Below are 44735 nucleotides of genomic sequence, written 5' to 3'. Positions count from 1 at the left end.
GTCTTTATCTGAGTATCCGACGCCTAGAAGCCGCCAGAACCCAGGGCCGCCGCCCACATGTCCCTTCATCTAAATCACTATGTCAAAGAGCGACAAAAACCGACGCACCGTCCAACCCCTTTTTCTCGGGGCGACCTGTGCGCCTGGATTTTGGTGACCGCCGCGTCGTTCCGGTGAGGAGCACCGCGTCGGTGGAGTGGCTTCTATGCGTGACCTTCCGGCCCGTCAACAGCCTTGTGAAACTTTCTGTCTTTTTTTCGAAACAGACCCGGAAACCCGCAGAAATCCGCGGTTTCTTGGCACTGGGCCCGGTGCCGGGATGACGGTTCCATGACCCTGGGGCCCGCGAATCGTTCGAATCGCCCCTCGAATCGCCCCCGAAACGCGAATCCGGGATGGGATTTCCCCTGCAGATCTGCGCAATTTCGTGCCCATTGGGCGGTTTACGGCGCATAAACGCGAACGGGCGCATAGCGCGCGGGATGAGCGATACCATGCGGGCCAGTTCCGAAGCCGAAAGTGCCGCGCTGCGCCAGCAGGTGCGCAGTGCCGTGATCTGGCGTTCCGGCACCCAGATCTTCGGCCAGCTGCTCACCTGGGCCTCGACCTTCATCGTGATCCGGCTGCTCGGCCCGTCCGCCTATGGCCTGTTCGCGATGACCCAGGTGGTCCTGGTCCTGCTCAACATGCTCAACGGCTACGGCCTCGCCAGCGCGCTCATCCAGCGCAACGACGCCGGCCGCCACGCGCAGCGCCAGTTGTTCGGCATGCTGATCCTGCTGAACTTCGGCCTGGGCGCCGTCCAGTTCCTCGCGGCCCCCGCCGCCGCCGCCTATTATCGCCAGCCCATGGTGGCCGACCTGCTCCGCGTGCAGGCGCTGCTATATATAGCCACGCCGTTCATCGCCCTGCCCCAGGCGCTGCTTTCGCGCGCGATGGATTTCCGCAAGCAGGCGCTGGTCAACTTCGTCTCGGCGCTCGCCGGCGCGATCGCCGCACTTGCCGGCGCCCTGGCCGGCCTGGGCGTATGGACGCTGGTCGCGGCGCCGATCGCGCTGTTCGCCACCCGCGCCATCGGCATGACGATCGCCGCGCGTTCCCTGCTCTGGCCGAGCTTCGACTTTCGCGGCGCCGGCGACATCGCCCGCTATGGCGGCGTGATGGCCACCGGCCAGCTCTTCTGGTTCGCCCAGAGCCAGGCCGACGTATTCATCGCCGGCCGCCTGTTCGACCCGCACACGCTGGGCATCTACACGACCAGCCTGTTCCTGACCCAGATCTTCGTTTCCAAGTTCGTGCCGCCGCTCAACGAAGTCGCCTTCTCCGCCTATGCGCGGCTCAGGGACGACAAGGCCGCGGTCGCCGCCGCCTTCACCAAATCGGCCCGGCTGATCATGGTGGTCGCCATGCCCTTCTACCTGGGCATGGCCGCCACCGCCGACCCGCTGGTCGCGGTGGCGCTGGGGCCGAAATGGCTGGAGGCCGCCCCGGTGGTGCACTGGCTGGCGCTCGCCATGCCGATGATGACGCTGCAGGTGCTCTATGCTCCCGCCAGCGACGCCTGTGGCCGGCCGGGAATCAGCGCCCAGAATTCGGCCACCGGCGCGCTCTGCCTGCCGATCGCATTCCTGATCGGCGTGCACTGGGGGCTGATGGGGCTCGTCGCCGCCTGGTTCGCGGCCTATCCCGTCTATCTCGCGGTCTCGACCTGGCGGACGCTGCCGGTGATCGGCGTGAAGCCGGGCGCGCTGGTCGAGGCGATCGCCCCGCCGGTGCTCGCCGCCGTCGCCATGGCGCTGCTCGTCACCGGGCTCGATACGCTGCTGCCACCGCTTCCCGCGCTCCCGCATCTTGCGCTGCTCGTGGGCGCCGGCGGCGTCATCTATGGCGGGCTGCTGTTCCTGTTCGCCCGCCCGGTCCTGATCGAATCGATCAACCTGATCCGCAATCGCCACGGATAGAACGGGCAAGCGCCCGCCCGGGATCACACCGCCTGGATATAGGCGCGCATCGCATCGGCTTCCGATTCGATCCGCTCGATCCGGTACTTCACCAGATCGCCGATCGAGACGAGGCCGATACAGGTATCGCCCTCGACCACCGGCAGATGGCGGATGCGCCGGCGCGTCATCAGCGCCAGCGCGGCAAGCACGCTCTCGCCGGGAGAGACGGTGATCGCCGGGGCGGTCATCACCTCGCCCACCGTGCGCGCAAGCGCCGCGGCGCCCTCGCGCTCGAGGCAGTAGATCACGTCACGCTCGGAAAATATGCCGGCCACCGCGCCGCCGGACATCACGGGCACGGCGCCGATCCGCTTCCCGGCGAGCAGCGCGACCGCATCGGCAACCGTCCGGTCCCCGTCGATCGAGACCACTTCGTGCCCCTTGCCCCCCAGGATCGCCGCGATCGTCATCGCCTTCACTCCGCATTCGGGTCCAGGCGGTTGAGTCTCCCACACATCGCCCCCAATTGCAAAAGATGGACGCGCCGCACGGCCTGGACGATCCCGAATATGCCGCCTTTGCCTGGGCGCGCTATCGCCGCATCCTGGGCTGGATGGCGATGGCCGCGGCGGCGGCCGCGATCCTCGCGATCCTGGTCCTGTGGCACTGGCTGGGCTGGCTCAACCTGACCGTGATCACCGCCACCGCGCTCGGCGTGTTCTTCACGATCCTGCTCGGCGCCATGCTGATGGGCCTGATGTTCCTGAGCTCGGGCACCGGCCATGACGCGCAGGTGGAGGATCGGCTGAAGGACGAAATGGAAATCGGCGACTGAGCCTTCGCCCAGCCGCCGATCCGTTTCGCTGAATCTTCAGGCGCGCTGTGCCGTTCAGGCAGTCGCTTCCGCATCCTCGGCGCGGGTGCGGCGGCGGCGCGGCTTCTTCACCGGCTCCTCCGCTTCCGCGGCCGGTACCGCGTCGATCGCGCCGAGCGCGGGCGGAAGCACCGCAGCGTCGATCGCATGGCTTTCCTCGGGCTGCGCCTCCTCGCGGCGAGGACGCCGGGCGCGGCGCGGCGCCTGCTCCTCGCGCGGAGCACGCTGCTCTTCGGCGGCCGCCTCGAAGCTCTCGGCCTCGACGGCATGGCCATAGCCATTGCCATTGGCGCGGCCGTTGCGGTCCTCACGATCGCGGCGGGGCTGGCGCTCCTCGCGCTCGCGGCGCGGCTGCTGGGCGCGCTGCTCCTGCTGCTCGTCCGCGTCGTCGGCACGATTGCCATCGGCCTCGACGTCGAAATCCTCGTCGTCGCCGTCGAAATCGTCACGCTGGCGGCGCTGCTGGTTCTGCTCCTCGAAGCGCGAGCGGCTCTCGCTCAGCACGCGGAAATAGTGATCCGCGAACTGGAGATAATATTCGGTGTTGACCCGATCGCCCTGCATCTGGGCATCGCGCGCCAGATTCTTGTACTTCTCGAGCAGTTGGGCGGCGTTGCCGCGCGCACGGTTGTCGATGCGGTTCCCGTTGCCCTGGCCGGGGTTGCCACCCTGGCGTTGCTGCTGCCCGCCACGACCACGACGGCGGCCGGCCTGACGATTGTTCATCAAGGTCTGTATGTCCTGTCTTGTTTACGCTGTCCGTCGGTCCAATTCCTGGGTCCCGGATGCAGTTTACAAATGCGCGCCAACGCCTCGGGAGGCGCAAGTCGCCTGCCATGGCCACCGGACTGCAGCGGCTATCATGACCTGAATCGGGGCTGTGCTTTTCACGGCCCAAGTTTCAACGGCTTGGTTGAAAGTGCCCTACCCCGTCGCTGTCTTAGCCGGTGCAGCACCAATGTCCAAGCAGAAATATGTGTCGTTTTAGCGTCTTTTCAAGTCAGGAGCAGCGCGCGCGGCCGCCCTCCCAGATCCTTGTACAGCGTCACGGCGAAACCGCCATTCCGGGCAATCGCGGATACCGGCTCGGCCTGGGTCCAGCCGATCTCCAGCACCGCGCCGCCGCCCGGCGCGAGCAGGCGGCGGAGATCGGGGACGATGCGGCGATAATCGTCCAGCCCCTCGGCCCCCGCGAACAGCGCCGAACCCGGCTCGTACCGGCGCACCTGCTCGGGCAGCGGCTCCCCCGTCCCGATATAGGGCGGATTGGCGAGAATCAGGTCGAAGCGGCCATCGAGCCCCTCCCCCCAATCGCCGCGCCGGAAGCTGGCGCGCGCCGCCATCCCCAATGTCGCGGCGTTGCGCCGGGCATAGTCGAGCGCGACATCCGAAGCGTCCACGCCCAGCCCCTGCGCCTCGGGCCATTCGGCGAGCGCGGCGAGCAGCAGCGTGCCCGGGCCGGTGCCGAGATCGAGGATCCGCGCCGGCGCCCGCGCCCCGAAATATTCGACCGCCGCCTCGATCAGCGTCTCGCTGTCCGGCCGCGGAATCAGCACGCCTGGGCCGACGGCCAGCTCGATCGTCCAGAAGGCGCGGCGGCCCGTGATGTACGCGACCGGCTCATGCGCGAGCCGGCGGGCGAGCAGCGCCTCCAGCGCTTCCGGCGCGGGGTCGCCGAGATGGCGCAGGATCATCGATTCGCGGGAAACGCCCAGGGCATGGGCGGCAAGGAGCTCCGCGTCGAGCCGGGGCGAATCGGAAACGGCTTCGAGCGCACGGGCAGCCTGGTTGAGAGCGGCACGAACACTCATCGGTTGTTGCACGAAAAGGCCCAGACCAGCGCCTTGGCCGCGCGATCATCGATCCCCGGATGCGCCTTCCGCAACGCCCGCACCGCCCATTCGCTGCCCTTCCAAAGCCCGAGCGTGCGCCAGTCGGGCTGCATATCGCCAAGCGCGCCGAGGATGCGAAGCATGGGGATTTCCACGGCCTGCGCCCGCGCGATACCCAGTGCCCCGACGACTGCGGGCCAATCCGTCTGCGGATGGCTCGCGCGCCGATAGCCCAGATAGGCGGGAATGGCCGTGTTGATGTCGGCCGCTTCGCTCACGAATCGAGCTGTGCCAACCGGTCCGCCTCGTCCTGGGCGACGAGCGCGCCGATCAGCTCGTCCAGCTCGCCTTCCATCACTTCGGGCAGGCGGTGGAGCGTCAGGTTGATGCGGTGATCGGTCACGCGGCCCTGGGGGAAATTATAGGTGCGGATGCGCTCCGAGCGATCCCCCGAGCCGACCATCGACTGCCGCGCGCCCGCCCGCGCCGAGGCGAGCCGGTCGCGCTCGGCTTCGTACAGGCGGGTGCGCAGCACCTTCATCGCCTTGGCCTTGTTCTTGATCTGCGAGCGCTCGTCCTGCTGGATCACGATCGTGCCGGTGGGCAAATGGGTGATGCGCACCGCCGAATCGGTGGTGTTCACGCCCTGCCCGCCCGGGCCCGACGCCCGGTAGATGTCGATGCGCAGGTCCTTGTCGTCGATCCTGATATCGGCCTCTTCGGCTTCCGGAAGCACCGCCACCGTCGCCGCCGAAGTGTGGATGCGCCCGCCCGCCTCGGTGGCCGGCACGCGCTGCACCCGGTGCACGCCGCTCTCGAACTTCAATTTGGCGAACACGCCGGTGCCGGTGACGCTGAGCACCACTTCCTTGAAGCCGCCGAACTCCGATTCGGACGAGGAGATCAGCTCGATCTTCCAGCCCATCCGGTCGGCATAGCGCTGGTACATGCGCAGCAGGTCGCCGGCGAACAGCGCGGCCTCGTCGCCGCCCACGCCGGCGCGGATCTCGAGCATGGCGGGGCGCGCATCGGCCGCATCCTTGGGCAGCAGCGAAAGCGCAAGGCCGCGCTCGGCATCGGCCAGCGCCGCCTCGTTGGCGCGGAGCTCCTCCGCCGCCAGCGCGCGCATTTCCTCATCGGGCTCCTGCGCCATCAGCGCGAGCGATTCGGCTTCGGCACGCAGCCGGCGGACTTCGCCCGCGGCGAGCGCCACCGGCTCGATCTCGGCATATTCCTTGGAGACGGCGACGAACCTGTCGCCCGACAGGTCGCCGGTCGCCATCTGCGCCTGCAGCTCGTCGCGCCGCGCCTCGATCGCGGCGATGCGGTCGGCGGGAATCTTCATCGCGCGGCGACCAATGCAGCCACGGCATCCGCATCGACCGCGTCGGCGCGGATCACGCGCTGGCCGATCGAGAGAGCGCCGTCGCGCGCCTGGAACGAAAGCGTCATCGCAGGCTCCGCCTTGAGCGCGCGGTCATAGCGTTTCTTGGCGCTGCCGGTCGCGAAGAGCTCGGCGCTGAAACCCGCATTGCGCAGCGCGGCGAGCAAGCCGATCGCCGCGCCCTCCGCGCCCGCGGCCTCGACCACCACGGCGACCTGCATCCGCTCCGCCGCCGGCTCGTCGATCAGCATCCCCAGCCGCTCGACGCCCGCCGCCCAGCCCACGCCGGACGTCTCGGGGCCGCCGAGATTGCCGACCAGCCCGTCATAGCGCCCGCCCGCCAGCACGGTGCCCTGCGCGCCCAGCCGGTCGGTGACGAACTCGAAGGCGGTGTGGCGATAATAATCGAGCCCGCGGACCAGGCGGCTGTTGCGCGTCCATTGCACGCCGGCCGCGTCGAGCCCGTCGGTGACGGCCTTGAAGAAGCTCGCCGCCTCCTCGGTCAGATAGGCATCGATGTCCGGCGCGCTGTCGGCGATCGGGCGGTCCTGCGGGTCCTTCGAATCGAGGATGCGCATCGGGTTCTTCTCGAGCCGGACCAGGCTGTCCTCGCTCAGCTGGTCCCGGTGCGCCTCGAAATGCGCGACCAGCGCGGCGCGCCAGGCCTCGCGCGTCTCCGCGTCGCCCAGCGTGTTGAGCTGGAGCGTCACGCCCTCGATGCCGAGTTCGCGCAGCAGCTGATCGGCAAGGACGAGCAGCTCGACGTCGGCCGCCGGCTCGGCGGCGCCGAGGATCTCGGCGTCGAGCTGGTGGAACTGGCGGAAGCGGCCCTTTTGCGGGCGCTCGTAGCGGAACACCGGGCCGCTGGTGACCAGCTTGAGCGGCGCATATTGCTGCCAGCCCTCGGTGATATAGGCGCGGCAGATGCCGGCGGTGAACTCCGGGCGCAGCGTGATCAGGTCGCCGCCCTTGTCCTCGAACGTGTACATCTCCTTCGAGACGACGTCGCTGGTCTCGCCCATCGAGCGGGCGAACACGCCCGTCGCCTCGAACACCGGGATGTCGACGCGCTGGAAGCAATAGAGCTTGCGGACATGGTCGAAGGTTTCGAGGACGCGGGCGAACCTGCGCTGATCCTCGCCGAAAATGTCCTGGGTGCCCCGGATGCGGTTGGGCGTTTCGATGCGTGCCATATTGGCGGGCGCCAATAGGCCGGTTCCGCGCCCGCCGCAACGCGGAGATTGATCGCCCCCATAACCGCAGGGAACCCCGCAACAAGCTGGCAATTGTTGCGCCAGGTAACCAATCGTGGAAACGTGCGGTCTGCCGGGCCCGCCTATCGCGTTTCCGGCATATTTCTTGTGTTGCACTGCACAGTGGGCTGCACAAGGAACATCGTCATCAAGCACCGCGCCGGAGTCGGCGCCTGATCCGGGTTGAAGAATTGCACCGAATCATCCCTGCCGGCTCGCGCCGACCTGCCTTTGCCCTGCTCTCGACCACGCTGCTCCTCGCATCCTGCGGCAGCGGCGGCCAGACCGCGCAGAAAAAGGGCGCGGGCGGACCGCCCCAGGTGGGCTTCGTGGTGGTCCAGCCGGGGCAGGTGCCGGTGGTCGCGGAGCTGACCGGGCGGGTGAATCCCTATCAGGTCTCCGAGATCCGGCCGCAGGTGGCCGGGATCGTGCGCAAGCGCCTCTTCACCGAGGGCACGATCGTCCGCCAGGGGCAGACGCTCTACCAGATCGATCCCAGCCTCTATTCCGCCAGCGTCGCCGAGGCGGCGGCCAATCTGCAGAATGCCCAGGCCAATGCCGAGGCGACCCGGATCAGGGCCGATCGCTACAAGCCGCTCGCCGAGGCCGAGGCAGTGTCGAAGCAGGACTATACCGATGCGGCGGCCGCCGCCCGCCAGGCCCGCGCGCAGGTCGCCCAGACGGGCGCGCAGCTGCAGACCGCGCGGATCAACCTGCACTTCACGCGCGTCCCCGCGCCGATCACCGGCCGCATCGGCCGCTCGCTCGTCACCGAAGGCGCGCTGGTGACGACCAACCAGGCCGATCCGCTGGCGGTGATCCAGCGGCTCGACCCGATCTTCGTCGACATCCAGCAGTCGAGCACCGAGCTGCTCGCGCTGCGCCGCGCGCTGGCGCAGCAGGGCGTGACGCCGGGCAGCGCCGGCGTGCGCCTGAAGCTTGAGGACGGCAGCGAATATGGCACGACCGGCACGGTCGAATTCTCCGAAGTGATGGTCGACCAGAACACCGGCACCGTCACGCTGCGCGCGCGCTTCGCCAATCCCGAGGGGATGCTGCTGCCGGGCATGTTCGTCCGCGCGGTCTTCACCCAGGCGATCGACACCCGCGCCTTCCTGGTGCCGCAACAGGCCGTGTCGCGCGACGCCAGGGGCGCCGCCCAGCTCTGGGTGGTCGGCCCGGACAACAAGGCGGTGCGCCGCGACGTGACCGCCGAGCGCACCCAGGGCGCCTATTGGGTCATCACCAAGGGGCTCAATCCCGGCGACAAGGTGATCACCCAGGGCATCGCCAACCTGAAGCCCAATGCCGATATCCGCCCGGTCCCGGCCGACACGCCGCAGAAGATCGAGCAGCCCCGCAAGGGCCAGGACACCGGCGCATCCAAGTCGAAGGGCGGCTGAGCACCCATGTCGCGCATCTTCATCGATCGCCCGATCTTCGCCTGGGTGATCGCGATCATCACCATGCTGATGGGCCTGGGCGCGGTCTTCTCGCTGCCCATCGCGCAATATCCCGACATCGCGCCGCCCCAGGTCAACATCCGCGCCACCTATCCCGGCGCGTCGGCGGAGACGGTGCAGAACTCGGTGACGCAGATCATCGAGCAGAACCTGACCGGCATCGACGGGCTGCTCTATTTCAGCTCCTCGTCCACCTCGCGCGGCCAGGTGACGATCAGCGCCACCTTCGACAAGGGCACCGATCCCGACATCGCCCAGGTGCAGGTGCAGAACCAGGTGCAGGCCGCGCTCTCCCGCCTGCCCAACCAGGTGCAGCAGCAGGGCGTGCGCGTCACCAAGTCCAACCCCGACACGCTGCTGCTCGTCGGCGTCTATGACGAGACCGACAAGCGCACCAATCGCGACGTGTCCGACTGGCTCTCGTCCAACCTCCAGGACACGCTGTCGCGCCTGCCGGGCGTGGGCGACGTCAACGTGTTCGGCTCGCCCTATGCCATGCGCATCTGGCTCAACCCCTCGGCGCTCGCCAGCTACGGCCTGATGCCGAGCGACGTGGTGAACGCGATCACCAGCCAGAACACCGAGATCGCCGCCGGCGAGATCGGCGGCCAGCCGATGCCGGCCACCCAGATGCTCAACGCGACGGTGACCGCCCAGTCGCGGCTGCAGACGCCCGAGCAATTCGCCAAGATCATCCTCAAGACCCAGACCAACGGCGCGCACGTGCTGTTGAAGGACGTCGCCCGGATCGAGCTGGGCGCCGAGAACTACAATGCGGTCAGCCGCGTCAACGGCCATCCCGGCTCGGGCATCGCGATCAGCACCGCGCCGGGCGCCGACGCGCTGAAGACCGCCGAGCTGATCAAGGCGACGGTGGCGGAAGCGGCCAAGGAGTTCCCCCAGGGCTTCAACTACGCCTATGCCAACGACACCACCGAGTTCATCAAGCTCTCGATCGACGAAGTGGTGAAGACGCTGGGCGAGGCGATCGCGCTCGTCGTCATCGTCATGTTCGTGTTCCTGCAGAGCTGGCGCGCGACGCTGGTGCCGATGATCGCGGTGCCGGTGGTGCTGCTCGGCACCTTCGCGGTGTTCTATGCGCTCGGCTATTCGATCAACACGCTCACCCTGTTCGGCCTGGTGCTGGTGATCGGCCTGCTCGTCGACGACGCGATCGTCGTGGTCGAGAATGTCGAGCGCCTGATGGAGGAGGACCCCGAGCTCACCCCGCGCGAGGCGACGATCAAGTCGATGGACCAGATCCAGGTCGCGCTGGTCGCGATTGCGCTGGTGCTGTCGGCGGTGTTCCTGCCGATGGCGTTCTTCGGCGGCTCGACCGGCGTGATCTACCGCCAATTCTCGGTCACCATCGTCTCGGCGATGGTCCTGTCGGTGCTCGTCGCCCTGATCCTCAGCCCGGCGCTCACCGCCACGGTGCTCAAGCGCAAGAAGGACATGGCCGAGCCCGGCTCCGGCTGGTTCTCGCGCCGCGTGCCTTTTGTCGGCCGCTGGGGCCGCATCGGTTCGCAGAAGTTCAACCGCGGCTTCGAATGGACGATCGAGCACTATACCCGCACCATCTCCTATGTCGTCGATCGCAAGTGGATCTTCCTGCTGATCTACCTGCTGGTCTGCGCGGTGCTGGTGCTGATGTTCTACCGCCTGCCCACCGGCTTCCTGCCGACCGAGGACCAGGGCGCCGCCAGCGTCCAGTTCCGCCTGCCCGCCGGCGCGACTCAGGCCCGCACCCAGGAAGTGCAGCTCGCGGTCGAGAAATATCTGCGCGAGCAGGAGGGCAGGAACGTCCGCACCATCTTCACCGTCACCGGCGGCGGCGGGGGTGGCGGCGCCAGCGGCCAGAATACCGGCCAGGGCTTCGTCAACTTCGTCTCCTGGGACGATCGCCCGGGCAAGGAGAACGGCGCCGACGCGATCGTCCAGCGCGCGGCCGGCGCCTTCCGCAACTTCCGCGACGCCCAGGTCTTCGCGCTGGTGCCGCCGGCGATCCGCGGCCTCGGCCAGTCGAACGGCTTCACGCTCGAGCTGCAGAACACCAGCGGCATGTCGCGCACCGACTTCGTGGCCGCCCGCGACAAGCTGCTCGCCGCGGCCAATGCCGATCCCGACCTCCAGGCCGTCCGCCTGTCCGACCTGCCCGACGTCTCGACGCTCAACATCCAGATCGACCAGGAGAAGCTCGCCGCGCTCGGCCTCACCCAGGCGGACGTCAACAACACGCTGTCGACTGCCTGGGGCGGCCGCTACGTCAACGACTTCATCGATCGCGGCCGCGTGAAGCGCGTCTATGTCCAGGGCGACGCGCCCTATCGCGCCGAGCCCCAGAATCTCGGCGAGTGGTTCGTGCGCGGCAGCAACGGCACGATGACGCCCTTCTCCTCCTTCGCGACGATCAGCTGGGCGACCGCGCCGACCACCGTGTCGCGCTTCCAGGGCATCTCGTCCTTCGAGTTCCAGGGCCAGCCGGCCCCGGGCAAGAGCTCGGGCGACGCGATGAAGCGCATGGAGGAGCTCGCCGCGCAGATCCCCGGCACCAGCATCGCCTGGGCCGGCCTCTCCTATCAGGAGCGGCTGGCCGGCGGGCAGGCGCCGTTGCTGTACGGCGTCTCGCTGCTCATCGTGTTCCTGTGCCTGGCGGCGCTGTACGAGAGCTGGTCGATCCCGGTCGCCGCGATGCTGGTGGTGCCGCTCGGCCTGATCGGCGCGGTGTTCGCCGTGACGCTGCGCGGCCTGCAGAACGACGTCTATCTGCAGATCGGCCTGCTCACGACCATGGGCCTGGCGGTTAAGAACGCCATCCTGATGATCGAGTTCGCCGAGCGCGCCGAAAAGGAAGGCAAGCGCGTGATCGAGGCCGCGATCGAAGCCGCCCGCATCCGCTTCCGCCCGATCGTGATGACCAGCCTGGCCTTTATCTTCGGCGTGCTGCCGCTGGCGATCTCCACCGGTGCCGGTGCGAACAGCCGCATCGCGATCGGCACCGCGGTGATCGGCGGCATGCTGACCGCGCTGATCCTCGCCATCTTCTACATCCCCCTGTTCTTCGTGCTCGTCCGCCGCGGCGTGCGCGACGCGCTGAAGGCGCTGCGCGAACGACGGGCCCGCAAGCGGGAGGCGCAGGCATGAAGCGCGCGGTTCTGACCCTGCTCCTCGGCACGGCGCTCGCCGGCTGCTCGATGGAGCCGAAATATGCCCGGCCCGAAGCGCCGGTGCCGCCGGGCTGGCCGGCGGGCGATGCCTATCTCAAGGCCGACGAAGCAGCGCTGCCCAGCGTCACCTGGCAGGACATCCTCAAGGACCCGCGGCTCCGGAAGCTGATCGAGCAGGCGCTGGCCAACAATCGCGACCTGCGCGTCGCCGCGGCCAACATCGCCGCGGCGCGCGCGCAATATCGCATCCAGCGCGCCGACCGCATTCCCGAACTCGATGCCGGCGCGGGCGCGACCGTGGCGCATGGCAGCAGCACCGGCGCCGTCACCACCGGCGGCACGCGCACCAACTTCTCGGGCAATGTCAGCATCCCCGCCTTCGAGCTCGACCTGTTCGGCCGCGTCGCCTCGCTCACCCATGCCCAGCAGGACCGCTGGTTCGCGACCGAGGCGGCGGCACGCGCCACGCGCCTGACGCTGATCGGCGACATCGCCGCCGCCTGGCTCAACCATGCGGCGGACGCGAGCCTGCTCAAAATCGCTGAAGACACCGCCGCCAATGCCGAGCGCGCGGTGGCGCTCACCGATCGGCGCCTGAAGGGCGGTATCGCGCCACGCACCGACCTGGCCCAGGCACAGCAGATTCTCGCCACCGCCCAGTCCGACGTGGCGACGCAGAAGACTGCGCTGGCGCAGGACGTCAACGCGCTCCGGCTGCTCGTCGGCGCCGACATCGATGCCGCACAGCTCTCCGCCGCGATCGAGGAAGCCGCTCCCACCGTCGCCGAGCTGCCCGCCGGCGTCGATTCGGGCGTGCTGCTCCGCCGGCCGGACGTGGTGCAGGCCGAATATACGCTGCGCGCCGCCAATGCCCAGATCGGCGCCGCCCGCGCCGCGCTGTTTCCGCGCATCTCGCTCACCGGGCTGCTCGGCTTCGCCAGCAACGCGCTGACCGGGCTCTTCTCGGGCAACGGCTTCAACTGGTCGGGCGGCGCCAGCGCCAGCTATCCGATCTTCAACGCCGGCGCCGGGCGGGCGGGCGTGCAGCTGAGCGAGGCCCAGCGCGACGCGGCGCTCGCCACCTATGAGAAATCGATCCAGACCGCTTTCCGCGAAGTCGCCGACGCGCTCGCCCGGCGCGGCACTATCGCCGACCAGCTTAAGGCCAATAGGAACAACCTGGCCGCGGCGCAGGACAGCTATCGCCTCGCCGAGGCGCGCTATCGCGGCGGGATCGACAATTTCTTGGCGAACCTGGTCGCGCAGCGCTCCTATTACACCGCCCAGCGCGGACTGGTGAACACCCGGCTGGTCGAGGCGACCAATCTGGTGACGCTCTACCGCACGCTGGGGGGTGATTCGCTGCTCACCGTCACGCCCTCGGGCCCGCGGCCGGCCGCGCCCTAGCGTCATTCGGCCCACCCTTCCGCCGGCTCCGCTTCGCCGCTATCGGTTGCGAAGCGAAACGGGAGTGGAAGATGGCCTACGAGACGATCCTGACCGAGCGCACCGGCGACGTGCTGGTGGTCACGCTCAACCGGCCCGATCGGCTCAACGCCGCCCCGCCCGCGATGTTCGACGAGATCCGCGACGCGCTGGCGAAGCTGGACGGCGCCCGCGCGGTGCTGCTCCAGGGCGCCGGCCGCGCCTTCTGCTCGGGCGCCGATGTGGCGAGCGGCGCGCTTGCCTCGGCCGATCCCGGCGCGGCGACGCATGCCGCGCTGACCGATCACTACAACCCCACGATCCTCGCCGTCACGCGCCTGGGCGTGCCGGTGGTGAGCGCGGTGCGCGGCCCTGCCGCCGGCATCGGCTGCAGCCTGGCGCTGGCCGCCGATTTCTGCGTGGCGAGCGACACGGGCTATTTCCTCCAGGCCTTCGTCAATATCGGGCTGGTGCCGGATGGCGGGGCCACCTGGCTGCTGCCGCGCCTGGTCGGGCGCTCGCGCGCGGCGGAGATGATGCTGCTGGGCGAGAAGCTGCCCGCGACGAAGGCGCGCGACTGGGGGCTGGTGCACAGCGTCGTCTCGGACGAGCAACTCGAGCATGAGGCACTGGCGCTCGCCGCCCGCCTCGCCGCCGGCCCCACCGTGGCGCTCGGCATGATCCGCCGGGGCATCGCCCAGGCGCTCGAATCGACGCTGGAGGAAACGCTGGCGATGGAAGCGAACCACCAGCGCAGCGCGCGCGGCACTGCCGATTCCATGGAGGGTGGCTTGGCCTTCCTCCAGAAGCGCAAGCCGAACTTCACCGGGAAATAGCGTGCGAGGTTGACCGGCCGGGGGCGGCTGTGGCACTCGGCCCCCGGCTAGCGGGTATAGCACAATGGTAGTGCAGCAGCCTTCCAAGCTGAATACACGGGTTCGATTCCCGTTACCCGCTCCAACTTCCACCGTCCGGCGAACCCGTGTCCCCTGTGACGCTCCGCCCTGCCGGGCTATGCTGGGGGTTCGATTCCCGTTACCCGCTCCAAGCCTTTCAAGTGATGACCGACACCACCGCCCCTCTCGCACTCTATGTGCACTGGCCGTTCTGCGTGTCGAAATGCCCCTATTGCGACTTCAACAGCCATGTCCGCGAGAGCGTTGACCAGGCCGCCTGGCGCGCGGCCATGCTCGCGGATCTGGCGCATGAGGCGGAAGCGCTGCCCGGGCGCCGGCTCGGCTCGATCTTCTTCGGCGGCGGCACGCCCTCGCTGATGCCGCCCGAGACGGTGGCCGCAGTGATCGCGGCGGCCGAGGCGCATTGGGGCTTCGAACCCGGCATCGAGATCACGCTGGAGGCCAATCCCTCCTCCGTGGAGGCCGCGCGCTTCGCCGACATCGCTGCCGCCGGCGTGAACCGCGTCTCGCTCGGGTTGCAGGCGCTCGACGATACCGATCTGCGCTTCCTCGGCCGGGCACATGGCGTCGACGAAGGCCTGGCGGCATTGGCGACTGCCCAACGCGCCTTCGGCCGGGTCAGCTTCGACCTGATCTATGCCCGGCCCGGCCAGACGCTGGCCGGATGGGAAGCCGAGCTGCGCCGCGCCCTGTCCTTCGGCACCGAGCATCTCTCGCTCTATCAGCTCACCATCGAGCCCGGTACGCGCTTCGCCACGCTGTTCGAGAAAGGCGAGCTCAAGGCCTTCGACCCGGACGAAGCCGCCGACCTGTTCGAAGCGACGCGGGCGATCGCGGCGGCGGCCGGGCTGCCGGCCTATGAAGTCTCCAACCATGCCCGGCCGGGCGCGGAGAGCCGGCACAACCTCACCTATTGGCGCTATGGCGACTATGCCGGGGTCGGCCCGGGTGCGCATGGCCGGCGGAACGGCGTGGCCACGCTTCGCCGCAAGAAACCCGAGAACTGGCTCGCGGCGATCGAACGCAACGGCCATGGCATCGAGCGCGAGGATCCGCTCGAGGCGCACGACCGCGGCGTCGAGGCGCTGCTGATGGGCCTGCGCCTCGCCGAGGGCGTCGACCTCGCCCGCATTCCCGATGCGCCGCTCGACGGCCGCGCGCTGGCGGGGATGGTGGCGCAGGGCCTGGTGCAGCGCGAGGGCAGCCGCCTCCGCGTCACCGATGCCGGCATGCCGGTGCTCGAGGCGATCCTGCGCGAGCTGGTGATCGCCTGAACGCATGATTCGGGCTTGGCCCACCGCGCGGAAGTTCGGGAGTTTAGACTGGGTTAGGGACTCATATCCATTTCCGTCATCCCCGTGCGGGCGGGGATGACGAAGGAAAATCAGATATTGGTTTGAGTCCTCGACCTAGCCTCCGAACCCCGCCGGCGCGGGCGAGATCGTCACCGTCGTCCCCCCCTTCACTTCCTGCACTTCGAGCGCGCGCTCGGCGATGCCGTCGCGGCCGAAGCGGAAGGCGCCGTCCAGCCCGCCGAACCCGTCGGGCGCGACCAGGCGGCGCTCGGGGAAGATGTCGCCCGGCCGCCATTCGCGGGCGATGCGCACGGTGAGCAGGACCGCGTCATAACCGAGCGTCGACAGGCGATAGGGCGCCGCGCCGAAGCGGGTGCGATACTTGGTCGCATAGGTCCGATAGTAATTGTCGGGCACGCTGGCGAACCAGGCGCCGTTCAGCACCGCGTTCGAACCGATCGCCGAATCGGTGTTCCACAGCTCGGTGCCGAGGATGCGCGACGCCTTGCCCCCCGCCGACTTGCGGATGATCGGCGCCGCCGTCACGCCGCTCGCGCCCGAGCCGGCGATCAGGATCGCCTGATAGGGAGTCCGCGAAAGCTTGGTGATCGCGCTCGTCATCGAGCCGGGGCGGCCGTCATAGGTCTCCATCGCCAGCACCTTGCCGCCCTGGTCCTCCACGGCGCGCAGGAAGCTGGTCGAGGCACGCTCGCCATAGACGCCCGAGGTCATCAGCCCGACGAAATTGGTGACGCCCTGCGCCCGGGCATAATCGACCACGCGCTCGATCGACTGGGCCGGCGAATAGCCGAGCAGATAGGTGCCGTTGCCGGCCACCGCCGTGTCGTTCGAGAAGCTGAGCACCGGCACGCGCGCGGCGCGGGCGATCGGCGCCACTTCGCGCGCCTCCTCGGCGAGCAGCGGGCCGAGGATCAGCTTGTTGCCGTCGGCGATCGCCTGGCGCGCGGCGTTGGCGGCTCCGCCGGCAGTGTCGTAGGTGGTGATGCGCAGCACGTCCGACTTGGTGTCGAGGATCGCCAGCTGCGTGGCATTGGCGAGCGACTTGCCGACGCCGGCGTTCGGCCCGGTCATCGGCACGAGCAGCGCGACGCGGTGGCGCTCCACATCCTGGGGCAGGCCTGGCGAGATCGGCCGAGTCGAGGGCCGCTCGCGCGGTGCCTCCACCGTCGGCGCGGGGCGCGTCTCGGGGATCACCCGCGGCCCGCTGGCGCAGGCGGCGAGGAGGGCGGCGAGGCCCAAAGCGGCCCAGCGGAGGATGCCCCGTTGCGGATTCACGGTCGCGTCTGCCATTTACTCTCCCCGATGCACGCTGTTCTCACGCCCGGCCTCTATATCGTCGCCACCCCGATCGGCAATCTCGGTGACTTGTCGCCGCGCGCCTCCGAAATACTCCTGGGCGCCGATCTGGTTGCCGTAGAAGACAGCCGTGTGACAGCCGGCCTGTTCCGGCACCTGGGCGCGAAGGGGAAGATGATCCCCTATCACGACCATAATGCCGATGCCGTCCGCCCCGGCCTGGTCGCGCGCATGGCGACCGAAGCCATCGCCCTGGTCTCCGATGCGGGCACGCCGCTGATCTCCGATCCCGGCTTCAAGCTGGTGCGCGACGCCCGCGCCGCCGGCCATCCGGTGACGACGATTCCCGGCCCCTGCGCGGCGATCGCGGCGCTGACGCTGGCGGGGCTGCCGACCGACCGCTTCCTGTTCCTGGGCTTCCTGCCGTCCAAGCAACAGGCCCGGGCCGAAGCGATCGCCGAGATCGCCGGCGTGCGCGCCACGCTCGTCCTCTACGAATCGGGGCCGCGGCTCTCGGCCTGCCTCGCCGCGCTGGCCGAGGGCCTGGGCGATCGCGAGGCGGCGGTGGCGCGCGAGATCAGCAAGAAGTTCGAGGAATGCGTGACCGGCTCGCTCACCCAGCTGGCCGCGCGCTATGCCGAGGCGCCGCCCAAGGGCGAGATCGTGGTGGTGGTCGCCCCGCCGGGCGCGCCCGCGCCCGCCAGCGCCGATGATGCCGATGCCGCGCTCGCCGAGGCGCTGACTCGCCTGCCGGCCAGCAAGGCGGCGGGCGAAGTGGCGAAGAAGCTCGGGCTCGACCGCAAGGCGCTCTATGCGCGGGCAATGGAGATGAAGGAGTAGCCCTATGCCGCGAGGCCGCGCCGGGTGCGGAAGATCACGGCACCCGCGCGCGAATCCCGCGTTGCGAGCCAAGGACATCCATTGCTCCCCGGCGAAGGCCGGGACCCGGTATCGGGCTGACGGGTTAGGCCGGCGAACCTCTCGAACGACATCGCGGCTGGGCCCCGGCCCTCGCCGAGGATGCTTGACGCAGGTCGCCGCGAAAGCCCTCAGGCGTATTCCTGCTCGAGCACGCGCATCTCGTCGGCGCCGGTAAGCTCGGCAAGGCGCTTGAGATAGGTCTCCGCGAGCTGGCGGCGGCGCAGCGCGGCGGCCTCCGTCATCGCCCGCTTCGCGGCAGCGAGTTCCTGAGCGGCGCGACGCCGATAATAGCGTTCGTTGGATTCCATCAGAATGCGACCCCCCGAAAGCACCGATAAACCCGGTTCGGTGCGACTCGGTCTGGCGATGGTAACCAAAGTTATCCACAGGTGCGAGTCGTGAAGGGTAAAAGACCAACGGATCGCCGCGCTGCGGAAACGCGTGGCCGCGAAGGCGAGCGCCGCGCCGCCTGGTGGCTATGGCTGAAAGGCTGGAAAATCCTCGATCGCCGGGTCCGCACCCCGGCCGGCGAAGTCGATCTGGTTGTGCGCCGCGGCAGCCTGATCGCCTTTGTCGAAGTCAAGACGCGCGCCACCGCGGCCGATCTCGATTTCGCGATCGACGAGCGCCGGCTTGCCCGCGTCGCCGCCGCGGCCGAAGTGCTGATGCCGCGCTATGCCGGCCCGAACGACGATATCCGGGTCGACGTGATCCTCATTGCCCCGGGGACGCCGCCTCGCCATATCGAGAACGCCTGGATGGGGTGACTTATTCGAATAAGTCACCTAAGGCGTTCCCGAAGGAGGCCGAATGTCGCTCAATGTCGCCGTGCAGATGGACCCGCTCGACGCGATCAACATCGCGGGGGATTCGACCTTCGCGCTGATGCTCTCCGCCCAGGCGCGCGGCCACCGGCTGTTCCATTACGGCGCCGAGGATCTCAACTATTCCGCCGGCCGCGTCTGGACCCGGGCGCATCCCGTGACCGTGCAGCGCGTGGCGGGCGATCATTTCCGCTTCGAGGCGCCGGTGTCGCTCGACCTGGGCGCTGACGCCGATGTCGTGCTCATGCGCCAGGATCCGCCCTTCGACCTGGGCTATATCACCGCGACGCATCTGCTCGAGCGGATCGCCGACCGGACGCTGGTGGTCAACGATCCCGCCAGCGTGCGCAACGCGCCGGAGAAGGTGTTCGTCCTCGACTATCCGCAGTTCATGCCGCCGACGCTGGTCACCCGCAGCCTGGACGAGGCGCGCGCCTTCCTGGCCGTGCATGGCGAGATCGTCATCAAGCCGCTCCACGGCAATGGCGGCAAGGCGATCTTCAAGGTGGGCCGCGACGGCGCCAACCTCTCTTCGCTGATCGAAGTGTTCAACACCGCCTGGCGCGAGCCGCACATGGTGCAGGCCTTCCTCCCCTCGGTGGCGGCGGGCGACAAGCGCATCGTGCTGGTCGACGGCGAAGTGGCCGGCGCGATCAACCGCATTCCGGGCGAAGGCGAGATCCGCTCGAACCTGGCAGTGGGCGGCAGCGCGGCCAAGACCGAGCTGACGGCGCGCGAACAGGAAATCTGCGCGGTGCTGGGCCCGGAGCTGAAGCAGCGCGGGCTGCTGTTCGTCGGCATCGACGTGATCGGCGGCGAGTGGCTGACCGAGATCAACGTCACTTCCCCCACCGGCATCGTCGCGATCGACCGGTTCAACGGCACCGACACCGCCGCGCTGATCTGGCAGGCGATCGAGCGCCGCGTCGCCGAGCGGAACTGATCGAGGCGCTATGTGGGACGCGGCTTCCTGGGGCTATTGGGGCATCTTCTGGCTGATGGTGCTCGAGAACGTCATTCCGCCGGTGCCGTCGGAAGCGATCATGAGCGTCGCGGGCATCGCCGTGGCGCGCGGCGAGATGAACCTGGCGCTCGTGCTGCTCGCCGGCACCGCGGGCACGGTGCTGGGCAATCTCTTCTGGTGGGAGATCGGCCGGCGGCTGGGCTACAAGCGCCTGCGGCCGCTGATCGATCGCTGGGGCCGCTGGCTGACGCTCGACTGGCACGAGATCGAGAAGCTCAAGACCTATTTCGACAAATGGGGCGGGCCGACCGTGCTGATCTTCCGCTTCATGCCGGTGGGCCGCACGATCATCTCGATCCCCGCCGGGCTGATGCACATGCCCTTCTGGCGCTTCGTCGGCTACACCGCCGTGGGCAGCGCGATCTGGAACATCATCCTGGTGGGCGTGGGCTATGCGCTCGGCGCCACGATCGAGGATATCGAGCATTGGGTGGGGCCTGCGATCATCGCCATCGTCGCCGGGATCGCACTGCTCTATGTCTGGCGGATCCTCACCTGGAAGCCGCGAGACTGATACGGTCGAGCGCAGCCGCGATCCGCTGGGCATAGGCTTCCATCTGCGGGGCAAGCGCGGCGAGGCCAAGGCGCGACGCCGGATCGACGGCGCACAGCGTACCGAAGAAGCTGCCGTCGCCGCGCAAGATCGGCCAGGAGATATAGCTGCGGAAGCCGTAGAGCGCGGGCGTGTGATGCCGGCGCCATTCGGGATCGGCATCGACATCGTCGATATAGATGCCCTGCCCGCTCGCGCGGATCTCGTCGCAGATCGTGGTCTTGATCGCCAGCTCCTCGCCTGGGTTCAGCCCGAACTCGATCTTGTCGAGCACCTGGCAGGCCACCCAGCGATCGGCGGTGACGCGCGCCACCGCGGCGAAGCCCATGCCGGTGCGCTCGCACAATTCGGCGAGGATGGTCTCGACTTCGGGGATACGCTGGATGTCCGTGACGTCCGCGAGATAGGGATGGTCCATGCACCCGCCGTAGCGAAGCGGAGCCCCCCTGTAGCTGATCGAAATCAGGCGCGGGGATGGGCGCTCCGATAGACGTCGAGCAAGTGCGCGGCATCGACGGCGGTATAGACCTGAGTCGAGCTGAGGCTGGCATGGCCGAGCAGCTCCTGCAGCGCGCGCAGGTCCGCCCCGCGGCCCAGCAGATGCGTGGCGAAGCTGTGGCGCAGCGCATGCGGCGTGGTGCGATCCGACAGGCCGAGCGCGGCCCGGGCGGAGCGGACCGACTTGCGGATCCCCCCCGCCGGCATCGGGCCGCCCTTCGCGCCGCGGAACAACGGGGCATCGCGCGCGACGCCATAGGGGCAGGCACGGGCATAGGCCTCGATCGCCTCGCGCACCTGGGGGAGCAGCGGAACGATCCGCGTCTTGTCGCGCTTGCCGGTGACGCTCATCGTCTGGCCCAGCGGGAGCACGGCGCCGGTGAGCCCCACGGCCTCGCCGATGCGCAGCCCGGCGCCATAGAGCAGCAGCAGCACCGCCCAGTCGCGCAGCCCGATCCAGGGCTCGCGCGCTTCCTCGGAAACCGTCTCGGCCAGCGCGACCGCCTCGTGCGGGGCGATCGGACGGGGCACGCCCTTCTTGACGCGCGGCCCCCTGAGGCGGGGAAGCGCCGCATCGTCGCCGCCGGCGAACTTCAGGAAGCCGCGCACCGCCGAAAGCTCGCGCGCGGCGGAGGCGTTGGACAGGCCCTCGCCGCGGCGATGGGCGAGATAGGCGCGCAGGTCCGCGGCGCTCGCCCGGCCGAGCGCGTCGCGCGTGACCGGGCCGCCCCAATGTTCCCGGAGAAAGGCGACCAGCCGCTCGGCAGTGGCGCCATAGGCCCGCACCGTGTGCGCCGAGCGCCGCCGGTCACGCGCAAGGTGCTGGGCATAGAGGAGCGGGAGGGCGGGTTCGGTCATGGGGGGATAGTATATTTCCTCCCCGAGCTTGTCTCGGGGCGGGGGGCCGCCGGCCGCAGATCGGTGGTGGGGGGCTGCGGCCGCCCCTCGACCACTCGCCCTGCCAGCGGTCCCCCTCCCCCGGCAAGCCGGGGGAGGAATTGGGAAATCACCCGATCTTCTGGCCGGTCTTGGCCCAGTCGGCCATGAAGGCGGCGATGCCGTTGTCGGTCAGCGGGTGCTTGACCAGCTGGCGGATCACGCTCGGCGGCGCGGTCATCACGTCGGCGCCGATCTTGGCGGCTTCGAGCACATGGATCGGGTTGCGCACGCTGGCGACCAGGATCTCGGTGTCGAAGGCGTAATTGTCGTAGATCGTGCGGATGTCGGCGATCAGGTCCATGCCCGGATAGCCGATATCGTCGTGCCGGCCGACGAACGGCGAGATGAAGGTCGCTCCGGCCTTGGCCGCGAGCAGCGCCTGGTTGGCCGAGAAGCACAGCGTCACATTGACCATCGTGCCGTCGTCGGTGAGCGCCTTGCACGCCTTGAGGCCGTCGATCGTCAGCGGCACCTTGACCGCGACATTGTCGGCGATCTTCCGGACGATCTCCGCCTCGCGCATCATGCCCTCGAAATCGAGCGCCACGACCTCGGCCGAGACCGGACCCTCGACGATCTCGCAGATCTCGGCGACCACTTCGAGGAAGTCGCGGCCCGCCTTGTGGATCAGCGAGGGGTTGGTGGTGACGCCGTCGAGCAGGCCGGTGGCGGCCAGGTCGCGAATGTCGGCGGTATCGGCGGTGTCGGCGAAGAACTTCATCGGGAATCCCTTATGACATTTGCTGTCAGTCGTGCGTGAGCATCAGCTTTGCACGGCCGCCCTTAAGCCGATTCACCGTGACGCGATAGGTGCCCGGGCGCATCCGGTAATAGAGGATCTTGTGGATCGTCGAGCAGCGCGGCCCCCGGCGCTCCGACGCCATGCGCAGCGCGCGGCGGTCCTCGGCCGCGAAGGCATCGATCCACCCGGCGCGATCGATCGCGATGCCGACCGTGCCGGCCTTGCGGATGGCGATCCGCGTCTCGATGCCGCCGCCGCGGATCGGCAGCGTCACCGCATGGCCGGTATCGAGCCCGCGCCCCTCGCGCTTCCAGCCGGCGAGCGGACGCGGAAGCCGCGTGTCGAGCGCCGTGCAGCGCCCCTGCGCCGCCATGCTCAGAGCCAGCGCCGTCATGAGAATCATCACTCTTCTCCCCCCTTTGGATGGCAGCGATGTTCCACGGATGTTCCGGAGCCGGCAAGAAGAGCTTGCACCGGAATGAAGACGATGCGTTTAGACGCGATGCGCTCGTGCGTCGCCCTGCCCCTGTTCCTCGCCGCCGCGCCCGCGCTCGCGCAGCGGACCGACGACCAGCTCTGGCTGCAGGCGAGCGGCGTCGTCCGCGTGGGCGAGCATGAGGAAGCGACGGTGGAAAGCATCGCCCGTTTCGGCGACCGCGCCCGCGGCCTGGCGCATACCGAGATCGGCGGGCTGTTCGCCTGGAAGCTGGGCAAGGTCGAGCTCGCCATCGGCTATCGCCACGTCGAGGATTTCGTCGGCGACCGGACGCTGCCGAACGAGGAGCGGCTGCGCCAGCACGTGATCGTGCCGCTGGGCGCCGGCTTCGCCACGCGGATCCGGCTCGAGCAGCGCTTCAACAGCTCGGGCCCCGCGATCGGCCACCGCGTGCGCGGCCAGCTTCGCTTCAACGCGCCGCTGGGCCGGACCGGGCTCGGCCTGTTCGCCACGCACGAGACCTTCCTCAATCTCAACACCACCGGCTGGGGCCAGCGCGGCGGGATCGAGCGGGTGCGGGCCAATGTCGGGCTGGGGGCGCCGGTGGGCCGCCGGCTGCGCGTCGAGATCGGCTATCTCAACCAGTATCGCTTCGGCCGCGCCGGCGCGCGCGACCAGATGGACCATGCGATGACGATCGGGCTGACGCTGCGGCCCTAGTCCTGGCTCACCTGCCGGAGGATCGCGGCGGAATCGCGGGCGCCCCAGCGCTCGGTGATCTTTCCGTCCTCGAGCCGGAACCATTCCATCGCGGCCACCTCATAGGGCCGGCCGGTCGGCGCCATCCCGCCCATGCCGCGAAAGGGGCCGACGAAACGGCCGGTCTCGCGCAGGCGCACCGCCACCGAATCCCCCTCGGCGACCAGGTCGAGGATCTCGAGCCGCATCTCCATCCCTTCGTGCAGTTCGCGCCAGATCCCCATCGCCATGTCGAGTGGCCCGGCGCCCAGCACGCCCCAGATCTTCGCCTCGGGCGCGAAGAGCCGGTTCAGCCGGGCGACATCGTGCGCGTTGAACGCATCGACATAGGCGCGGACGGCCGCCTTGTTCGCCGCGCTCATTCGCCGGCCACCAGCATCGTCTTCACCTTCGACGCCGACAGCCCCGAGACATAGAGCCGGTAGATGCCGGGCCGGAGCTCGAAGCGGACGATCTTGCGGATCGTCGAGCATTCGGGGCCATGGCCGTGCCTGACCGAGGCGAGCGCCGCGCCGCCTTCGATCCCGGGAAGCACGTCGATCCAGCCGCCCTGATCGAGCGCGATGCCGTAGACCCCCGCGGTTTCGATCTTGAAGCCGATCGTCGCCGCCTTTCCGGGCTTGCTGCCCGCGGGCAGCCCCTTGAGCGCCGCGCCGTCGATCGCGTCGAGCGCCACTGCCTTGCCGGGCGCGAATTCGTCGCCGGGCTTCACCCAGCCGAGCAGCGAGACGGGAAGGCTGGCGTCGGTCGCCTTGCACTGGGTGGTCTGTGCGGCCTGGGCGAGCAGCAGGACGGCGGCGAGCAGCATCTTCGGTCTCCTTGAAGCGCCAACCGGATACGGGGATTCCGTTTCCGGTGCAAAAGCCCATATGAGGGCGTCCCATGTCCCGCGCCCGCGTCCTCGTCCTCCATCCCGCGCTCGGCCCGCTCGACTATCGCGTGCCCGCCGGCATGCGGGTCGCGCCGGGGTCGATCGTCGTCGTGCCGATCGGCCCGCGCCAATATGCCGGCGTGGTCTGGGAAGCCGAGCGGCTGCCGACCGAGGAGATCGGCGACAATCGGCTGCGCAACATCATGGCCGTGGCCGACGCGCCGCCGATCCCCGCATCGGTGCGCCGGCTGGTCGAGTGGACGGCGGACTATTATCTCAGCCCGCCCTCGGCCGTGCTGGCGATGGCGCTGCGCACCTCCGCGGCGTTCGAGAGCGCGCCGACGATCACCGAATATCGCGCCACCGGCCAGGCGCCCGGCCGGCTCACCCCGCAGCGCGCCCAGGCGCTGGAGCGGATCGGCGAGCGCCAGGGGCTGGTGCGCGAGCTGGCCCTGGCCGCCGATGTGTCCGACGCGGTGATCCGGGGCCTGGTCAAGACCGGCGCGATCGAGGCGGTGGTGGTCGACACCGACACGCCCTATCCGCTGCCCGACCCCGATTTCGCCCCGCCCCGGCTCAATCCCGAACAGGCCGATGCGGCCGCCACCCTGCGCCGGGCAGTGGCCGCGGGGACGTTCCAGCCCTTCCTGCTCGACGGGGTGACGGGATCGGGCAAGACCGAAGTCTATTTCGAAGCGGTCGCGGCGGCGCTGGCGGCGGGGCGCCAGACGCTGGTGCTGCTGCCCGAGATCGCGCTGACCGAGCCGTTCCTCACGCGTTTCGAGAAGCGCTTCGGCTGCGACCCGGTCGCCTGGCATTCGGGCCTGCGCACTTCGCAGCGCCGCCGCGCCTGGCGCGCGATCGCCGGCGGCGAGGCGATGGTGACGGTGGGCGCCCGCTCGGCGCTGTTCCTCCCCTATCCGAATCTCGGCCTGATCGTGGTCGACGAGGCGCACGAGACCAGCTTCAAGCAGGAGGACGGCGTCCGCTATCATGCCCGCGACGTGGCGGTGATGCGCGGTCGGTTCGAGGAATGCCCGGTGATCCTCGCCTCCGCCACGCCGGCGATCGAGACGCGCCACCAGGTCGAGCTGGGCCGCTATGCGGAACTCAAGCTCCCCGGCCGCTACGGCGCGGCGGAAATGCCCGAGATCATTCCGATCGACCTGATCCAGGCCCCGCCCGAGCGCGGCCGCTGGCTGGCGCCGCCGCTAGTCAAGGCGATCGACGAGACGCTGGCCCGGGGCGAGCAGTCGCTGCTGTTCCTCAACCGGCGCGGCTATGCCCCGCTGACGCTGTGTCGGCATTGCGGCCACCGCTTCCAATGCCCGAACTGCACGGCCTGGATGGTCGAGCACCGGCTGCTCCGCCGCCTCTCCTGCCACCATTGCGGCCACACCATTCCGGCGCCGAGCCTGTGCCCCGAGTGCAAGAGCGAGGACACGCTGGTCGCCTGCGGCCCCGGTGTCGAGCGCATCGCCGACGAAGTGGCGGCGCTGTGGCCGGAGGCGCGCACCGCCATCGTCACTTCGGACACGCTCTGGTCGCCCGCCAAGGCGGCCGAGTTCGTCGCGCGGATGGAGCATGGCGCGATCGATATCGTGGTGGGCACGCAGCTGGTGACCAAGGGCTATCACTTCCCCAACCTGACCCTGGTCGGCGTGGTCGATGCCGATCTGGGGCTGGACGGCGGCGACCTGCGCGCCAGCGAGCGGACCTTCCAGCAGATCATGCAGGTGGCCGGGCGCGCCGGCCGCGGCGAGAAGCCCGGCACCGTCTATATCCAGACGCACGCGCCCGACGCGCCGGTGATGCGCGCGCTCGTCTCGGGCGATGCCGAGAGCTTCTATGCCGCCGAGGCCGAGGCGCGCCGCGACGCCGACGCGCCGCCCTATGGCCGCTATGCCGCGATCATCGTCTCGAGCGAGGACCGCGCCGCCGCCGAGGAAACCGCGCGGATGATCGGCCGCACCGCGCCCGAGATCGGCGAGGACATGCACGTCTACGGCCCCGCGCCCGCCCCGCTGGCGATGCTGCGCGGCCGCCACCGCTACCGGCTGCTCGTCCATGCGCGGCGCAGCTTCGACGTGCAGCAGGTGCTGCGCGACTGGCTGGGCGGCCTGGCCTGGGGCCCCAGGGTGCGCGTGGCCGTGGACGTCGATCCCTATAGCTTCGTCTGATCCGAAGCGGACCCGATCGCCCCGTCCCGCAACGTCACCGATTGACGCGCCGGCCGCAGTTCATAAACTCGGCCTATCGGGGGGAAGAATCATGCGTCGTCATCTGTTGCTCGCCACTTCGCTGCTACTGCCGTCCTTCGCGCAGGCCGCCGACTGGTACGAAGGCAGCTCCAAGCATTTCATCGTCTATTCGGAAGGCTCGCCCGAGCAGGTCACGGCGGCGACCGAGTCGCTCGAGCGCTTCGACCAGGCGCTGCGGACGATCACCGGCACGCCGGACAAACCGCTCAGCCCGAACCTGCGCGTCACCGTGTTCTTGCTCGACGACGTCGCGGCGATCCAGAAGCTCTCGGGCAACCACTCCATCGCCGGCTATTACCAGGCGCGCGCGTCCGGCCCGATGGCGTTCTCGCCGCGCAAGACCAGCGGCACGCTCGATGCGCGCTCGATTCTGCAGCATGAATATGGCCACAGCTTCATGTTCTCCAGCTGGCCGAGCGCGGTGTTCGCCAAATGGTTCGTGGAGGGCTTCGCCGAATTCGTCGGCACCGCCTATTACCGGAACGACGGCACCATGACGTTCGGCGCGCCGCCCGAGACGCGCAAATACGGCATCAACCAGGCCAACCAGATCCCGGCAAGCCAGATGCTGATGCTCAACCCGGGCAAGCTCGACGGCCTGCAGACCCACATCCTCTATGGCCGCGGCTGGCTGTTGACGCATTATGCGCTGCTCGGCGGCCACGGCAAGGAACTGGCCGACTACATCACGCTGAGCAACGAGGGGAAGACCGCCGAGGCGGGCCGGGCCTTCGGGAATCCGAGCGACCTCGACTACAGGCTCAACCGCTACATCTCGGGCAAGACGCTGCCGCTGCTGCGCCTTTCCAAGGAACAGGTCGTCGTCGGCAAGGTCACGCTGCGCAAGCTGGGCGTCGGCGAGGTCGCCACCCTGCCGGCGCGGATGCGCTCGAGCAGCGGGGTGACCACGGAGACCGCGCCCGAAGTCGCCGAGCTCGCGCGCCGGCTGGCCGCCCCCTATCCCACCGACGCCGCGGCGCAGAACGAGCTGGCCGAAGCCGAGTTCGACGCCAAGAACTATGCCGCCGCCGAAGCGGCCGCCGATCGCGCGCTGGCTGCCGATCCCAAGTCGATCCACGCCCTGCTCTACAAGGGCATGGCGCAGATGGAGGCCGCCAAGGCCGCCGGCGACACCAACCCCGAGCGCTGGAAGGCGATCCGCGGCTTTTTCCTCAAGGCGAACAAGCTCGACACCGATTATCCCCAGCCGCTGGTGCTGTTCTACGAGAGCTTCGCCGCGGCCAAGCAGGCGCCGACCCCCAATGCGAAGAACGGATTGCTCGGCGCCTATGTGCTGGCGCCGTTCGATACCGGCCTGCGCGTCACGGCGGGCAAGGTGCTGCTCGAGATGAACGATGCCAAGGCCGCGCGCGTCGCCTTCGAGCCGGTGGCCTATAGCCCGCACGCGCCGGCCGACAATGTCGCGCTGAAGGTCCTCGCCGCGCTCGACGAAAAGGGAACCGAAGGCGCGCTCGCCGTGCTCGCCGAGGCCGACGCCAAGGCGAAGAAGGCTGCCGAGGACGCGGAGAAGAAGAAAAAGGGCTGAGACCCCGCCATCTCCGCGGGCCCCGGCTTGAACCGCCGGGGCTTTTGCCCGAAAGCTGCCGGCCAAACGGAGGTTCGGGTTCGATGATGCGTCGGTTGCTTATCGTGGTGGCGCTGCTCTTCGCATGGGCCGCCCCGGCGCATGCCGACGACATCTCCGCCTCGGCGCGCGGCGTGGTGCGCATCGTCACCATCGCGGTGGTCGATGACGAAGTGGTCGGCTTCGGCCATGGCAGCGGCTTCGCGGTGGCGCCCAACCGCGTGGTCACCAATGCCCATGTCGTCGATCTCGCCTCGCGCTATCCCGACAATGTCGTGATCGGCGTCGTCCCTTCGGAGGGCGACAAATCCTATCAGGGCAAGGTGATCAAGATCGACCAGGCCCGCGACCTGGCGCTGATCGAGTTCACCGGCGTGCGCCTGCCGCCCCTCACCCTGTTCGGCGGCAGGATCTCCGATGGCGATTCGCTCGTCGCGCTCGGCTATCCGGGCAATGTCGACATCGCCACGGCGCGCTCGGCGGCGGATTTCATCAAGCCCCAGTCCCCCGTGCGCTCGCAGGGCGGGTTCGCCGGTCTGCGCCAGCTGAGCGGGGTGAGCGTGCTGCTCCACACCGCCAGCATCGCGCGCGGCAATTCGGGCGGCCCGCTGCTCGATCGCTGCGGCCGCGTGCTGGGCGTCAATTCGGCGATCACGCACAATGACGAAGGCGATTCGACCTTCGCCTTCGCCATTGCCGGCAGCGAGCTGGCCGCCTTTCTGGGCGAGGCGAAGCAGCCCTTCGCCACGGTCGACATCCCCTGCACCTCGGTCGAGGAGCAGATGGCGCAGGAACGCAGCGCCGACGAGAAGGCGCGTCTGGCCGCCGACGAGGCCTCGCGCGCCAATGCCGCCAGGGCCGAGGCCGAGCGCGACGACGCGATAACCCAGGCGCGCAATCGCGCCGAGACCGCGCGCGAGAACTATATGGCCGGGGCCGCGGTGCTGCTCGTGCTCGGCGCGCTGGCGGTGGGCGGCGCCGGGCTGCTGCTCTCGCGCGAGCGCAAGCGCGAGGCGATCTGGGTCGCCACGGGCGGCGGCGTGCTGATGCTGGGCGCGGCCGCCCTGTTCCTCAGCCGCCCGGGCTTCGACGAAGCCACGGTGGTGCCGGTGCCCAAGGCCGTGGCGGCGGGCACCACGAGCACGGCGGCGCAGGGCAAGCTGGTCTGCACGCTCGTCCCCGAGCGCAGCCGGGTGATCGTCTCCCCGACCGACAAGGTCGACCTCGACATCGGCGAGGACGGCTGCATCAACGGCCGCACCCAATATGCCGAGTCGGGAACGCACTGGCAGCGCATCCTGGTGCCGGACCAGGAAGCCAATGTCTCGGTGCTCGATTTCGACCCGGCGACGGCTACCTACACCAATACGCGCTATCTGCTCTCCTCCGAGCAGATGAAGCAGGCGCGCGCGCTGCGGAAGGGCGTGCCGCTCAAGGAATGCTCGTCCGACCAGGCCAAGCGCGCCGAGCTGGCAACCCAGCAGCAATCGATCCGCACCGCGCTGCCGCCGGTGTACAACGAGAAGCTGGTGTACAGATGCTCTGCGTCGGACGGGACGGCGGCGGCGACGCCGGCGGCGACCAAATAGGCCCGTTCGCGCCAGGCCGCGCTTCCCAAGTCGATGGCGCGCCGGATCCTATTTTGGAGCGGCCGGGCCAGGGCCCGACCGCGTGAGCCAAGCAGGCCGATTCCTGCATTGCAAGCCCGGCTTCCTTCATCGTCTCCGCCCAACGCGGGGGGGCGGGCTTCGCTGAACGAGGTCCCACCCCGGGACGGATCGACATTCGGGCGCGCAATGAGAGCCGGACAGCCCTTCTTGCTCCCCGGCGAAGGCCGGGGCCCAGTTGCGACATCGTTCAAGGGGTTCGCGTATCTCGATAGCATCCCGATACTGGGCGCCGGCCTTCGCCGGGGAGCCGCCTGGGACCGCCAGTCCCGTAAATGTCGATCGGCCCTAGCCCCGATCCACGCGCGCCGCGAAGCAGCCGGGCTTGGCATTGTGGACATGGAGATACGCCACCGCCGGATCCGCGAAGAAGCGCGCGATCAGCGGCTCGAGGTCGCGGCCCTCCACCACATCGGCGTCGGTCATCATGCCGGCATCGTCAAAGGCGCGGACCGAGAGCAGGCGGATCGCCAATTGCTCCGGCACGGCATTCTCGAAGCGCGCCGGCACCTCGGCGCCCTCGCGCACGAAGATGGCGTGCGCGCTGCGATAGGGCGAGGCGACGGGCAGATGCGCATGGTTGAGCAGCAGCACCGTCTCGCCCGGCTCGGCATCGGCGAGCGTCACCCGGCACGGCGCACCGGGCTTCTTCGCCACGGTCATGCGGACGGCATGCCGCACCGCCAGCGCCGCATCCGGCGCGCCATAGAGATGGCGGAACGGCGCGGGGTCGATTCCCTGGATCACATAGTTCACTGGCCGGCGCCCTCGCGCTTCAGCAGCGCCTTCTTGCGGTCCACGCCATAGGCATAGCCGCCCATGCTGCCGTCCGAGCGCAGCGCGCGGTGGCAGGGGATGATCACCGGTACGTGATTGGTGCCGCAGGCCGTGCCCGCGGCACGCACCGCGCCGGGGCTGCCGGCGGCTGCGGCGAGCTGGGCATAGCTGCGCGTCTCGCCCGGCGGGATCGCGCGCAATGCCTGCCACACCGCTTCCTGAAAGGCGGTGCCCCGCACGTCGAGCGGCAGATCGGTGTCGCCCCCCGGGCTTTCCACTTCGGCGACCACGCGCGCGGCGAGTGCCGCCAGCGCCGCGCCGCCCTGGGCGATCTCCGCCGCCGGGAAGCGCCGGGTCAGGTCGAAGGCATCCTCCTCGAAGGCAACGCGGCACAGGCCCTTGTCGGTCGCTGCGATCAGCAGCGGGCCCAGGCTGGTCTCGGCGACGGTCCAGCGGATCGTCACCCCCGCGCCGCCGCGCTTCCACACGCTGGGGCTCATGCCGAGCCGGGCATTGGCGGTCTCGTAGAAGCGGCTCGGCGCGGAGTAGCCCGCCTCGTAGATCGCGCCGGTCACGCTCTCTTCGCCCGACAGCGCCTCGGCGGCGCGCTTCGCCTTGAGCCCGCGGGCATAGGCAGCGGGCGTCACGCCGGTGGCGCGCTTGAACAGCCGGTGGAAATGGTGCGGCGCATAGCCGACCGCGGCGGCGATCCCGTCGAGCGAGACATTCTCCTCCGCCGCCTCGATCAGTGCCACTGCCTTCGCCACTGCGATCCGGTCGCGGCCGACTTCGTCGGGCTTGCAGCGCAGGCAGGCGCGATAACCGGCGGCGCGGGCCGCATCGGCATCGTCGAAGAACTCGACATGCTCGCGCTTCGGCCGGCGCGCCGGGCAAGTCGGCTTGCAATAGATGCGCGTGGTGGTCACCGCGACGATCAACCGCCCGTCAAAGGCGCGATCGCGCGCTTCGAAGGCGGCCCAGGCCGCGTCTTCGGAAAGGGAGAGTGCGTAGGTCATGGAAGTGATATAGGCCCGGGGCGGACGGGCCACATCCCGGCAATTGCGATCAAACCAGACGCCCCAGCCCTCCGGCCGTGACGATTACTCAGACAAAAGCTCTTGCCCTTCCCCGCCAAACCCGCCACCGTTAGCGCTAACGGGCGCGTGTTCCGACGTCCGCACGGGAGAGGCCATGTCCTTCTGGCGACGCACGCGCGCCCTGCGCTGGTGGATCATCGGCATCGTGATGCTGGGCACGATCGTGAACTATCTCACGCGCTCCACCCTCGCGGTCGCCGCGCCCGTGTTCATGCCCGACCTCGGCATCGACGAGCATCAATATTCGTGGATCACCGCCGCCTTCCAGGCCGGCGTGATGCTGCAGCCGGTAGTGGGCTATATCCTCGACACGATCGGCCTGCGCACGGGCCTTGCCGTCTTCGCCAGCTGCTGGGGCGTGCTGACCATGGCGCATGGCCTCGCCTTCAACTGGCAGATGCTGTTCGGCCTGCGCGGCGCGCTGGGCTTTGCCGAGGGCACCTCGCACACCGGCGGGCTGAAGGTCGTCTCCGAATGGTTTCCGGCGCGCGAGCGCGGCTTGGCGGGCGGCATCTACAATCTCGGCGCCTCGGCCGGATCGGCGCTGGCGGCGCCGCTCGTCGCCTGGTCGATCTGGATGTGGAACTGGCGGGCGGCCTTCGTGATCGCCGGTGCGCTCGCCCTGTTCTGGGTGCTGCTCTGGCTGCGCTTCTATCGCCCGCCCGCCGAGCATCCCGAGATCGGCGAGGAGGAGCGCGCCCATATCCTGGCCGGGCAGGAGCAGCATATCCAGGCGGCGGGGGCGCGGCCCTCGATCCTGTCGATCCTGCGCCAGCGCAATTTCTGGGGCATCGCCATCCCGCGCTTCCTGGCCGATCCGACCTGGGGCACGCTCACCTTCTGGCTGCCGCTCTATCTGGTGAAGGTCCGCCATTTCGACCTGGCCGAGATCGCCGTCTCCGCCTTCCTGCCCTTCGTCGCCGCCGACCTGGGTTGCCTGTTCGGGCCGGCGGTGGTGCTGTGGCTCCAGCGCCGCGGCGTCGACCTGATCGATGCGCGCCGCTGGACCTTCACCCTGGGCGCGGTGCTGATGACGGGCATGTTGTTCGTCGGCACGGTGGAGAGCGCCTGGGCGGCGGTCGCGCTGCTTTCGCTCGGCGGCTTCGCGCATCAGACGCTCTCGGTCACCGTGATCACCATGGCGAGCGACCTGTTCCGCCGCGACGAGCTGGGCACCGTCGCCGGCCTGGCCGGCACCTGCGCCAATGCCTCGATCCTGATCTTCTCGCTGCTGATGGGCAGCCTGGTCGCCTCGATCGGCTATACCCCCTTCTTCATCGCGCTCGGACTGCTCGATCTCGTCGCGGCGGCCGTGCTCTGGACCCTGGTGCGCAAGCCCGCATGACCCGCAATCCCATCCTGCCCGGTTTCAATCCCGACCCGTCGATCGTCCGGGTGGGCGACGACTATTACATCGCCACGTCCACCTTCGAGTGGTTTCCCGGCGTGCAGATCCACCACAGCCGCGACCTGGCGAACTGGGAGCTGGTCGCCCGGCCGCTCGTCCGCGCCCGCCAGCTCGACATGCGCGGCGATCCGGACGGATGCGGCGTGTGGGCGCCGTGCCTTTCGCATGACGGCGCGCGCTTCCACCTGATCTACACCGATGTGAAGCGCTATGGCCGCACCACGGTGGGCGGCGCATCGGGCGCCAGCCTGCGCGACTTCCACAATTATCTCGTCACCTGCGAGACGATCGCGGGGGAATGGTCCGATCCGATCCACCTGAACAGCAGCGGCTTCGATCCCTCGCTCTTCCATGACGAGGATGGGCGGAAATGGCTGCTCAACATGCTCTGGGACCATCGGCCGGGCCGCAACCGCTTCGCCGGGATCGTGCTGCAGGAATATTCGCCGGCGGAGCGGCGCCTGATCGGCGAGCGACTCAACATCTTCCCCGGTACCGCGCTGGGACTCACCGAGGCACCGCATCTCTACAGGCGCGACGGCTGGTATCATCTCCTCACCGCCGAGGGCGGCACCGGCTGGAACCATGCGGTGACCATGGCGCGCTCGCGCAGCCTGACCGGCCCCTATGAGCTCCACCCCGACATCCACATCCTCTCCAGCCGCACCCGGCCCGACGCGCCGCTCCAGCGCGCCGGCCATGCCGATCTGGTCGAGACGCCGGCGGGCGAGCCCTGGCTGGTCTATCTCTGCGGCCGCCCGCTCCCCAATCGCGGGCGGTGCGTGCTGGGCCGCGAGACGGCGATCCAGCCGATGCGCTGGGGCGAGGACGGCTGGCTCTACACCCTCGGCGAACCCGGCCTGCCGATGCGGGACGTGCCCGGCCCCGAAGGCCGCAGGCCCGCCGATACCCGCGCCGATTTCGACGATCCGGCCCTGCCGATCGACTTCCAATGGCTGCGCACGCCCGAGCCGGAGGCGATCCTCAGCCTGGGCGCCCGCCCCGGCCATCTGCGGCTATATGGCCGGGAGTCGATCGGCAGCCTGTTCACCCAGGCCCTGGTCGCGCGGCGGCAACAGGCCTTCTGCTATTCGGCTTCGTGCCTGCTGGAGTTCGCGCCGCGCCATTTCCAGCAGGCGGCCGGGCTGGTCGCCTATTACAATGCGTCCAAGTTCCACTATCTCCACGTCTCGCACGACGAGGAGGTCGGCCGTCATCTCCGAGTGATGTCGGCGCTGCCCGATTCGCCCCAGGCCGATGCGTTCACCGCGCCGATCGCCATCCCCGAAGGGCCGGTCGAGCTGCGGGCCGAAGTCGATTACGAGCGGTTGCGCTTCGCCTGGCGCGTGCCGGGCGGCGACTGGCAATGGCTGGCCGAACAGTTCGACGCCTCGATCCTGTCCGACGAAGCGAGTGCGCCCGGCCTGCCCAACTTCACCGGCGCCTTCGTTGGGATGGCCTGCCAGGACCTGTCCGGCGCGGGCCTCCCCGCCGATTTCGACTGGTTCGCCTATCGCGAGCGGGACTTCAGTCCTCGCGGGTCGGCCGCCTGATCAGCCGGCGCAGCGGCGGGATCGTCGGCTTCGCATGCGCCTTGCCCGTGCCGAACCGCGCGGCGAGCGCGGCCGAGAGATCGGCGAGCACATGCTCCTGGCCGCGAAAGGCGTGCGCGATCTCTTCCTCGGTCAACGCCTTCATGAAGGCGCAGCCATAAGTGTTGCCCGAGCGGCGCACCACCTTGGCGGCGCGCGATCCGGCACCCGAAAGGCCGAGCGAGACGAGCGTGCCTTCCGGCAGATCGAGCTCCGAAGTGAAGCGGAAGCCCGTGCGCGAGAAATCCTCGACCTGCACGTCGATCGGCCCGCCATCCGGCGTGCGCAATGTCGAGGGCGAATCCGTGTCGAACCGGATCGCACCGCGGCGGTCGATGTCTCCGAGGATCTCAAGCTTGGCGACGAGCAATTTGGGGCTCCATGGTTGGCGCCTCGAGCCTAGCGGGCGATGCGTTAACGAGTGCTTTGCGGAAGCGTTCACCGGCGTTAATTTCACCTGCGCAACGGCAAGGCCCGCGCCTCGCCATTTCGTCGCATGAAACTCCGCCCCGGTCGCAGTCCCGATTGGCGCCGCCGCCGGGCTCCGTCCTCCCTGCGCACGCACCGGACGAGGATGGAACATGTCACGACGCACATCGCTGCTCCTGCCCCTGCTGCTCGCCGCCTGCAGCGGCGGCGGGGGTGGAGGCACGCCGCCCGGGCCCGCCCCCACGCCGACGCCCAGCCCGAGCCCGTCGCCCAGCCCGTCCCCTACCGGCGATCCACTCGACCAGGCGATCAACGACGCGGCGGCCGCCATCCTCGCCGACACTTGCCGGCCCGCCGGCCCCGATTGCGCCTGGACCGATCGCGCCTACAGCCCCGCCGAATTCGAGATGGCGCCGGGCAATGGCGAAGCGGTGCTGATCATCGACAATCTGCCGCGCCTGCCTGTCCGCGCGATCCGCTTTCGCAAGCACATCAAGGGCTATTTCCGCCTGGGCGAGGGCGGCGCCGCGAATGCCGCCACGACCGGCTGGCGCATCCCGACGGCGCTGTGGAGCGCGCTCGACCGCTTCTCGGGCCCCACCCATGTGCCGAGCCAGCGGCTCGCGCCAATCGGCGACGCGGCGAAACAGGCCTATCCCGACATCGCCTTCGACAATGTCGGGCATGGCAGCACCGTCTTCTCGCTGCTCGCCGACAACGTCCCGGCACAGCCGCTGGTGCTGCTCGATTCGATCGACCTCGAGGACATCGCGCCTACGCGCTACTGCGATGCGTCCGGCACGGCTGCGGTGCAGGCCGAGCTGGTGCAGGCGGCGCAGCGCGCGGCGGACGCGATCGTCGCGCTGATGCGTGCGAACAATGTCCGGTTCGTCAACTACAGCGCCGGCCACACCTTCCAGACGGTCCGCGACGGCTGGCAGGCGGCGTGCGCGAAGCCGCTTCCCGCCGAGGGCGTCCTGCGCGACAAGCTCGCCGCCTATGCGCCGATCTATGCCGCGCTGTTCGGCACGCCGGGCGTGCTGACGGTGCAGGCCGGCTCGGAGAATGACGGGCTCCACGACGCGCCCTACGACCAGCGCATTGCCGCCCATTACAATCGGGTCCGCGTGGGCTATTTCACCGCCCTGACCTCCGGGCTCGACGATGCCGGCCGCGGCGACATCGCCGCGCTGCAGGGCTGGCCGGCCAGGGCGGAAGCCGACATCTTCGTCAACACCGGCGTCCTGCCCGCGCGGCCATGGCCGTTCAACCGGACGCCGCTGCTCCAGTCGGACGACTTCTCCACGGCGCTCATGCCCGTCACCGCGGCCCACACCTCCTGGGTCACGCCGCTCGCGCTGGCGCGGATGGTCCATCTGCGCTTCTCCCGCTTCCCGGACCGGCCGTTCGACGACGCGCTGATCGCCGCGATATTCGACGCCGCCACGCCGGCGCTCTGCCCGGGCCAGTGGGACAATCGCTGCGCCTTCCAGGACCCGATGCTCCACGGCCAGACCGAAGCGGTGCGGCTCGGCCATCGACCGCGCGAATATACGGGGATGCCATAGGGGCGTGCAGCCGCGCAGGCGTCGCGGCCCGGGGCCCTGGCGGCCGGCTTCCTTGACTAAAATCGTTTTCATCGCCATATGGCCGCCATCCGAGGCGTCATGCAGCGTGATCGGGCATGCGGGTTTACCCCAAGGGCCCAGGCTCCGCCTCGATTGTTTTCCACGGCTTCCCTAGTCACGCGGGTCGTCATTTTTGACCCCGCCTTCGCACCTGGGCTCCGTCCGGCGTGCGCCGGCCGTATGCACAGGATTTATAATGCAGTTCAATCAACTCGGTCTCTCGGAGACCGTTCTCGCCGCGCTTGCCGCCAAGGGCTATAGCGAGGCGACGCCGATCCAGGCCAAGGCAATCCCGTCGCTCCTCGAAGGACGCGACCTGCTCGGCATCGCCCAGACCGGCACCGGAAAGACCGCCGCCTTCATGCTCCCCTCGATCGACCGGCTGGTCGCATCGGGCAAGCGCGCCCAGCCGCGCGGCTGCCGCATGCTGGTGCTCGCCCCGACGCGCGAACTGGCCAGCCAGATCGCCGACCAGGCGCGCCACTATGCCAAGGGCACCCGCCTCACCGTCGCCACCATCTTCGGCGGCACGTCGATCCACAAGAACAAGACCGATCTCGCCAAGGGCGTCGACATCCTCGTCGCCACGCCGGGCCGCCTCGTCGACCTGATGGACCAGTGCTACGCGATCCTGATGGGCCTCGAGATCTTCGTGCTCGACGAGGCCGACCAGATGATGGACCTGGGCTTCATCCACGCCCTCAAGCGCATCGTCCGAGAGCTGCCGGCCAAGCGCCAGTCGCTGTTCTTCTCGGCGACCATGCCCAAGACGATCCGCGAGCTCGCCGGCCAGTTCATCAAGGAGCCGGTGGAAGTGAAGGTCACCCCCGAGGCGACCACGGCCGAGCGCGTCGAGCAGCGCGTCACTTTCGTCCAGCAGGCCGAGAAGCAGGCGCTGCTGACGATGATGCTCAAGGAGATCGAGATCGATCGCGCGCTGGTGTTCACCCGCACCAAGCACGGCGCCGACCGCGTCGTCCGCCTGCTCGCGGGCAACGGCGTCGCCGCCAACGCGATCCACGGCAACAAGAGCCAGCCGCAGCGCGAGCGCGCGCTCGGCGAGTTCCGCGCGGGCAAGGTGAAGATCCTCGTCGCGACCGACATCGCGGCGCGCGGCATCGACGTGTCGGGCGTCAGCCATGTCTTCAACTTCGAGCTGCCGAACGTGGCGGACCAATATGTCCACCGCATCGGCCGCACCGCGCGCGCGGGCAATGACGGCGTGGCGATCAGCTTCTGCGCCGATGACGAGCGGCCGTATCTGCGCGACATCGAGCGGCTGATCCGCCAGAAGCTCGCCGTCGTGCCGCTGCCCGAGGGCTTCGTTGCCGCTGCCGAGAAGATCAAGACCAGCCGCGTCAACGTGCCGCAGAGCCGCGACCAGCAGAACGGCGCCCGTGGCCGCGAAATGCAGCGCGACGGCCGCCGCCCGGGCCAGCCGCAGCGCGGCCGCCCCGGCCAGCGCGACGACCGTCCGCGGAGCGATCAGCCGCGTCGCCATGACGAGCGCGGTCCGCGTCCCGAGGCGGCCGGCGCGGCCGCCGGCGAGCCGCGTCCGCGCCGCTTCGACGCCCCCCAGGGCGAGCAGCCCCGCAACTATGCCCGCCCGAAGCGCAAGTGGCAGCCGCGGCCGACCCAGGGCGGCGGCCAGCGCCAGGGCGGACAGGGCGGTGGCCGTCAGGGCGGCAATCGCGGGCGCTAACGCCCGAGGAGATAATCGCCAACGGCGTCGAAGAGCGCCCGTCGGCGATTCTCCAGGTGCATCCGGTGCGCACCGCCGGCAAGCGTGACGCGGCGCGCACCGCCCGGCACGCCGTTCAGCCGGCTCGCCAGCCACGCCACATCCGCGTCGCCCGCCAGCGGGTCCCAGGCACCGCGCACGATCATGGTCGGCGCGCGCACCACGCCGGGATCATAGGGAAAGCGCCCCGACCAGGCATCGGCGAAATCGGCATCCGGCCCGCTCGGCACCACGACGCCCGCCGGATCCCGCTCCGCGCTGCCCGGATCGCTGGCGAGATAGGCACCCGCCCAGGCGTCGAAACGCTCGGGCGCGATCGGCGAACCCCGGCCTTCGGGCACGCCGGACTGGAAGCTGCGCCACTGGTCTTCGCGCGTGACGAGATTCGCGCCCGTGGCCGGCATGAGGCCGCCACCGGCCTCCCTCTGCGCGAGCGGGCCGAAGAGCACCAGCCGCTCGACCATTTCCGGCCACGCCCCGGCAAAGATGCCGGCGGGGATCGTCCCCCAGCTATGCGCGATCACCAGGAGCTTCGCACCGCCGCGCCGCGCCCGGATATGCGCCGCGACACGCGCGATCTGCTCCGCGGCGGCGCCTGCCCGGCCATAGGGCATATTCCCCTGCATCGCCGCCGGCCGCTCCGACCCGCCATAGCCGGCGAAGTCGAACGCCCAGACGTCGAAGCCTCGCGCCCGCAGGTCGTCCATCCACGACCACCCGTCGATCCGCCATCCGACCGACAGCGCCGATGGAAAAGTGGCGCCGTGCACATAGAGCACCGGAGCCCCCGGTCCGGCCAGGCGGCGCATGCGCAACGCCGGCATGGCAGCATCGCCGGCCAGGCGCATCCCCTCCCCGGCAGGCGCGGTTCCGTGGGGCGTGGCGAGAATCGGTTCGAGCATCGGTTCCTCCAATCGGCCCGCCGGATGCGGCCGATCGGAGAAGCGACGCTTCGGCCCCTACCGAAGCTTCACCGCCACCGCGCGCGAATCGCCGCATCCTCCCGGCCGGCGATCAGCCGGATCGCGCGGTCGGCGCCCTCCCTGCCCTCGGACGCCCCGGCACGCGCTGCCGCGTGGTACAGCTCCAGCGCCTTCTCATACTGGCCCGCCTGCTCGGCGCAGAGGCCCAGGTCGAAGCTGATCGAGGGATGGTCCGGCACTTCCGCCGCAAGAGCCGCCCAGCCGGCGCAGGCGCCGCGCACGTCGCGCTTGGTCAGCTTCACCAGTTCCTTGAAGCGCTTCGCCTGGTCCCTGGCCATCCCCTTGTCGCTCTCGCGTACGCGGATGGTATAGGTCGAGACGGTCGGCGCGATGTCGCCGCGCACCGAATGGCCGAGATTGCGGATCGCATCGGCGATCACTTCCTCCACCGGCGCCGGGCGCCCCTCGTTCCCTTCGCACCAGCTGCTCTCCTGCGTGAAGGGCTTGGTCGTCGAATAGACGATCCGCCCGTCGCGATTGCGCACCAGGCGCAGATCGGCCTTCACGCTGACGATCCGGCGGCGGCAGCGCAGCTCGACTTCCTCCTCCCGGACGCACTTCTTCTGATTGGCGCTGTCCTTCTCGACGCAGCGCTTCTCGCGCCGCCGGAACGGCGATTCGTCGACGCCCGTCGTCACGCCGCCGGTGAGCGAGCCCTCGGCATTGTTCCGCCCGGCGCGGCCGCCCATCAGGCTGAAATGCGTGCCCGACAGCCCCTGCTCGATTGCCCGCGCCAGCGCTTCGCCGTCCTGCCCCTCGATCCGGTCGATCGAGATCGAGCGCAACAGGCTGGCCTCGCGGTTCGGCGCGGCCAGCTCGCCGCGGATCTCCAGCACTTCGGCATGGGCGATGCCGGCGATCAGGCCCGCGACTGCGATGCCGCCAAGAATCCGCTTGTTCACTTCACCCTTCCCCCAAAAGGTCGTCGCGGGCGCCGTTTACCACACGAAACGATTCGGTACATGCCCGGGGCAGTCCTTGTTTCAAGAGCCGTTCGTGGCGTGCGAATCGGACTCGGGTTGCATCCCCGTGACACCGATGCTAACCGCGCCGCGACCCATAGGGGGCCGTATGGGGCAGCCGTCAGAGTAATACTTTGATGGAGCCGGAAATCGGCCCCCAATTCATATGGGGCTGAAACCCGAACCTCCGAGAGGAACCCGATCGCGTGGAGAATTCCGCCGGTATCCAGGCAAGCCTAAGCGGACGCTACGCTACCGCCCTGTTCGAGCTCGCGCGTGATTCGAAGGCGCTGGGCCAGGTCGAGGCCAGCCTCGGCACCGTGGCCAGGGCGCTTGCCGAATCGAGCGACTTCAAGGCGCTGACCGCCAGCCCGCTGGTTTCGCGTGCCGACGCCGCCAAGGCCGTCGCCGCCGTCGCCGCGAGCCTGAAGCTCGATGCCACCACCACCAGCTTCCTGGGCGTGCTGGCGCAGAACCGCCGGCTGAACCAGCTGCCCGCGGTGATCCGCGCCTTCCGCCAGCTGGCCGCCGCCCATCGCGGCGAGACCACGGCCGAAGTCACCTCCGCCCACCCGCTTTCCGCCGATCAGGTCGACGCGCTCAAGCAGCAGCTGCGCGCGCGCATCGGCCGGGAAGTGGCCGTCGACCTCTCGGTCGACCCCTCGCTCCTTGGCGGGCTGGTCGTGAAGATCGGCAGCCAGATGATCGACAGCTCGATCAAGACCCGACTCAATTCCCTCGCGCACGCGATGAAAGGCTGAAGGCTAAGACATGGATATCCGCGCCGCAGAAATCTCGAAGGTCATCAAGGACCAGATCGCCAATTTCGGCTCCGAGGCCCAGGTCTCCGAGACCGGCCAGGTGCTCAGCGTCGGTGACGGCATCGCGCGCATCCACGGGCTCGACAACGTCCAGGCGGGCGAGATGGTCGAGTTCGCGAACGGCGTGCAGGGCATGGCGCTCAACCTCGAGGCCGACAATGTCGGCGTCGTGATCTTCGGTTCGGACGCCGAGATCCGCGAAGGCGACACCGTCAAGCGCACCGGCACCATCGTGGACGTGCCCGTCGGCAAGGGCCTGCTCGGCCGCGTCGTGGACGGCCTGGGCAACCCGATCGACGGCAAGGGCCCGATCGTCGCCGAGAAGCGCAGCCGCGTCGAAGTGAAGGCGCCGGGCATCATCCCGCGCAAGTCGGTCCACGAGCCGGTGCAGACCGGCCTCAAGGCGATCGACGCGCTCGTCCCCGTCGGCCGCGGCCAGCGCGAGCTGATCATCGGCGACCGCCAGACCGGCAAGTCGGCCGTCGCGATCGACACATTCATCAACCAGAAGACCGTCAACGCCGGCAATGACGAGAGCAAGAAGCTCTATTGCGTCTATGTCGCCGTCGGCCAGAAGCGCTCGACCGTCGCCCAGCTGGTGCGCACGCTCGAGGAGAATGGCGCGATGGAATATTCCATCGTCGTCGCCGCCACCGCGTCGGATCCCGCGCCGCTGCAGTTCCTCGCGCCGTACACCGGCACCGCGATGGGCGAGTATTTCCGCGACAACGGCATGCATGCGCTGATCGTGTTCGACGATCTGTCGAAGCAGGCCGTCGCCTATCGCCAGATGTCGCTGCTGCTCCGCCGTCCGCCGGGCCGCGAAGCCTATCCGGGCGACGTCTTCTATCTCCACAGCCGCCTGCTCGAGCGCGCCGCCAAGCTCAACGACGCCAATGGCAACGGCTCGCTCACCGCGCTGCCGATCATCGAGACCCAGGCGGGCGACGTGTCGGCCTATATCCCGACCAACGTGATCTCGATCACCGACGGCCAGATCTTCCTCGAGACCGACCTGTTCAACGCCGGCATCCGCCCGGCGATCAACGTCGGCCTCTCGGTGTCGCGCGTGGGCTCCTCGGCGCAGACCAAGGCGATGAAGAAGGTCTCGGGCTCGATCAAGCTCGACCTCGCGCAGTATCGCGAGATGGCGGCGTTCGCGCAGTTCGGTTCGGACCTCGACGCCTCGACCCAGCGCCTGCTGAACCGCGGCGCGCGCCTGACCGAGCTGCTCAAGCAGCCGCAGTTCAACCCGCTGCCCTTCGAGGAGCAGACCGCGTCGATCTTCGCCGGCACCCAGGGCTTCCTGGACACCGTCGCTGTGCAGGACGTGGTGCGCTACGAAGCGGCGATGCTCGCCGACCTGCGCGCGAACCACGCCGATATCCTGAGCGCGATCCGCGACTCGAAGGACCTGTCGGACGAGGTGAAGGCAAAGCTCAAGGCCGCCCTCGAGGCGTTCGCCAAGACCTTCGCCTGATCGCCAGCCGGTGGCCGACCACTCCCTCCTCGCATGGACGCTGCTCAGCGTCGGCCTCGTGCTGACGCCCGGGCCGGACACCATGCTCGTCGCGGGTCACGCGGCGCGAGGAGGCGTGCGGGCCGGCCTGGCGGCGGTCTCGGGCGTGGTGCTCGGCGGGCTGTGGTACATGGCGCTGTGCGGCTTCGGCTTCCTCGCCATACTGTCGGTCTTCCCGGCGCTGTTCACGGTGGTGAAGACCGCCGGCGCGATCTACCTGGCCTGGCTCGGCTTCAAGCTGGTCCGCGGCGCGGTTCGGCCGGCAGCGGCCGCCGCCGAGGCGCCCGCGCTGGGCAAGCCCTTCTGGCAGGGGCTGCTCACCACTGCGCTCAATCCCAAGGTCGCGCTGTTCTTCCTCGCCATCCTGCCGCAGTTCGTCGGCACCGGCCCTGACGCTCCGCTCAAGGGCGCACTGCTGATCGCGGTGCCCTATGTGCTCGGCGGCTTCTGGCTCGCCGGCATCAGCTTCGTGGCCGCCCGTGCGGGCCGCGCCGCGAAGCAGAGCAGCGCGATGCGCTGGATCGAGGGCGTTCTCGGCGTCGCATTTGTTGGTCTCGCGGGCCGTCTGGCCCTTGCTCGGAATTCGTAAATGGCAAGTTTGAAGGCCCTCAAGATCCGCATCGGCTCGGTGAAGTCGACGCAGAAGATCACCAAGGCGATGAAGATGGTCGCCGCCGCCAAGCTGCGCCGCGCGCAGGAAGCGGCCGAGGCCGGGCGCCCCTATGCCCAGCGCCTCGAAGGCGTCGTCGCCAGCCTGGCCGGCAAGGTGACGGTGAGCGAAAGCTCGCCCAAGCTGCTCGCCGGCACCGGCAAGGACCAGGTGCACCTGCTCGTCGTCGCCACCAGCGACAAGGGCCTGGCCGGCGCGTTCAACACCAACATCGCCCGCCTGGCCCGCCGCCACGCACAGGAGCTGGTGGCGCAGGGCAAGACGGTGAAGATCTACACGATCGGCCGCAAGGGCCGCGCCGTGCTCAACCGCCAGTTCCCGAAGGACATCGTCCATTCGATCGAGCCGGGCGACCTGGGCAAGCTGGGCTTCGCCGATGCCCGCGGCTATGCCGACGACCTGATCGCGCGCTTCGAGGCGGGCGAGTTCGACGTGGCGACGCTCTTCTACTCCACCTTCAAGTCGGTCCTCGCCCAGGAGCCGACCGCGCAGCAGATCATCCCGGTCGCCGTCCCGGCAGCGGCCGCGGAGACGCCGGGCAGCGGCGCCGCCGTCACCTATGAGCCCGACGAGGAATCGATCCTCGCCGACCTGCTGCCGCGCAACGTCGCCGTGCAGCTCTACCGCGCGATGCGTGAGAACGCCGCGTCGGAGCAGGGCAGCAAGATGACCGCGATGGACAATGCCACGCGCAACGCCGGCGACCTGATCAAGCGCCTCAACACGCTGTACAACCGTCAGCGCCAGGCCGCGATCACCACCGAGCTGGTGGAAATCATTTCGGGCGCCGAAGCGCTCTAAGACCGTTCGAACGAGGAAACAGCAATGGCAACCGAAGCTCCGACCGCAGAGAAGCCCGCCCGCAAGCCGCGCGCAACCAAGCCGAAGGCGGATGCCGCCGGCACTCTGCCGACGACGACCAACAATGTCGGCCGCATCAGCCAGGTGATCGGCGCCGTCGTCGACGTCGCCTTCGAAGGCGCGCTGCCGGCGATTCTCTCGGCGCTCGAGACCGACAACAACGGCAACGCGCTCGTCCTCGAGGTCGCGCAGCACCTGGGCGAGAACACCGTCCGCACGATCGCGATGGACTCGACCGAGGGCCTGACCCGCGGCCAGACCGTGACCGACACCGGCTCGCAGATCCGGGTGCCGGTC

General features: G+C 69.2%; 43 protein-coding genes and 1 tRNA gene (1 of these 44 running past the window's edge). 25 read left to right on the top strand and 19 right to left on the bottom strand.

Annotation, left to right across the window (positions count from 1 at the left end):
* Window positions 1–482: 482 nt before the first annotated feature.
* Window positions 483–1961 carry a lipopolysaccharide biosynthesis protein gene (locus tag BGP17_RS16655; protein ID WP_167299463.1) on the top strand — a complete coding sequence of 493 codons (1479 nt, stop codon included), beginning with the start codon at window positions 483–485 and terminating at the stop codon, window positions 1959–1961.
* Between the two features lie 23 nt (window positions 1962–1984).
* Here BGP17_RS16655 and BGP17_RS16650 read toward each other — a convergent pair whose 3' ends face one another.
* Window positions 1985–2413: a CBS domain-containing protein gene (locus BGP17_RS16650; RefSeq protein ID WP_167299464.1), complete on the bottom strand. Its 429-nt coding sequence runs from the start codon at window positions 2411–2413 to the stop codon at window positions 1985–1987.
* A 65-nt stretch (window positions 2414–2478) separates the two neighbouring features.
* Between BGP17_RS16650 and BGP17_RS16645 the strand changes: the two genes are divergently transcribed.
* Window positions 2479–2778 (top strand): hypothetical protein, encoded by a 300-nt coding sequence (locus BGP17_RS16645; protein ID WP_167299465.1) that lies wholly within the window; start codon window positions 2479–2481, stop codon window positions 2776–2778.
* Window positions 2779–2832: 54 nt separating this feature from the next.
* Here the strand turns inward: BGP17_RS16645 and BGP17_RS16640 are convergent, their stop codons facing one another.
* From BGP17_RS16640 to hisS, 5 genes are all read right to left on the bottom strand, one after another.
* Window positions 2833–3543 carry a DUF4167 domain-containing protein gene (locus BGP17_RS16640; protein ID WP_208413551.1) on the bottom strand — a complete coding sequence of 237 codons (711 nt, stop codon included), beginning with the start codon at window positions 3541–3543 and terminating at the stop codon, window positions 2833–2835.
* Between the two features lie 269 nt (window positions 3544–3812).
* Window positions 3813–4628, bottom strand: coding sequence for a peptide chain release factor N(5)-glutamine methyltransferase (prmC, locus tag BGP17_RS16635; protein ID WP_286712772.1), 816 nt, complete (start codon window positions 4626–4628; stop codon window positions 3813–3815).
* Window positions 4625–4927: a hypothetical protein gene (locus tag BGP17_RS16630; RefSeq protein WP_286712771.1), complete on the bottom strand. Its 303-nt coding sequence runs from the start codon at window positions 4925–4927 to the stop codon at window positions 4625–4627. Before BGP17_RS16630 ends, prmC begins: the two co-directional genes overlap by 4 nt.
* Complete coding sequence (gene prfA / locus BGP17_RS16625; protein WP_286712770.1) at window positions 4924–5994, bottom strand: peptide chain release factor 1; 1071 nt, start codon at window positions 5992–5994, stop codon at window positions 4924–4926. Before prfA ends, BGP17_RS16630 begins: the two co-directional genes overlap by 4 nt.
* Window positions 5991–7226: a histidine--tRNA ligase gene (gene hisS, locus BGP17_RS16620; protein ID WP_286712769.1), complete on the bottom strand. Its 1236-nt coding sequence runs from the start codon at window positions 7224–7226 to the stop codon at window positions 5991–5993. Before hisS ends, prfA begins: the two co-directional genes overlap by 4 nt.
* A gap of 251 nt (window positions 7227–7477) precedes the next feature.
* Between hisS and BGP17_RS16615 the strand changes: the two genes are divergently transcribed.
* The 6 genes from BGP17_RS16615 to hemW all read left to right on the top strand — a co-directional run bounded on the left by BGP17_RS16615 (window position 7478) and on the right by hemW (window position 15532).
* The gene (locus tag BGP17_RS16615) at window positions 7478–8689 is read left to right on the top strand and encodes an efflux RND transporter periplasmic adaptor subunit (protein ID WP_380925349.1); all 1212 of its coding nucleotides are present in this window, start codon (window positions 7478–7480) and stop codon (window positions 8687–8689) included.
* Window positions 8690–8695: 6 nt separating this feature from the next.
* Window positions 8696–11893, top strand: a complete 3198-nt coding sequence (locus BGP17_RS16610) for an efflux RND transporter permease subunit (RefSeq protein ID WP_286712767.1) — start codon at window positions 8696–8698, stop codon at window positions 11891–11893.
* Window positions 11890–13323 (top strand): efflux transporter outer membrane subunit, encoded by a 1434-nt coding sequence (locus tag BGP17_RS16605; protein WP_286712765.1) that lies wholly within the window; start codon window positions 11890–11892, stop codon window positions 13321–13323. The genes BGP17_RS16610 and BGP17_RS16605 overlap by 4 nt, the downstream gene beginning before the upstream one ends.
* A 71-nt stretch (window positions 13324–13394) precedes the next feature.
* Window positions 13395–14177, top strand: a complete 783-nt coding sequence (locus BGP17_RS16600; protein WP_286712763.1) for an enoyl-CoA hydratase-related protein — start codon at window positions 13395–13397, stop codon at window positions 14175–14177.
* A 50-nt stretch (window positions 14178–14227) separates the two neighbouring features.
* Window positions 14228–14301 (top strand) — tRNA-Gly (locus tag BGP17_RS16595).
* Between the two features lie 100 nt (window positions 14302–14401).
* Entirely contained in the window at window positions 14402–15532 is a 1131-nt protein-coding gene (gene hemW / locus BGP17_RS16590) for a radical SAM family heme chaperone HemW (RefSeq protein ID WP_286712761.1), read from the top strand.
* A 135-nt stretch (window positions 15533–15667) separates the two neighbouring features.
* Here hemW and BGP17_RS16585 read toward each other — a convergent pair whose 3' ends face one another.
* Window positions 15668–16864 (bottom strand): penicillin-binding protein activator, encoded by a 1197-nt coding sequence (locus BGP17_RS16585; protein ID WP_286712759.1) that lies wholly within the window; start codon window positions 16862–16864, stop codon window positions 15668–15670.
* A 12-nt stretch (window positions 16865–16876) separates the two neighbouring features.
* Here BGP17_RS16585 and rsmI point away from each other — a divergent pair, with 12 nt between their 5' ends.
* Window positions 16877–17710, top strand: coding sequence for a 16S rRNA (cytidine(1402)-2'-O)-methyltransferase (gene rsmI, locus BGP17_RS16580; protein WP_167299476.1), 834 nt, complete (start codon window positions 16877–16879; stop codon window positions 17708–17710).
* A 209-nt stretch (window positions 17711–17919) separates the two neighbouring features.
* Here the strand turns inward: rsmI and BGP17_RS16575 are convergent, their stop codons facing one another.
* Window positions 17920–18099 carry a hypothetical protein gene (locus BGP17_RS16575; RefSeq protein ID WP_086130656.1) on the bottom strand — a complete coding sequence of 60 codons (180 nt, stop codon included), beginning with the start codon at window positions 18097–18099 and terminating at the stop codon, window positions 17920–17922.
* A gap of 81 nt (window positions 18100–18180) precedes the next feature.
* Here BGP17_RS16575 and BGP17_RS16570 point away from each other — a divergent pair, with 81 nt between their 5' ends.
* Genes BGP17_RS16570 through BGP17_RS16560 form a run of 3 tightly spaced genes read left to right on the top strand, consistent with a single transcriptional unit; the run spans window position 18181 to window position 20153 of the window.
* On the top strand, window positions 18181–18558 hold the full coding sequence (locus BGP17_RS16570) for a YraN family protein (RefSeq protein ID WP_380925353.1): 378 nt from the start codon (window positions 18181–18183) through the stop codon (window positions 18556–18558).
* 43 nt (window positions 18559–18601) lie between these two features.
* A complete protein-coding gene (gshB, locus tag BGP17_RS16565; protein WP_167299477.1) occupies window positions 18602–19558 on the top strand; it encodes a glutathione synthase in 957 nt (318 codons plus the stop codon).
* A 10-nt stretch (window positions 19559–19568) separates the two neighbouring features.
* On the top strand, window positions 19569–20153 hold the full coding sequence (locus BGP17_RS16560) for a DedA family protein (protein ID WP_167299478.1): 585 nt from the start codon (window positions 19569–19571) through the stop codon (window positions 20151–20153).
* On the opposite strand, the gene BGP17_RS16555 is transcribed toward BGP17_RS16560, so the two are convergent.
* The 4 genes from BGP17_RS16555 to BGP17_RS16540 all read right to left on the bottom strand — a co-directional run bounded on the left by BGP17_RS16555 (window position 20131) and on the right by BGP17_RS16540 (window position 22774).
* A complete protein-coding gene (locus BGP17_RS16555; protein ID WP_167299479.1) occupies window positions 20131–20610 on the bottom strand; it encodes a GAF domain-containing protein in 480 nt (159 codons plus the stop codon). The two genes, BGP17_RS16560 and BGP17_RS16555, sit on opposite strands and share 23 nt — an antisense overlap.
* 44 nt (window positions 20611–20654) lie before the next feature.
* Window positions 20655–21548, bottom strand: a complete 894-nt coding sequence (locus BGP17_RS16550; RefSeq protein ID WP_167299480.1) for a tyrosine recombinase XerC — start codon at window positions 21546–21548, stop codon at window positions 20655–20657.
* Between the two features lie 148 nt (window positions 21549–21696).
* Window positions 21697–22350 (bottom strand): fructose-6-phosphate aldolase, encoded by a 654-nt coding sequence (fsa, locus tag BGP17_RS16545; protein ID WP_086130650.1) that lies wholly within the window; start codon window positions 22348–22350, stop codon window positions 21697–21699.
* Between the two features lie 25 nt (window positions 22351–22375).
* A complete protein-coding gene (locus BGP17_RS16540) occupies window positions 22376–22774 on the bottom strand; it encodes a hypothetical protein (protein ID WP_286712758.1) in 399 nt (132 codons plus the stop codon).
* A 75-nt stretch (window positions 22775–22849) separates the two neighbouring features.
* Between BGP17_RS16540 and BGP17_RS16535 the strand changes: the two genes are divergently transcribed.
* On the top strand, window positions 22850–23527 hold the full coding sequence (locus BGP17_RS16535; RefSeq protein WP_286712756.1) for a DUF2490 domain-containing protein: 678 nt from the start codon (window positions 22850–22852) through the stop codon (window positions 23525–23527).
* On the opposite strand, the gene BGP17_RS16530 is transcribed toward BGP17_RS16535, so the two are convergent.
* Both BGP17_RS16530 and BGP17_RS16525 read right to left on the bottom strand, forming a co-directional pair.
* The gene (locus tag BGP17_RS16530; RefSeq protein ID WP_286712755.1) at window positions 23524–23928 is read right to left on the bottom strand and encodes an ester cyclase; all 405 of its coding nucleotides are present in this window, start codon (window positions 23926–23928) and stop codon (window positions 23524–23526) included. The genes BGP17_RS16535 and BGP17_RS16530 overlap by 4 nt on opposite strands.
* A complete protein-coding gene (locus tag BGP17_RS16525) occupies window positions 23925–24374 on the bottom strand; it encodes a hypothetical protein (RefSeq protein WP_286712753.1) in 450 nt (149 codons plus the stop codon). Before BGP17_RS16525 ends, BGP17_RS16530 begins: the two co-directional genes overlap by 4 nt.
* A 74-nt stretch (window positions 24375–24448) precedes the next feature.
* On the opposite strand from BGP17_RS16525, the gene BGP17_RS16520 reads away from it, so the two are divergent.
* From BGP17_RS16520 to BGP17_RS16510, 3 genes are all read left to right on the top strand, one after another.
* A complete protein-coding gene (locus BGP17_RS16520; RefSeq protein WP_286712751.1) occupies window positions 24449–26617 on the top strand; it encodes a primosomal protein N' in 2169 nt (722 codons plus the stop codon).
* A gap of 91 nt (window positions 26618–26708) precedes the next feature.
* On the top strand, window positions 26709–28244 hold the full coding sequence (locus tag BGP17_RS16515) for a hypothetical protein (protein ID WP_286712750.1): 1536 nt from the start codon (window positions 26709–26711) through the stop codon (window positions 28242–28244).
* 86 nt (window positions 28245–28330) lie between these two features.
* A complete protein-coding gene (locus BGP17_RS16510; protein ID WP_286712749.1) occupies window positions 28331–29872 on the top strand; it encodes a S1C family serine protease in 1542 nt (513 codons plus the stop codon).
* Between the two features lie 366 nt (window positions 29873–30238).
* Here the strand turns inward: BGP17_RS16510 and BGP17_RS16505 are convergent, their stop codons facing one another.
* Window positions 30239–30706 carry a DUF1203 domain-containing protein gene (locus BGP17_RS16505; RefSeq protein ID WP_286712748.1) on the bottom strand — a complete coding sequence of 156 codons (468 nt, stop codon included), beginning with the start codon at window positions 30704–30706 and terminating at the stop codon, window positions 30239–30241.
* A complete protein-coding gene (ada, locus tag BGP17_RS16500; protein WP_286712747.1) occupies window positions 30703–31743 on the bottom strand; it encodes a bifunctional DNA-binding transcriptional regulator/O6-methylguanine-DNA methyltransferase Ada in 1041 nt (346 codons plus the stop codon). The genes BGP17_RS16505 and ada overlap by 4 nt, the downstream gene beginning before the upstream one ends.
* Before the next feature lie 175 nt (window positions 31744–31918).
* On the opposite strand from ada, the gene BGP17_RS16495 reads away from it, so the two are divergent.
* Window positions 31919–33169 (top strand): MFS transporter, encoded by a 1251-nt coding sequence (locus BGP17_RS16495; protein WP_286712745.1) that lies wholly within the window; start codon window positions 31919–31921, stop codon window positions 33167–33169.
* The gene (locus tag BGP17_RS16490) at window positions 33166–34785 is read left to right on the top strand and encodes a glycoside hydrolase family 43 protein (RefSeq protein ID WP_286712743.1); all 1620 of its coding nucleotides are present in this window, start codon (window positions 33166–33168) and stop codon (window positions 34783–34785) included. Before BGP17_RS16495 ends, BGP17_RS16490 begins: the two co-directional genes overlap by 4 nt.
* On the opposite strand, the gene BGP17_RS16485 is transcribed toward BGP17_RS16490, so the two are convergent.
* Window positions 34760–35194 carry a PilZ domain-containing protein gene (locus BGP17_RS16485; protein WP_167299491.1) on the bottom strand — a complete coding sequence of 145 codons (435 nt, stop codon included), beginning with the start codon at window positions 35192–35194 and terminating at the stop codon, window positions 34760–34762. The genes BGP17_RS16490 and BGP17_RS16485 overlap by 26 nt on opposite strands.
* A 211-nt stretch (window positions 35195–35405) precedes the next feature.
* On the opposite strand from BGP17_RS16485, the gene BGP17_RS16480 reads away from it, so the two are divergent.
* The gene (locus BGP17_RS16480) at window positions 35406–36821 is read left to right on the top strand and encodes a hypothetical protein (protein WP_286712741.1); all 1416 of its coding nucleotides are present in this window, start codon (window positions 35406–35408) and stop codon (window positions 36819–36821) included.
* Between the two features lie 256 nt (window positions 36822–37077).
* Window positions 37078–38583 carry a DEAD/DEAH box helicase gene (locus BGP17_RS16475; protein WP_286712739.1) on the top strand — a complete coding sequence of 502 codons (1506 nt, stop codon included), beginning with the start codon at window positions 37078–37080 and terminating at the stop codon, window positions 38581–38583.
* On the opposite strand, the gene BGP17_RS16470 is transcribed toward BGP17_RS16475, so the two are convergent.
* Both BGP17_RS16470 and BGP17_RS16465 read right to left on the bottom strand, forming a co-directional pair.
* A complete protein-coding gene (locus tag BGP17_RS16470; protein ID WP_286712737.1) occupies window positions 38580–39524 on the bottom strand; it encodes an alpha/beta hydrolase in 945 nt (314 codons plus the stop codon). The two genes, BGP17_RS16475 and BGP17_RS16470, sit on opposite strands and share 4 nt — an antisense overlap.
* A gap of 68 nt (window positions 39525–39592) precedes the next feature.
* Window positions 39593–40507, bottom strand: a complete 915-nt coding sequence (locus tag BGP17_RS16465; protein WP_286712734.1) for a tetratricopeptide repeat protein — start codon at window positions 40505–40507, stop codon at window positions 39593–39595.
* A gap of 266 nt (window positions 40508–40773) precedes the next feature.
* Between BGP17_RS16465 and BGP17_RS16460 the strand changes: the two genes are divergently transcribed.
* The 5 genes in view from BGP17_RS16460 to atpD are tightly spaced (at most 24 nt apart) and all read left to right on the top strand, a layout consistent with a single transcriptional unit that may run on beyond the window.
* Window positions 40774–41328 (top strand): F0F1 ATP synthase subunit delta, encoded by a 555-nt coding sequence (locus BGP17_RS16460; protein WP_167299495.1) that lies wholly within the window; start codon window positions 40774–40776, stop codon window positions 41326–41328.
* Between the two features lie 10 nt (window positions 41329–41338).
* Complete coding sequence (gene atpA / locus BGP17_RS16455; protein ID WP_167299496.1) at window positions 41339–42868, top strand: F0F1 ATP synthase subunit alpha; 1530 nt, start codon at window positions 41339–41341, stop codon at window positions 42866–42868.
* A 10-nt stretch (window positions 42869–42878) separates the two neighbouring features.
* Window positions 42879–43496 (top strand): LysE family translocator, encoded by a 618-nt coding sequence (locus BGP17_RS16450; RefSeq protein WP_286712732.1) that lies wholly within the window; start codon window positions 42879–42881, stop codon window positions 43494–43496.
* Complete coding sequence (locus BGP17_RS16445; protein WP_167299497.1) at window positions 43497–44378, top strand: F0F1 ATP synthase subunit gamma; 882 nt, start codon at window positions 43497–43499, stop codon at window positions 44376–44378.
* Between the two features lie 24 nt (window positions 44379–44402).
* Window positions 44403–44735 carry the 5' end (the start) of a F0F1 ATP synthase subunit beta gene (atpD, locus tag BGP17_RS16440; RefSeq protein WP_286712730.1) on the top strand. Its footprint extends 1194 nt past the window's final position, so only the first 333 of its 1527 coding nucleotides appear in the window; its start codon is at window positions 44403–44405; its stop codon lies off the right edge, out of view.

This window comes from Sphingomonas sp. 67-41, assembly GCF_001899725.1.
GTDB classification, from domain to species: Bacteria; Pseudomonadota; Alphaproteobacteria; order Sphingomonadales; family Sphingomonadaceae; genus Sphingomonas; species Sphingomonas leidyi.
The sequence above is the reverse complement of the archived record's forward strand: the minus strand, read 5'-3'. Positions and strand labels throughout refer to the sequence as shown.

Coding starts and splice junctions, on each gene's coding strand:
- BGP17_RS16445 (WP_167299497.1), top strand. CDS start 43,497: ATGGCAAGTTTGAAGGCCCTCAAGATCCGCATCGGCTCGGTGAAGTCG.
- BGP17_RS16555 (WP_167299479.1), bottom strand. CDS start 20,610: ATGGACCATCCCTATCTCGCGGACGTCACGGACATCCAGCGTATCCCC.
- BGP17_RS16530 (WP_286712755.1), bottom strand. CDS start 23,928: ATGAGCGCGGCGAACAAGGCGGCCGTCCGCGCCTATGTCGATGCGTTC.
- ada (WP_286712747.1), bottom strand. CDS start 31,743: ATGACCTACGCACTCTCCCTTTCCGAAGACGCGGCCTGGGCCGCCTTC.
- BGP17_RS16655 (WP_167299463.1), top strand. CDS start 483: ATGAGCGATACCATGCGGGCCAGTTCCGAAGCCGAAAGTGCCGCGCTG.
- BGP17_RS16640 (WP_208413551.1), bottom strand. CDS start 3,543: ATGAACAATCGTCAGGCCGGCCGCCGTCGTGGTCGTGGCGGGCAGCAG.
- hisS (WP_286712769.1), bottom strand. CDS start 7,226: ATGGCACGCATCGAAACGCCCAACCGCATCCGGGGCACCCAGGACATT.
- BGP17_RS16525 (WP_286712753.1), bottom strand. CDS start 24,374: ATGCTGCTCGCCGCCGTCCTGCTGCTCGCCCAGGCCGCACAGACCACC.
- BGP17_RS16610 (WP_286712767.1), top strand. CDS start 8,696: ATGTCGCGCATCTTCATCGATCGCCCGATCTTCGCCTGGGTGATCGCG.
- BGP17_RS16575 (WP_086130656.1), bottom strand. CDS start 18,099: ATGGAATCCAACGAACGCTATTATCGGCGTCGCGCCGCTCAGGAACTC.
- BGP17_RS16470 (WP_286712737.1), bottom strand. CDS start 39,524: ATGCTCGAACCGATTCTCGCCACGCCCCACGGAACCGCGCCTGCCGGG.
- BGP17_RS16600 (WP_286712763.1), top strand. CDS start 13,395: ATGGCCTACGAGACGATCCTGACCGAGCGCACCGGCGACGTGCTGGTG.
- BGP17_RS16540 (WP_286712758.1), bottom strand. CDS start 22,774: ATGATTCTCATGACGGCGCTGGCTCTGAGCATGGCGGCGCAGGGGCGC.
- BGP17_RS16645 (WP_167299465.1), top strand. CDS start 2,479: ATGGACGCGCCGCACGGCCTGGACGATCCCGAATATGCCGCCTTTGCC.
- fsa (WP_086130650.1), bottom strand. CDS start 22,350: ATGAAGTTCTTCGCCGACACCGCCGATACCGCCGACATTCGCGACCTG.
- gshB (WP_167299477.1), top strand. CDS start 18,602: ATGTCGCTCAATGTCGCCGTGCAGATGGACCCGCTCGACGCGATCAAC.
- BGP17_RS16535 (WP_286712756.1), top strand. CDS start 22,850: ATGAAGACGATGCGTTTAGACGCGATGCGCTCGTGCGTCGCCCTGCCC.
- atpA (WP_167299496.1), top strand. CDS start 41,339: ATGGATATCCGCGCCGCAGAAATCTCGAAGGTCATCAAGGACCAGATC.
- BGP17_RS16520 (WP_286712751.1), top strand. CDS start 24,449: ATGTCCCGCGCCCGCGTCCTCGTCCTCCATCCCGCGCTCGGCCCGCTC.
- BGP17_RS16495 (WP_286712745.1), top strand. CDS start 31,919: ATGTCCTTCTGGCGACGCACGCGCGCCCTGCGCTGGTGGATCATCGGC.
- BGP17_RS16550 (WP_167299480.1), bottom strand. CDS start 21,548: ATGACCGAACCCGCCCTCCCGCTCCTCTATGCCCAGCACCTTGCGCGT.
- BGP17_RS16605 (WP_286712765.1), top strand. CDS start 11,890: ATGAAGCGCGCGGTTCTGACCCTGCTCCTCGGCACGGCGCTCGCCGGC.
- BGP17_RS16490 (WP_286712743.1), top strand. CDS start 33,166: ATGACCCGCAATCCCATCCTGCCCGGTTTCAATCCCGACCCGTCGATC.
- BGP17_RS16650 (WP_167299464.1), bottom strand. CDS start 2,413: ATGACGATCGCGGCGATCCTGGGGGGCAAGGGGCACGAAGTGGTCTCG.
- BGP17_RS16515 (WP_286712750.1), top strand. CDS start 26,709: ATGCGTCGTCATCTGTTGCTCGCCACTTCGCTGCTACTGCCGTCCTTC.
- BGP17_RS16560 (WP_167299478.1), top strand. CDS start 19,569: ATGTGGGACGCGGCTTCCTGGGGCTATTGGGGCATCTTCTGGCTGATG.
- prmC (WP_286712772.1), bottom strand. CDS start 4,628: ATGAGTGTTCGTGCCGCTCTCAACCAGGCTGCCCGTGCGCTCGAAGCC.
- BGP17_RS16475 (WP_286712739.1), top strand. CDS start 37,078: ATGCAGTTCAATCAACTCGGTCTCTCGGAGACCGTTCTCGCCGCGCTT.
- BGP17_RS16585 (WP_286712759.1), bottom strand. CDS start 16,864: ATGGCAGACGCGACCGTGAATCCGCAACGGGGCATCCTCCGCTGGGCC.
- hemW (WP_286712761.1), top strand. CDS start 14,402: ATGACCGACACCACCGCCCCTCTCGCACTCTATGTGCACTGGCCGTTC.
- BGP17_RS16510 (WP_286712749.1), top strand. CDS start 28,331: ATGCGTCGGTTGCTTATCGTGGTGGCGCTGCTCTTCGCATGGGCCGCC.
- rsmI (WP_167299476.1), top strand. CDS start 16,877: ATGCACGCTGTTCTCACGCCCGGCCTCTATATCGTCGCCACCCCGATC.
- prfA (WP_286712770.1), bottom strand. CDS start 5,994: ATGAAGATTCCCGCCGACCGCATCGCCGCGATCGAGGCGCGGCGCGAC.
- BGP17_RS16480 (WP_286712741.1), top strand. CDS start 35,406: ATGTCACGACGCACATCGCTGCTCCTGCCCCTGCTGCTCGCCGCCTGC.